48 protein-coding genes (2 of these 48 cut by a window edge) are annotated in these 57,671 nt (G+C 55.5%); 14 read left to right on the top strand and 34 right to left on the bottom strand.

Annotated features, from left to right (window positions below; translation table 11 throughout):
• Together IPM58_08510 and IPM58_08505 are read left to right on the top strand one after the other, a co-directional pair.
• A protein-coding gene (locus IPM58_08510) for a WD40 repeat domain-containing protein (GenBank protein MBK9307115.1) crosses the window boundary here: on the top strand, window positions 1–1,071 show its 3' portion. The gene continues 264 nt to the left of window position 1, outside the view; only the last 1,071 of its 1,335 coding nucleotides appear in the window; the start codon falls outside the window, past its left edge; its stop codon occupies window positions 1,069–1,071.
• A 308-nt stretch (window positions 1,072–1,379) separates the two neighbouring features.
• Window positions 1,380–2,642 (top strand): hypothetical protein, encoded by a 1,263-nt coding sequence (locus IPM58_08505; GenBank protein ID MBK9307114.1) that lies wholly within the window; start codon window positions 1,380–1,382, stop codon window positions 2,640–2,642.
• A gap of 68 nt (window positions 2,643–2,710) precedes the next feature.
• On the opposite strand, the gene IPM58_08500 is transcribed toward IPM58_08505, so the two are convergent.
• The 7 genes from IPM58_08500 to IPM58_08470 form a co-directional block, all read right to left on the bottom strand.
• Entirely contained in the window at window positions 2,711–3,949 is a 1,239-nt protein-coding gene (locus tag IPM58_08500; protein MBK9307113.1) for an SGNH/GDSL hydrolase family protein, read from the bottom strand.
• A 28-nt stretch (window positions 3,950–3,977) separates the two neighbouring features.
• Entirely contained in the window at window positions 3,978–5,063 is a 1,086-nt protein-coding gene (locus tag IPM58_08495) for an O-antigen ligase family protein (GenBank protein ID MBK9307112.1), read from the bottom strand.
• Window positions 5,064–5,224: 161 nt separating this feature from the next.
• Complete coding sequence (locus IPM58_08490; GenBank protein MBK9307111.1) at window positions 5,225–6,406, bottom strand: glycosyltransferase; 1,182 nt, start codon at window positions 6,404–6,406, stop codon at window positions 5,225–5,227.
• A 48-nt stretch (window positions 6,407–6,454) separates the two neighbouring features.
• Complete coding sequence (locus IPM58_08485) at window positions 6,455–7,570, bottom strand: glycosyltransferase family 4 protein (protein MBK9307110.1); 1,116 nt, start codon at window positions 7,568–7,570, stop codon at window positions 6,455–6,457.
• A 14-nt stretch (window positions 7,571–7,584) separates the two neighbouring features.
• Window positions 7,585–8,973: a polysaccharide biosynthesis C-terminal domain-containing protein gene (locus IPM58_08480; GenBank protein ID MBK9307109.1), complete on the bottom strand. Its 1,389-nt coding sequence runs from the start codon at window positions 8,971–8,973 to the stop codon at window positions 7,585–7,587.
• Window positions 8,974–9,109: 136 nt separating this feature from the next.
• Complete coding sequence (locus tag IPM58_08475; GenBank protein ID MBK9307108.1) at window positions 9,110–11,377, bottom strand: polysaccharide biosynthesis tyrosine autokinase; 2,268 nt, start codon at window positions 11,375–11,377, stop codon at window positions 9,110–9,112.
• Window positions 11,378–11,422: 45 nt separating this feature from the next.
• Window positions 11,423–12,775, bottom strand: coding sequence for an outer membrane beta-barrel protein (locus IPM58_08470; GenBank protein MBK9307107.1), 1,353 nt, complete (start codon window positions 12,773–12,775; stop codon window positions 11,423–11,425).
• Window positions 12,776–13,593: 818 nt separating this feature from the next.
• Between IPM58_08470 and IPM58_08465 the strand changes: the two genes are divergently transcribed.
• Complete coding sequence (locus tag IPM58_08465; GenBank protein MBK9307106.1) at window positions 13,594–13,740, top strand: hypothetical protein; 147 nt, start codon at window positions 13,594–13,596, stop codon at window positions 13,738–13,740.
• Window positions 13,741–14,012: 272 nt separating this feature from the next.
• Window positions 14,013–15,578, top strand: coding sequence for a PAS domain S-box protein (locus tag IPM58_08460; protein ID MBK9307105.1), 1,566 nt, complete (start codon window positions 14,013–14,015; stop codon window positions 15,576–15,578).
• Here IPM58_08460 and IPM58_08455 read toward each other — a convergent pair.
• Both IPM58_08455 and IPM58_08450 read right to left on the bottom strand, forming a co-directional pair.
• Window positions 15,565–16,113, bottom strand: coding sequence for an adenylyl-sulfate kinase (locus IPM58_08455; GenBank protein ID MBK9307104.1), 549 nt, complete (start codon window positions 16,111–16,113; stop codon window positions 15,565–15,567). The two genes, IPM58_08460 and IPM58_08455, sit on opposite strands and share 14 nt — an antisense overlap.
• 78 nt (window positions 16,114–16,191) lie before the next feature.
• Window positions 16,192–17,280: a phosphotransferase gene (locus tag IPM58_08450; protein ID MBK9307103.1), complete on the bottom strand. Its 1,089-nt coding sequence runs from the start codon at window positions 17,278–17,280 to the stop codon at window positions 16,192–16,194.
• Window positions 17,281–17,570: 290 nt separating this feature from the next.
• On the opposite strand from IPM58_08450, the gene IPM58_08445 reads away from it, so the two are divergent.
• The gene (locus IPM58_08445; protein ID MBK9307102.1) at window positions 17,571–19,994 is read left to right on the top strand and encodes an AAA family ATPase; all 2,424 of its coding nucleotides are present in this window, start codon (window positions 17,571–17,573) and stop codon (window positions 19,992–19,994) included.
• 100 nt (window positions 19,995–20,094) lie between these two features.
• On the opposite strand, the gene IPM58_08440 is transcribed toward IPM58_08445, so the two are convergent.
• Window positions 20,095–20,526: a hypothetical protein gene (locus IPM58_08440; protein ID MBK9307101.1), complete on the bottom strand. Its 432-nt coding sequence runs from the start codon at window positions 20,524–20,526 to the stop codon at window positions 20,095–20,097.
• A 475-nt stretch (window positions 20,527–21,001) separates the two neighbouring features.
• Here IPM58_08440 and IPM58_08435 point away from each other — a divergent pair, with 475 nt between their 5' ends.
• On the top strand, window positions 21,002–21,319 hold the full coding sequence (locus IPM58_08435; GenBank protein ID MBK9307100.1) for a hypothetical protein: 318 nt from the start codon (window positions 21,002–21,004) through the stop codon (window positions 21,317–21,319).
• Here IPM58_08435 and IPM58_08430 read toward each other — a convergent pair.
• From IPM58_08430 to IPM58_08415, 4 genes are all read right to left on the bottom strand, one after another.
• A complete protein-coding gene (locus IPM58_08430) occupies window positions 21,312–22,115 on the bottom strand; it encodes a L,D-transpeptidase (GenBank protein MBK9307099.1) in 804 nt (267 codons plus the stop codon). The two genes, IPM58_08435 and IPM58_08430, sit on opposite strands and share 8 nt — an antisense overlap.
• Window positions 22,116–22,332: 217 nt before the next feature.
• Window positions 22,333–22,536, bottom strand: a complete 204-nt coding sequence (locus IPM58_08425) for a hypothetical protein (GenBank protein MBK9307098.1) — start codon at window positions 22,534–22,536, stop codon at window positions 22,333–22,335.
• 156 nt (window positions 22,537–22,692) lie between these two features.
• Window positions 22,693–23,127, bottom strand: coding sequence for a CBS domain-containing protein (locus tag IPM58_08420; protein ID MBK9307097.1), 435 nt, complete (start codon window positions 23,125–23,127; stop codon window positions 22,693–22,695).
• A 7-nt stretch (window positions 23,128–23,134) separates the two neighbouring features.
• Entirely contained in the window at window positions 23,135–23,578 is a 444-nt protein-coding gene (locus IPM58_08415; GenBank protein ID MBK9307096.1) for a CBS domain-containing protein, read from the bottom strand.
• Between the two features lie 264 nt (window positions 23,579–23,842).
• On the opposite strand from IPM58_08415, the gene IPM58_08410 reads away from it, so the two are divergent.
• The 4 genes from IPM58_08410 to IPM58_08395 all read left to right on the top strand — a co-directional run bounded on the left by IPM58_08410 (window position 23,843) and on the right by IPM58_08395 (window position 30,165).
• On the top strand, window positions 23,843–24,748 hold the full coding sequence (locus IPM58_08410) for a universal stress protein (protein ID MBK9307095.1): 906 nt from the start codon (window positions 23,843–23,845) through the stop codon (window positions 24,746–24,748).
• 15 nt (window positions 24,749–24,763) lie between these two features.
• Window positions 24,764–27,571 carry a cation-transporting P-type ATPase gene (locus IPM58_08405; protein MBK9307094.1) on the top strand — a complete coding sequence of 936 codons (2,808 nt, stop codon included), beginning with the start codon at window positions 24,764–24,766 and terminating at the stop codon, window positions 27,569–27,571.
• 32 nt (window positions 27,572–27,603) lie between these two features.
• A complete protein-coding gene (locus IPM58_08400) occupies window positions 27,604–28,866 on the top strand; it encodes an efflux RND transporter periplasmic adaptor subunit (protein MBK9307093.1) in 1,263 nt (420 codons plus the stop codon).
• Between the two features lie 66 nt (window positions 28,867–28,932).
• The gene (locus tag IPM58_08395; protein ID MBK9307092.1) at window positions 28,933–30,165 is read left to right on the top strand and encodes an ABC transporter permease; all 1,233 of its coding nucleotides are present in this window, start codon (window positions 28,933–28,935) and stop codon (window positions 30,163–30,165) included.
• 31 nt (window positions 30,166–30,196) lie between these two features.
• Here the strand turns inward: IPM58_08395 and IPM58_08390 are convergent, their stop codons facing one another.
• The 12 genes from IPM58_08390 to IPM58_08335 form a co-directional block, all read right to left on the bottom strand.
• Entirely contained in the window at window positions 30,197–32,365 is a 2,169-nt protein-coding gene (locus IPM58_08390) for an amylo-alpha-1,6-glucosidase (GenBank protein MBK9307091.1), read from the bottom strand.
• A 13-nt stretch (window positions 32,366–32,378) separates the two neighbouring features.
• Window positions 32,379–33,626, bottom strand: coding sequence for an MFS transporter (locus IPM58_08385; protein ID MBK9307090.1), 1,248 nt, complete (start codon window positions 33,624–33,626; stop codon window positions 32,379–32,381).
• A 41-nt stretch (window positions 33,627–33,667) separates the two neighbouring features.
• Window positions 33,668–34,375, bottom strand: a complete 708-nt coding sequence (locus tag IPM58_08380; GenBank protein ID MBK9307089.1) for a BON domain-containing protein — start codon at window positions 34,373–34,375, stop codon at window positions 33,668–33,670.
• Window positions 34,323–34,916: a hypothetical protein gene (locus IPM58_08375; GenBank protein ID MBK9307088.1), complete on the bottom strand. Its 594-nt coding sequence runs from the start codon at window positions 34,914–34,916 to the stop codon at window positions 34,323–34,325. Before IPM58_08375 ends, IPM58_08380 begins: the two co-directional genes overlap by 53 nt.
• A 181-nt stretch (window positions 34,917–35,097) precedes the next feature.
• Window positions 35,098–36,438, bottom strand: coding sequence for an MFS transporter (locus tag IPM58_08370; protein MBK9307087.1), 1,341 nt, complete (start codon window positions 36,436–36,438; stop codon window positions 35,098–35,100).
• A complete protein-coding gene (locus IPM58_08365; GenBank protein ID MBK9307086.1) occupies window positions 36,431–37,558 on the bottom strand; it encodes a glycosyltransferase family 4 protein in 1,128 nt (375 codons plus the stop codon). The genes IPM58_08370 and IPM58_08365 overlap by 8 nt, the downstream gene beginning before the upstream one ends.
• A 442-nt stretch (window positions 37,559–38,000) precedes the next feature.
• Window positions 38,001–39,269 carry a hypothetical protein gene (locus tag IPM58_08360; protein MBK9307085.1) on the bottom strand — a complete coding sequence of 423 codons (1,269 nt, stop codon included), beginning with the start codon at window positions 39,267–39,269 and terminating at the stop codon, window positions 38,001–38,003.
• 64 nt (window positions 39,270–39,333) lie between these two features.
• On the bottom strand, window positions 39,334–40,170 hold the full coding sequence (locus IPM58_08355) for a hypothetical protein (GenBank protein MBK9307084.1): 837 nt from the start codon (window positions 40,168–40,170) through the stop codon (window positions 39,334–39,336).
• A 628-nt stretch (window positions 40,171–40,798) separates the two neighbouring features.
• Complete coding sequence (locus tag IPM58_08350; GenBank protein ID MBK9307083.1) at window positions 40,799–41,083, bottom strand: hypothetical protein; 285 nt, start codon at window positions 41,081–41,083, stop codon at window positions 40,799–40,801.
• A gap of 93 nt (window positions 41,084–41,176) precedes the next feature.
• The gene (locus IPM58_08345) at window positions 41,177–41,758 is read right to left on the bottom strand and encodes a hypothetical protein (GenBank protein ID MBK9307082.1); all 582 of its coding nucleotides are present in this window, start codon (window positions 41,756–41,758) and stop codon (window positions 41,177–41,179) included.
• A 90-nt stretch (window positions 41,759–41,848) separates the two neighbouring features.
• The gene (locus tag IPM58_08340; GenBank protein MBK9307081.1) at window positions 41,849–42,304 is read right to left on the bottom strand and encodes a bacterioferritin; all 456 of its coding nucleotides are present in this window, start codon (window positions 42,302–42,304) and stop codon (window positions 41,849–41,851) included.
• 391 nt (window positions 42,305–42,695) lie between these two features.
• Window positions 42,696–42,977, bottom strand: coding sequence for a hypothetical protein (locus tag IPM58_08335; protein ID MBK9307080.1), 282 nt, complete (start codon window positions 42,975–42,977; stop codon window positions 42,696–42,698).
• A gap of 570 nt (window positions 42,978–43,547) precedes the next feature.
• Here IPM58_08335 and IPM58_08330 point away from each other — a divergent pair.
• Window positions 43,548–43,928, top strand: coding sequence for a hypothetical protein (locus tag IPM58_08330; GenBank protein ID MBK9307079.1), 381 nt, complete (start codon window positions 43,548–43,550; stop codon window positions 43,926–43,928).
• Window positions 43,929–44,090: 162 nt separating this feature from the next.
• Here the strand turns inward: IPM58_08330 and IPM58_08325 are convergent, their stop codons facing one another.
• A complete protein-coding gene (locus IPM58_08325) occupies window positions 44,091–45,266 on the bottom strand; it encodes a class I SAM-dependent RNA methyltransferase (GenBank protein ID MBK9307078.1) in 1,176 nt (391 codons plus the stop codon).
• A 258-nt stretch (window positions 45,267–45,524) separates the two neighbouring features.
• On the opposite strand from IPM58_08325, the gene IPM58_08320 reads away from it, so the two are divergent.
• Window positions 45,525–46,439 carry an AEC family transporter gene (locus IPM58_08320; GenBank protein MBK9307077.1) on the top strand — a complete coding sequence of 305 codons (915 nt, stop codon included), beginning with the start codon at window positions 45,525–45,527 and terminating at the stop codon, window positions 46,437–46,439.
• Window positions 46,440–46,453: 14 nt separating this feature from the next.
• On the opposite strand, the gene IPM58_08315 is transcribed toward IPM58_08320, so the two are convergent.
• A complete protein-coding gene (locus IPM58_08315; protein ID MBK9307076.1) occupies window positions 46,454–47,290 on the bottom strand; it encodes a CBS domain-containing protein in 837 nt (278 codons plus the stop codon).
• Between the two features lie 467 nt (window positions 47,291–47,757).
• On the opposite strand from IPM58_08315, the gene IPM58_08310 reads away from it, so the two are divergent.
• Window positions 47,758–48,072: a hypothetical protein gene (locus IPM58_08310; GenBank protein ID MBK9307075.1), complete on the top strand. Its 315-nt coding sequence runs from the start codon at window positions 47,758–47,760 to the stop codon at window positions 48,070–48,072.
• Between the two features lie 317 nt (window positions 48,073–48,389).
• Here the strand turns inward: IPM58_08310 and IPM58_08305 are convergent, their stop codons facing one another.
• Genes IPM58_08305 through IPM58_08295 form a run of 3 tightly spaced genes read right to left on the bottom strand, consistent with a single transcriptional unit; the run spans window position 48,390 to window position 51,764 of the window.
• Entirely contained in the window at window positions 48,390–50,018 is a 1,629-nt protein-coding gene (locus tag IPM58_08305) for a GNAT family N-acetyltransferase (GenBank protein ID MBK9307074.1), read from the bottom strand.
• Window positions 50,015–51,319, bottom strand: coding sequence for an amidohydrolase (locus IPM58_08300; protein MBK9307073.1), 1,305 nt, complete (start codon window positions 51,317–51,319; stop codon window positions 50,015–50,017). Before IPM58_08300 ends, IPM58_08305 begins: the two co-directional genes overlap by 4 nt.
• Entirely contained in the window at window positions 51,279–51,764 is a 486-nt protein-coding gene (locus IPM58_08295; protein ID MBK9307072.1) for a macro domain-containing protein, read from the bottom strand. Before IPM58_08295 ends, IPM58_08300 begins: the two co-directional genes overlap by 41 nt.
• A 149-nt stretch (window positions 51,765–51,913) precedes the next feature.
• On the opposite strand from IPM58_08295, the gene IPM58_08290 reads away from it, so the two are divergent.
• Window positions 51,914–52,366 (top strand): GNAT family N-acetyltransferase, encoded by a 453-nt coding sequence (locus tag IPM58_08290; protein MBK9307071.1) that lies wholly within the window; start codon window positions 51,914–51,916, stop codon window positions 52,364–52,366.
• A 51-nt stretch (window positions 52,367–52,417) separates the two neighbouring features.
• Here the strand turns inward: IPM58_08290 and IPM58_08285 are convergent, their stop codons facing one another.
• The 3 genes from IPM58_08285 to IPM58_08275 all read right to left on the bottom strand — a co-directional run.
• Window positions 52,418–53,089 carry a formylglycine-generating enzyme family protein gene (locus IPM58_08285; protein MBK9307070.1) on the bottom strand — a complete coding sequence of 224 codons (672 nt, stop codon included), beginning with the start codon at window positions 53,087–53,089 and terminating at the stop codon, window positions 52,418–52,420.
• Between the two features lie 774 nt (window positions 53,090–53,863).
• Window positions 53,864–57,019, bottom strand: a complete 3,156-nt coding sequence (locus tag IPM58_08280) for an efflux RND transporter permease subunit (protein ID MBK9307069.1) — start codon at window positions 57,017–57,019, stop codon at window positions 53,864–53,866.
• Window positions 57,016–57,671, bottom strand: the 3' portion of a protein-coding gene (locus tag IPM58_08275) for an efflux RND transporter periplasmic adaptor subunit (protein ID MBK9307068.1). The gene runs 556 nt beyond the window's last position; 656 of the gene's 1,212 nt are visible here — the last part of the coding sequence; its start codon lies off the right edge, out of view — the gene reads right to left on this strand; it ends in the stop codon at window positions 57,016–57,018. The genes IPM58_08280 and IPM58_08275 overlap by 4 nt, the downstream gene beginning before the upstream one ends.

Below are 57,671 nucleotides of genomic sequence, written 5' to 3'. Positions count from 1 at the left end.
ACAGACTCAGGGGATGGCAGCGGTGACTGCATGACGTTCTATTCGAACATGCCCTCTCTGAACGTCAACAACACCAAAGTCGCGGCACAATGTCGAGTTGTTGGGCCTAAGCGCTTCAAGGTCTGGGATTTCAATGCGTCGACGATGACACGTTCTAACGGACGGACTCAAAGTAATCCAGTAGCAGGAGCCCAAGAATATTTCCCACAATGGTCTCGCACCACTTCCAACAAATTTACCGTGTGCGCACAAATGAATCTTGTTGAAGTGACCATTCCCGATGGGACCTCGACCGTCTGGACGAACAAAATCCTTCGCAATTTCACGACCGACTTCCCCGGTGCGACCAGAGTGACACAGCATTCCGTGTCAAACAATGATGATGTGTTTGCTGTGATGTCCAATACCGGGGGCTATGCCGTCTGGAGACGCAGTACGAATTCCATTCTCCTGAGGGTGACCAACGCAACCGGTCTCAATGAAGTGGAGATTGATAAGAGTGGCCGTTATCTCGTAGTAAGGAGAAGTGGGATAACAGCTATCTGGGACCTGCAAGCCGGACCAACCCAAACACAAGTCGCGGCGACACTGGCTTTTAGCCATCGCGCCATGGGAAATAGGATCGTCGGCAGCGCCTGTAATTACCGTCGGCTGTGCGTACGAAATCTGGCGACACCAAACACCGTGACGTTCATCCTGCCGAGAGATTCATGGACCTACTATACCCACGATGATCATTTTGCCATGCCCAGCGGCAGTGATGCCTGGATGACGGCAAGCCGCTATTCACGAACCGGAGGGCCTGTGCTGCAAGCGTTCGATAACGAGATCGTTCAGATCGCTACGGATGGGTCGAATCGAGTGCGACGGATCGCCCACCACCGCAGTGTCGTCGTGAACAATAATTACGATGCTCAACCAAAGGCATCGGTCAGCCGCGATGGAAACTTCATTACCTTTACGAGTAATTGGGGAAACCCCAGCGGCCGCAAAGACGTCTATCTTGTTCGGGTCCAGTCCACAACTGCGACCACACGAGCGGCCCCCACCAACCCACGAATTGTCCGGTAAGGGAGCAACAGCCCACGAGACAGGCTGACGAGAGTCTTGATTTCGATCCCTAAGCTGCATCGCCTTTCAGGTTTCTCTGCGCAGAAATGTACGTCGCGACTGACGGTTCCCTCCTCGGTTGGACAAGACGGCCCTGTATTTAGTGACTCCCTAAATAACAAACTGGAATATCCACCAGATACGGAATAGGGTGGTACGCACCCCCATGGCCCTGCCTGGCATGCTCGTTGCCTCGGTAAAGGTCATTCCCATCAAGGATTCGTTGATGGAGCGAAATCGGGCGGCCGTGATAATACCGGAGGCGAGTTATGCGCGTGCTCTATCTCGTTCCGCTAGGAATGCTGTGGGCCATGCCGTCGTGGGCATTTCTTTCAGATATGGATGTACACCAGATGCCTGCTACCCCACCTTCCTTGCCCGCCGCCGGATCGATCGCGACGGATCCCACGTTCGGAACGACCATCCTGCGGGTAACAGATAGCGGTGACAGTTCTTCGAACTGCTTCAACGATTATAGCAACGAGCCACCCTTAAACATCAATAACACGAAGATCCGTGCGATCTGTAAGGTGGGGTACAAGCGGCTCAAGGTCTGGGACTTCAACGCCGCCTTGATGACCCGCTCGAATGGGCGGATTCAGGCCAATCCACCTCCCGGATTGCGAGAGTATGAGGCTCAGTGGTCGCGTACGAGCCCGAACAAATTTTATGCGGTGGCTCTCAAAGCGCTCTATGAAATCACGATTCCAAACGGATCCAGCACGACATGGACGAATACGCTGATCCGTGACTTTGGAGCCGATTTTGTCGGCAGTTATATTACGCAGATGTCCGTGAGCGACAACGACGACGTCTTTGCCTTTCACTACGTCAATAATAACGGGGTGAGCACGGGCTATATGGCCTACAAGCGAAGCACCGATACCATTTTGCTCAACGTCAGCGATGAAGGGTCGATTAACGAAGTCGAGATCGACAAAAGCGGACGCTATCTCGTGTCGTTGAAATCCAATACGACCAAGGATCTGCATGTGTGGGATCTGCAGAGCCTCCCTACCCGTACGACAGTCGAGAGCCTCTTGTGGTTCAGTCATCGCGCGATGGGCAATGGGATAGTCGGCACTAGCTGCAATACCCGGCGCCTGTGCGTGCGGAACCTGGCGACGCCGAACTCGGTAACATTCCTGCTGCCGAGAGATTCATGGTCCTATGCGACCCAGCAAGATCATTTCGCCATGCCGGGCAGCGACGACGCTTGGATGGTTGGGACCCGGTTCCACATCAACGGAGGACCTGTGGTGAATCCATTTGATAATGAGATCGTTTTCATCGCCACGGATGGGTCGAATCGAGTGCGACGGATTGCGCATCATTGGAGCATCGTCATCGACAATAATTACGACGCTCAACCGCGGGCATCGGTGAGCCGTGATGGAAACTTCATTGCGTTTACGAGCAATTGGGGAAAGGCTGGTGGACGTACAGATATGTATGTTGCCCGGATACAGTCCCAAACTACGACTGATCGGACTCCACCACAAAGCCCAAGGGATCTAACAATTTCACACTAGGAGTGACAGGAAGTGCTGCTCCCATTGTGCTTGAGAATAAGACCAGCTCACCCGGCTGTGACCTGTGTTCAGGTCGGCTGTGAGCCGGTGAGTTGCCCGCAAAGCTCTTGAGCGATCAGTTGCCCCGCCAGATGATGTCCAGCGATATTCCAATGTCCCAGACCAAGGCCAGAACTCGGGAAGCCATGTAAAAAGATGCGGTGTTCTTCAGCATACGCTTGAAACAGTGGAGCCAGAGCAAGAACCTCGAATCGATCTTCTCCCAAGGCTCGTATTCGATTCTCGGAATAGAAGAGATCCGATACCCCTAAACGGCGCTCTAATACCCGGCGAGCTTCTCGATCCGGACCTACTTGAGGGCCACTGCTCACTGTGATGGCCATGAATCCTTTGCCTCTGCTTTCCACCTCTGCATGCAACAGCTTGATGAGATCCTCCGTTACTTGCCAAGCCTCTTTCCAGACCGACTCTTGCGGCTCCGCGTATGTTTCCATATCCAGACCAGCTTCTCCTTGCAGCCATGGTGGATCCTCGCCTCGCCGTCCGGATCTGCTGGTTTCATCCGCCACCTGACCAACGAGGTCTGACTGCTCATGGGTCGCACGATTCGGTTGCATTATCCGCCGGAGAGCTTCGATCGTTAATTGGAATATTCTCAACGAGTCACGCACATCGGTGACTGTTCGTCCCAATGACGACGAACGTAGCCGGAATCCGATCCCATTACGAAAAGACGTGTCTTCTACGAGAAGCCCGTTTTTCAGGACAAAATAGGGCCTCCTGCCGTCTTTCTCCAGGGCTCGAGAATTATTGCGAATGTCGTTGCTGGGAGTGATCATTAGAAGGACGATGTCAGGCGCATAGGTCCAGACTCGATGACGAAGCATGATCAATTCTTGTGCCGTACCGTACCCAGAGACCCCAAAATTAATCAGCTCGGGTTCTCGATGACCCATGGCTGCACAGCCCTTGATCTCTCGTTCCGCTACCGCCCAGAACGTGTCCTCGATCGGAACCTGCAACGCTTCGGAATAGGAGTCTCCCAGTACCGCAATTCGTAGCACGTGATCTGGCTTGGGTATGGCATGCTCACGATCACGAAGTCCCGTCGAATTGATTCGGACGAAGGCCTCCCCTTCTCTCTTAAACCATCCTTCAGCTTGTGGACGTAGCGAAACCCCTAGCTCACGATCGAATTGGGAAAAGTTTGGATAGGAAATACCAACCGCTCGTAACCCAAGTTCGACCATCATGAGCCCGAACAGAACGCCCCCGAATATCACGAACAGGATGTGGTTCTTCGACATGATCCAAGATCCGCCGAGGCTCAGGGAGTCATCGCAGGGAAGGCATCCACGTTTTCATAAGATTACCCTGATCTGAATTGCTAATCAGGTCGCCTTGGGTCGCTTGGTCTCTCCGACGGACATGTAGTGATACTGGCGCCGCTACCATCGCGATAAGGAGAAGACTGTGCGCATTATTTAGGAACGTGTGTGTAAAAAAACTAAACCACAATGTGGCACCGCAGAAGATGAGGGCAACTCGTCGGCTTGCGCCCTGATTCCGCCAGATCAAGACCAGCAGGAGCAGCGGCATGAGAATCGCACCAACAAGGCCATGATCGATCATGTGCGACAAAAACTGATTATGTGGTGGTATATCGAGCCCCTTATGTACTGAGCCGGTTCCACCACCAAAGAACGGCCGTTCGGTCACCCGCTCCCAGGCTTCCCGGGCAACAGACTTGCGTGACCAGCCGGATTTATCATCCACCCCGAGTGGATCCATGAACCAGGCGAGTCGTTCCTGCGTGTCCGCATTCAATGTGCCAGCCCTTTCCAGTGCGGTGAGAATCTGATCGGCTTTCGGCAGCAACACAAGGCTGAGGAGAGCGACCGCCACAAGACCTATCCGAACCAAATGCCTTGCGTCTACGCACCGTCCCAGCATCAGCCCTCCTATAGCAATCAGCCACCCGATCAGGCCCGCCCGAGAATAGGTCACAAACACACCAACGCCGGTGAGGAAAATGAACGCCCCGCGATACCAAGAGGGTAGCGCCGTGGTGCCGAGAATCATTCCAAGGACGAGTGCTTCCGCAGACATATTCGCATTCACATACAAGCCGGCAGAGCGTCCAGACACATTGCTGAAGGTGTTGGGAGCAAAGAGTTCAAAGATATTGACCATCACCGCAACATGTACCGCGACTACAAGCGTGAGTCGCGCAATCAGGTGCGCCCTACCATCCATAAAAACCGCGAGGAAGCCAAGAATTTCAAATATGGCCAAGATCCGCCATCGTACTTCCTGCCAGGCCATGTCCGACTGTGCCCCTAACAGGAACCAGACTATCGTGACCCAGAGATACCCAAAACACCACACCACGATCGGGAGCCTGAGAATTTCGGACGTCATCACCTGTCTGACCAGTAGCGGTAGAGATAGGATAAGAAAAGCGAGAACCCAATGCCATGGCACCACGACCTCGTAGGTCCTATGTAGGTATTCATGTAGATTGCTGTAGAAGATCGCAACTGCGCTCACCGCTAAGACGTCGCGGAAGAGAGAGTTTGTCATCACATTACTTTGAACGTTTTGCATTGGCCATCAACAGGAGCATGCTCTTGTGACGTGATGGACTGGCTGGTCGGCAGATGCCACAGTGTCAAGAGCGTCCGCTCAGTCGTATGAACAAGATTCTCTACCGAAAAGTGCTCAACAATGCGTCGGCGAATTTCTGCTGCAACCGGCTGGCGAGCTAAGACTCGGAGTATGGCAGTTTTGAGTGCAGCCGGATCCTTGGGCGGTACCAGGTGCCCTGTATCTCCGATCACCAGACCTGAATCCCCCACATCAGTCGCCACACAGGGGACTCCGCAGGCCATGGCCTCACCAAGCACGTTCGCAAACCCCTCCCCGTACGAGGAGGAATTCACCAGTACGTCAAGTGCGTTGTAGATATGAGGCATCTCCGATTGCCCACCAACCCACATCACGCAGTCGGATAACCCCAGCCTTTGTGCACGGTCTTGGAGCGCAGTTCTGTAGTCGGACCGACCGTCTCCCACACATACAAAACGCACCTGAGTCTTTTCTTGTCGCAATAGCACCGCGGCTTGTAGGAATGTCTCGTGATCTTTCTGCGGATCCAGTCGGCCCACAAGACCAATCACGACTTCGTCCTTTCCTACTCCCCACTGTATCCGCATCCGCTCGCGCGCTTCCACGTTTGGGAAGAACCGGTTGATATCGATGCCGTTTGAAATCACAACAGTTCTGTCGGCCGGATAGCCGTCTGCGATGTGGTCTTGACGGCCGGCATACGAATTCGAAATGATCAGATCTGCAGACTTGGAGAACCAGCAACTCAGGGCATAACTCGCGCCACACAGCCAATCGTAGCGGCTGTAGTCCATGTTGGAACTGCGAATGCTCCAGACAATCTTCATCGAGCGCAGAAACGGTTGCACGAATACGGTCATGAGGTCGACAATATAAGCGTGCAACACGTCCGGCCGTTCTGAGCGCACCGTCCTGATCAGTCGTACGAGAAACCCCACGACATCCCATCGTCCTCGCTTCTCCAGGGAAATGATCCGGACCGAGGCGTCCTTCAGATATGATTCCAGCGGGCCGCCAGGATAGAACACAGCAACAGAGACTTTATGTCCGCGTTGATGAAGTTCACGAGCCAAAATAACCAGCTGCCGTTCCGCTCCGCCGTAGTCTAGAGAACGGACAAGAAAAAGAATGTTCATGTGACGCTTTGGCTCACACATAACGGTCACCATGACGTCGAACCTTCTTCACACATGAGAGGGGCTTGCGACACCAGTCAGTAGATCGTCCCATAACTTCATCACTCTGTTCATACTGAAGCGCTCGACGACCTCCACTGCTCGCTTTCCAAGCCGCTGGCGTTCCTTGTGGTCCGCCATCAACCGGTCCATGGCAACGGCTAAGGCCGCCACATCCTTCGGGGGAACCAGTATGCCATCGATCCCATCGCGGATGATGTCGCGCGGTCCACCGCTGGAACAGTCGGTGCTTACGACCGGAAGCTCACAGGCCATCGCCTCGACCAATGCATTTGGAAACCCTTCATACCGAGACGATAAGACGAAGAGGTCGGCTCCTTTCAGAATGGTGTCAGGCTCCCGAACCTGCCCAATTAAATGGACCCGGTCTCCAATCCCCAAATCAGAGGCCACGGACTCCAACCTGGAACGCTGTGGACCTTCACCGAGAATCACCAACGACCAATCAGCATGCTTCGTGGCACATCGGCTAAACGCCTCAACCAGGAGATCGAATCCCTTTTGCTCAACCAACCGCCCCATGGCGACGATGGCATGAGTGGAAGTGTGGGGTCTCGAAGTTTGCTCGGATTCAATGCCTCTTGGACGAATCGGGTTTGGAATAACGTAGGTGGCCTTTATTCCCGGGAGCTTCAAGACCCAATCGCGTATCGCGTATGATTGCACCACGACCGCATCAGCATGCCGATAGATTGCGGACCGCATGAGACTCCACGCCAAGCCGATACTATATTCACGGGGATCATTGCGCTCGGAGACGACAACGGGAGTGCCAAGGCCAAAACTCGCGATGAGCGTAAGCACATTGGTTGTACCGAGAAAACTGACGATCACGTGAGGGTGTGTCCGACGTAATGCCCGGCGCAGCCGTACGATTCGCCGAACGTTATCACGTATTGCTTGGCCAAGATGTGCCGAGTGAGATAAGACGTCTAACCCCACCCGTGTGACACGAGGATGAAGCTGATACCAATCGTTAGATTGCGCGCTGATGGTGATGACGGTCACGTCATCTCCCCTCTCCGCCCAATAGTTGGCCATAAGGGTCATCACCCGCTCCGCTCCTCCAGCCGTGAATGTCGAAATGACCAGTGTGATGCGCATCGAGGTTGCAGACTTTAGGAGGCACGGTAGGGGGAAACCCCGGCACTCTCCAACCGGAGTTGTCGAAACACCATGATATAGAGAAAACACATCGAGACGAGGTACATCAGACTCGTCGCCAGCGCAATCCCGGCGACACCGAGGAGTTGCATAAAGACGTAGTTTAAAACAATCGAGAGGACCAGGCTGATGGCCGAACTCCACATCAAGATGTGGTTGGCCTTGAGAGACGAGAGCAACCGCACGGCAAGAATACCCAAGGCGAATGGAACGAGCTGCAAGAGCGCGAGGGATTGAACCCATGCCGCCTGGTGGGTATGGACAGCCGTAAACGCCCCACGTTGGAATAAGACCTCAATAAGGGGTTCGGAGAATGTCACCAATACACCCGTCAGCGGAATCGTGATGGCCGCGGTAAGTCGTGCATACGTGAGCAGCGTCTGTCGTATCTCAACCCACTGATGTGCAGCGACCATCTGTGAAAAATACGGCAGTATCGCCGTGCTCGCAGCCATAGACCCTACCCCGAGTAACAGCATGGGCACCTTGTTGCCGTACGACAGAATCGACACACTCCCCGATCCCAACGACGCAGCCATGATTTGTCCGATCACTTCTGTACCGCCGATCAAGGCAGCCCCTGCAAGCATGGGAGCATACTGATGCCAGACCGCTTTCAACGCTGGCGTGACACCGGTCCATCCGGGCCGAAGCCGGAGCCCTTCTCGACCCACCCCCCATCCGAGGAGTGCAGCGTGACATACGGTGCCGGCAACGACGCCAACAGCAAGCGTATGAATATTCACAGGGTGAGAGAATACCAAAAGGGTCAGAATAGTCACACATGCCATGATGGCAGGAGCGATGGCGGCAAGAGCAAATTGCTCGTGCGCATTCAGTATCGCCCCCCAGGTGGTGGCAAGTCCGATGAGAAGGAGACAGGGTAACAAGGTGTTGAATAACGACACCGTCAGCGCAAATTTCTCTTCAGAAAATTCCATGGCCACCATCCGAAGCAAGAACGGGCCTATGGCAAACAAGATGAGTGACGTCACCGATAAGAGCACGACACTGCCGGTCAGAACACTCGCATACAGATCCGTGGCCGACACTATTCCTTCCTGTTTTCGTACCTGAATATAGGTAGGAATGAGCGCCGCATTGAGCGAGCCACTGATCAGATTGATCGCAAATGATGGAATCAGAAACGCCATGAGAAACGCGTCGAGTTCATCGCCGGCCCCAAATTGGTAGGCCACCACCAAATCTTTTCCGGCAGAGGCAATTTTGGCCAGGACAGTGAGGGTACCGACAGTCACCAACGCGCTCAAGATCCGCCGATTGATAGATCGCGCCTTCCACGTATCCCACCATTGAAGACCTACTTGCAGTACGTCATGCATGGTTCACTACCAACGGTCGAACCACGGAAGGGGTGTCCAATTCAACGCGTTCTGAGCGCCAGCCGGCCACATCCTCCGTTATTCGCGTGTAGACTTCCCCCCTCCAGGACTGACAGGATGACTGCCGTGAAGCGGCTTACCAGGGCATGCCGTTCGTTTCGGACTTCTCACCCTTATAGGAGTGGTACGCACTCATGGGGACTGGGACTTTTTGCAGAACAATGCCCAGAATTTTCCCTCCTGCACTCGTCAGCTGGTCGATCGCCGATCGACAGGCTTCACGGGTGGTCTGCCCCGCACTGGCCACCACCAGCACACCATCGACCTGCGAGGCGAGGATCACAGAGTCGGTCACGGGGAGCACCGGGGGAGCATCCAGAATCACATAATACCCTTCCTCTCGACATCGATTCAGGAGCTGTCTCAACTGTTTCGAGTGAAGCAGTTCCGACGGATTTGATGGACGCTCCCCGCGAGGAATAACCGAAAGGTTGTCCAGATCGGTCCGATACATAATCTCCCTCAGCGTGGCTCTTCCAGCCAGAAAACTTGTGAGTCCTTGTGTATCAATACCTTCGCGCTGAATTCCATGAGCGTATCGGTTAGCTGGTTTTCGCAAATCCGCATCGATCAGTACGACACGCGTATTTTCCAGCTGGGCCAGCGCGATCGCGAGATTCACCGAGAGCGTCGTCTTCCCTTCGCCTTCTCCCGCACTGGTGATCAGAACACAGGACGGCAATTCATCGGGTCTCGACAGCAAGACGCTGGTCCTGATAATCCGAACGTGTTCAGCCGCAGCGCCTGAGGATTGGCCTGTGAGGAGGGGGACGCCTTCTCCCGTTTTGGTTTTCGGCAGGAGCGGCATCACACCGAGGAGGGAGACCTTCGGCAGATACCGTCCTAAATCATCGGGTCCTCTCAAGGTCCGGTCCTGGCCTTCCAAGAAAAGAGCCAGTCCAACCCCCGTCATGAGCCCGACGAGAAGTCCCAAGACGATATTTAACTGTTTCTTTGGCTTTACGGGAATGGTGTTCGGAACTGCCGGATCAGCGAGATAGACGTTGGCACTACGCAATCCCGCCGAAAGGTCGGCCTCTTTCGTCTGTTTCAGAAAAATGTCGTAGAGATGCTGTGTGCTTTCGGCCTCTCGTTCGAGGATTCCATAGTCGACTTCATACTGTTCGAGCTTGATTTTCTCTTGCCGATGGCGACTCGCCGCCGCCTTGATCACGCGTACTCGTCCACGTGCCGCATCATATTCCTGTTTCACCGAGTCGAATATCTTTTGCACCTCCTGCTCGATTCGTTCACGAAGATCCTGCATCTCTGCCTTTGTGTGAATGAGCTTGGGGTGAAGCGGACCATACGTTTCTTCCAACTCGGCGACCTGACCTGAGACTCTAATTTCCTGCCCCCTCAACGTTTGAATCAGCGTCGAACTCAGCACTTCGGTCGAAGCATCCAAGCTCGACCAGTCGATCGTGTCGACTCCATCCGGGTCGGTCCGGTTGCGCAACACCGATTCAATTTGTTCCAGACGAGATTTCGCCTCAGCCTGCTTCATTTCGGCTCTGACAAGTTCCGAGTCCAGCTCTGTGTTCGTGTGGGCCCTCGCTGTTTGCTGCTCACGCCCTCCCATCAACCCATGCTTCACACGAAACTGGTACAACGCCTGTTGAGAAGTCTCGGCCTTCTTGCGCAGCTCGTCGAGATGCGTGGTATACCACTCAGCAGCCTTTTCCTTCGAGAGGGCGTTCAACTCCTGAGTGCGTTCAATGTAGGTCGACGCCAGCGTGTTGGCGATACGAGCAGCAAATTCCGGGTCGCCAGAAGTGGCGATCACATGTGCCAGTCGCGCACCTCGAATCGGCACGATTTCAATCGCCTCAGCAAACCGCTTCAACAATCGCTCATCACCTTCTCCTGGAACGTCTTTATCGGCGCTCCCTTCCGGCTCTATCACATTCGTCATAGACGCAGGCAGCCTATCACCCACCATCGACGATAGATCGCCTATCATTGACGATAGGATCGATGGCTTGCGTTGGTATTCCGACTGTTCGGATATATGAAGGAGCTCCGCCGTCCGTTGAAACACATAATGGCTCTTCATCAATTCAAACTGTGTCTGAAAGTATTCTGGGGAAAGATCGCTCTGGCGGTAGTCTCGATCGTATTCAAACCCTCTCGACCCTACTTGCTCGACGACCACGGTTGCTTTTGCCTGGTACAGCGGTAACTGCATGAATGACCAGACTGCCGCAGCCGCTGCACATCCAACCATCATCGCGACAATCAACCAGATACGGCGCCGACAGGCAGCAGCATATTCAGTAAGGACCGTTTCGCGGCTATCGCTGTCGACTGATTGCAGTACGCGACTGCCGTCATCGCGAGTCATGTCACATCCCCATTCAGTGAGGCACAGAAGGATTCAATTGATGGACTAAAAGAGCGTTTGTGCGAACAGCATGACGGTGTTTGCTTGGTAGGTAAACTGAGGCAGAGTCGAGTGTCGGTCCTCAAAAATATATTGGGCGCCGAGCCCCACCCATTTGACCGCTTGGTAATTCACTCCGACTGCAACATTCCGTAAGTCCTCATCTCGGTCAGACCCGCTGGCTGTATCTCGAACACCTTGAAAATTGTCGTGCTCGTATCCGAAGTTGATCGTTGCCGTGATGCGCTCGGTCACCTCATGTTTCGCCGTCAGATTGACACCGGTCGCCGTATAAAATAGCGAGCCGCTCGCAACGGTCTGTTGGACCGACCTGAACAATTGTAACGTGATCTTTAACAGCGGGGTCGCCTGCCAATGAAGCCGTCCCATGGCATAGAGGTTCGAGTACGTATCTTTGTCTCTGAAAAACTGGTTCAGCGGAGGAGGTTGATCGACCTGTGCACGAGTAAATTGCACATACTGATACCCGACTAGAATTTCTCCGGACGTCACCTCACTGACATTCCATGTCCCTCCTCCACTGAAGGTATAGATGACATTGTCCAGATTCTTGTTCTGGTCATACAGCGATTGCTGGGCGCCAACGATAGCCCGCAGAGACAGTTTGTCCGTTACGCTACGGGAGAACATCAAGTCGGCTCTATTCATCAGTCGATCTCGAATAGGGCCCTGGTTGTTATTGAGGTACTGCCAGCGAAACGTCTGCACATGCAGTCCCACGCTGGACTGCGCCCCAACATATTCGGCATGACCCGAAAAACCATCGGCGGTCCATTTGTTCACTCCGAGACGTTGTATATTCACATTGTCCACGGCAGACCCTCTGGGATCATGTCCGAGCCTGTGCTCGCCTTGAAGATCGATTTTGAGGCCGCCGGGGAAGTCGAACTTGACCGCTCCGACGGCAGTCTGATCCTGCACATCATTCGACGACGTGCGTGAATAGTATTGAAGATTGGTCCGATAATCGATGAGGAGGGAGTGCAATCCTCCGAACGGCAGTCGGGCCTGGATACCCGGTGACAACGTGGTCAGAAAGTCGCTGGTTCTATTGCTGTTGGTCCTGAATACATTATCGGTGTACATCTGGGCGACCCCCATGTGGGGGTGCAATCGAAGCGGTCCCACTCGCACCCCATCACTGGGGAGGGCCTGGGACAGGCTTCCTGGGAAGATGGGATAGTATCCCGTCATGGGCCATTGCGGGGTCAAGTAGAGAGATCCGAGGATCGCGGGATTGGCGAATTGCGATAAAAACGTTGTCCCCGATGCTCCGAAAATGGCCCCACTACTGACAGAAGACGTGTTGGGTGTCTCCGATTGCTGCGCCAATGGCATTTCCACTGCTGTCAAGGTTGAGAGGAGACCTATGGTCCAGGCAAATGATTGAATCGTATGAACCCGGAACGATTCCGAATTGTTCAAAGGTTCAATTCTCGTCTTGAGAGGTCTCTGAATCTGTATTCGTGCCGATCGGAAGTGAAGGACATTTGATGCGATTCTGCAGGTGTTCATTCCTGCTTCTTTCAGCTTGATGAGCAACGCCACCCTAGTAGAAAGTACCAACCGCTTCGATACATGGCTGGATACGTCCTTTCTGAACAACGCCGAGATCCGTGATGAGTCCCCGAAATGGCGACATACACCGTAGCAGAGTAAGAGAAAGATTCGCTGGAGTTGATCTGCGCTGAAGACTATCAATTCAAGGTTGCGTAACCGCAGGATGATCATGCCGCTGCGATCGTTGATCGGCGCTCCTCAGCGGCATAAGGTTGCTCCGTAATCCGGTGCGGCCGACAGATTGCGCTTGGCCTCACCCTGTCGACAACTTTTCTCAACCCAGTTCTGATTTCTTCATTAGAGCCCGATTACTTCTCCGCAGCGCACCACGGCCAATACGACGGTCCTGGTTTTCAAAGGGCCATAGCTTCGCCCCGTAAGCCCCATTCCTTTTCCTAAACGAATAGAGCTATTCGACTCTAAGCAATCCAACTTATAAGCATTACCATGTACTAGAGCTCTTTAGTCTCAGTCAAGTGAAAAATGTCCTTCCGCTAGTGCCGAATTCTACATAATGAGGTGATTCATTCGCACGTTGACATTAGCTGCTCGCCCTGCGCTTTTCGAAAGGCAAGTGCTTTCAACTGGTTCTGTTCATGGTTCGACAGACTCACTACGAAGCGTCCGTCATTGCCACGACCCTGTTGATGGTCGGAGGTCACGGTGAACCAGTCCTTGAGATGAACCCGACCGCATACGATGCGCTGATCGGCGACAGGGAGTTAGTCATCGTCCTGGTCTGACACACCTCGTCGAAGAATCCGGTAGGTTGGGCCACGTTGTGGAATGTGCGAGCAGGTAGTTTGGGCGGGAGCTACCATCTCCATACATTCGGTCGTGACCAACCCCTTCGAGTTTTCATGACCTGAAGCGGGGAGTCTCTCACGAAGCCCGATCCGCCATTGCCAATTCGGTTCGGAAACATTATTATCGACACGCGTCGAGGTTGCCTCCTGATAAGGACGACCACGACTCAGATGCGCTGGATTATGTCTGTCCGAGTTTCAACCGAAACATGAGCTTCCTTACCACGCTCCGCCGGAACGAGTTCTTGGCCTCTGCATCGCGCGGACACGATGCAGATCTCACGACTACTTCGCCACCCCCTCGTGTTCCGTTGCAACTGCTCCTCACGACCATTGTCATTTTTGGGCTCGACTGGATCACTCCGCTTGGCTTTGCCGTTTACATGCTCTATGTACCGCTCTGTCTGACCTGTCTCTGGCGGCGAGGATGGCGGTTTGCATTTATCATGGGCGGGCTGTGCTCCGCACTGATCCTCATCGGCTTCGTCGGTTCGCCGTCCGGAGACCTCTTCGTCTTTTCCATCCCGGATCGGTGTATTGCGCTGCTCACCCTCTGGGCAAGCCTGTGGGGCGGGAAACTCTTCGCCCATCGCACCTTTGAGCTGGAACGAATTCAAGCTATCTTGCAGCAAGAGGCTCGGCAACGGGAGCGGGCGGAATCGAAGATACGTGGCCTAGCCGCTATCGTCGAGTCGTCGACTGATCCGATCATGAACATCAAGGATGGCCTGTTGGTCGCGTGGAATCCAGCAGCCGAACGAGTGTTTGGGTACTCGGCTGAAGAAATTCTTGGGCAATCGATCAATCTGCTGGTCCCGGCCCACCGTATCGGGGAAGTCGAGGCGACCGTGGCACAGGCGTTGAACGGGGACCTGATTCAAGACCTTGTCACCGAACGAAAGAAAAAAGATGGGACCCTCGTTCCGGTGTCTCTGACGATCTTTCCGGTCAAGACGATCGAGGGGCAGATCATCGGATGCTCGGCCATTGTCCGAGACATCACGGAGCGGAAGAAGGCGGAGGAAATACTCCGACAGAAGCAGCGTGAATTGGAACGGTACCACGCTCGTTTGCAAGACCTCTCCACTAAACTGCTCAAGGCGCAGGATCAGGAGCGACAACGGATTGCTCGAGAACTCCACGACGATATGACCCAGCGACTGGCCGCCCTGGCGGTCGATGTGGGCTCGCTCGAACAGATGTGCCGTCCCAAAACGGCGTTGCTGCCGCGCCTACGCGCCGTGCAGGAAGCAGCCGGCCAGCTTGCCGACGACGTGCATAGCTTCGCGTACCGACTGCATCCTCCACAGCTCGAACATATAGGCTTGGAGGCTGCAATCCATGACCACATCGATGAGTTCCGTCGACGATCAGGACTCTCGACGCAATTCAAATTGCGAGCTGTTCCGCAGGTCATTCCGATCGATATCGCCACCTGTCTGTACCGCGTCATGCAGGAGTCTTTGCAGAACATCCTCAAACACGCCGAAGCCTCCAAGATTGTGGTGCGATTGCTCGGCACCTGTTCTGGAATCGGCATCTGCATCCAGGACGATGGGAAGGGATTTGCTCAAGAACCAGCTGGAGTGCCAGGCCGTGGGCTGGGGCTACCCAGTTTAGAAGAGCGAGTCCGTCTCTCGAACGGACTATTCCGTATCCAGACAGGTCCTGGATGCGGGACGGAAGTCCACGCCTGGATTCCGCTCGTAGCGACACACTCCACGCGACAACGTAACGAAGAAAAAACGGGCGTCGGTCTCTCTACTCACGGCTAACAATTCTCTTTTTCGTGACCAGGTCAACCACCTTCCTGGCCGCCTCTTTCGCAGAAATTCTGGTCGTATCCAACCTGAGTTCTGGACTCAACGGCGACTCATAGGGGTCTTGTAACCCAGGAACCGTCGACGATTCACCCCGTTGGCCTCGAAGATAGGTCCCTTTGTAGTCTCGCTGCATCGCTAGTTCCAACGGACATTCCACCGCCACCTCGACGAACCTCTGGATAAGGCTTCTGGCAAAATCACGATAGGTTCGTCGGTTGGCTGTTGCATCGAAGATGACGGCGATGCCATGGGAGACCAACTTCGCTCCCATAAATGCCAAGGCACGGTAGAAAAGCTCCCTTTCAGCCTGACTATAGGTCGGATGAGGAGTCAGGACGTGTCGTACCGCATCCGACTCCAAGACGTCTACCCTATAGTCCAATGTTTCGAGTTGGGAGGTGAGTTCACGGGCGATGGTGCTTTTCCCAGACGCAGGCAAGCCAGTGAGCCAGATGGCGAAGGCGTTTGATGTGACGTCAACCCTCATCATCCATCCACCACTAATAAGGCGTCGCCACACATTCGTTCTGTCAGAAGAAAGATGAAGGCTCCCACGCGATGGCGACTACCCTCCACAATACTCATTGACTCGGGTCGGTTCAAAGCGCGGTGAATCAAGCACGTTTTCGATGAAGCGAAAAAGACGGCGCCGGATATCCATCGACAGCTTGGGGTACCAAAGCGGGCTGGCCACCACCAACCCGCGAAACGCGAAGAAGGGCGCTGCCGTCTCCGTGACTTCCTTATCACGGCTGGCCTCTACATAGGTGTCCCAGAATAATCGGAACAGCACCTCGAATGGACCTGTGAGCTTCCCCCAGCTGATGAGAGAGCTGAGCAAGTAATTGATCGTCATTGCAGTGACGTCGTCAGCCGGTTCTCCCCATTCGCCTCGCGACCGATCCAGAACCGCAAAATCCGTCCCCGTCCGGAACAACACATTATACGGATGGAAATCTCCATGAACTTGAGCCAACCGACTCGCCCTATCACGGAGCCGCCATCGCCATCGATTGCAGGCTTCTTCTACGGTTCGCAACAGATCCTCGGTGATAAAACCGCAGCGTTGGGGATAGCTGTCGGTCAAACCCATAATGCATTCACCATGACCGATCAACTCACGCAACCGACGCTTGTACAGATTTCCATCACGCCGCCTCTTCGAGTGGATATGCGCGAGATAGCGCGCCAGCGCGACTACGCGTTGTCGATCCAACGCTTGCAGACTCCCGCCTTTTGCCAGTCGGCGAAGATCCGCATGATAACTCGTTCCCTCCGTCCATTGATTCAGCACAAAGAGTTCACGCGCGTCCGCGAGAGAAAAGAGTCTCTGCTTGGCGTCAAATGCGCCGACATCGAGAGCCTTCACATGACGCGGCAGGCGGCCGTACGAATCATAATCCCACAGTATGGCTTGGGCACGATCCGCCATATGTTCATGGCCGAAGGGGCCGGGCTTCATTGTTTCCAAGACAGCAGACTGAATCCTGGTTCCGACTTTGAACGTCAATTTGACCGGCGTGCCGTATCCATAGCGTTTTTGCTCTCCTTTGGAACTCTCTTTCCCGATGACCCCGTAGGACAACAGCCTCAGCGTCGAGCCGAAGCGAGCTCGTAGATAGCGTTCCAAGGCCGGCTTACTTAACATCGGCATACGGAAAGCCCTCGCAATTCATGTTCCTGAAATCATCTTTCCTAAAGCTAGGGAAAGTTGATACTGACAGACCTACTGTCGCATTCAGCGCCACCCCTCCTAGTTGCACTGGGGGAAAATGCATCAGCTTAAGACTGGTAGCCTCATCGAAGTCGAAATCCCTCAACAATCTCACTTCCAAGAAGGCCGCTCCGCGATTCCCGAGTCGGCATGTCATTTGCGACCTCCGGTTCGTCAGACGCACTCATTGTGATTAGGCTTCCGCCCCCATGGCGACGAAGATGCCGTAGATGACGATGGAAAAGTTCAAAGTCCCCGTCTCAATGCTCGCTCCCATGATCGACCCGGGTCAACTCGGCTTCGAGGATACGGGCGATCTGGAACCGCTCACAGAGATCATTGGTCAAGAACGAGCGGTCGAGGCCCTCGAATTCGGGCTGAACATGAACGGCCCCGGATTCAATCTCTACGTATCGGGGCCCGTCGGCACAGGGAAAGGTACGGTTGTTCGGCAGATGGTCAAGCGTCTGGCCCAGTTGGCGCCTGCTCCGTCCGACTGGTGCTATGTCAATAACTTTCAGGACCCCTCTCGTCCGACCTGTCTCGCCCTTCCAGCCGGACAGGGAGCCTCGTTCAAACGTGAGATGGCGGCGTTCATCGATGGATTACGCCGCGATATTCCCTTGGCATTCGAGAGCAAGAAATATCTCGATGCCAAGGCCAAGTTACGCGACGAGATCGATTCCAAGAAGAAAGCACTCTTCCAGGACTTGACGGAACTCAGTCGAACACGTGGGTTCGGCTTTGAAGAAACCTCCGTGGGCTTTGGGATTGTCCCGCTCAAAGCCGGTAAGCCCATGACGGACGCCGACATGGAAGCGATGACGGACGAGGAACAGCAGGATTTGAATGAACGACGGAAGGCTCTGGAAGGCGAGATCCGCGAGTTCCATGTCCGTATCCATAGTCTTGAGAAAGAAGCCGAACACGAGCTGCGCCACCTGGATCGTCAACTGGTCACGAGTGTCCTGGAAAACCGCTACGAAACTATGTGGCGGACCTATCAGGATATGGGGTTGATCGCTTCGTTCTTGGAGCGAGTTCGGAACGACATCGTGCACCACTATAAGGATTTTATTCCTCGTGAGGGTCCAGCCATTGCCATCCCCGGCTTGGAGTTCAAACGACCGGACCTGTCACGCTTTCTGGTCAACCTTATCGTGCAGCACGATCCAACGGCGGGCGCCCCCGTGATCGACGAATCCCACCCAACCTATACAAACCTTATCGGCAAGATCGAACGTCGGGCTCACATGGGTGTGATGTACACAGACTTTACAGAGATCCGCGCAGGCGCCGTGCTGATGGCGAACGGCGGCTACTTGATCGTGAATGCATTGGATATGCTCCGCCAACCGTTCTCTTGGGATGCATTGAAGCGCGTGATTAAGACAGGGGAGGTGAAAATCGAAGACCCCGGAGAATTCTACGGATTCTCGACGGCCGGTCTGAGGCCGGAACCGATCCCGGTAAATGTGAAAGTGATCGTGGTCGGCCCCCCTATCCTCTACCGCCTTCTGCAAGCCTACGAGGAAGACTTCGGCAAGCTCTTCAAAGTCAAGGCGGACTTTGACACCGAAGTGATCCGAAGTGAGCGGCAGGATCGGCAATATGCCAGGTTCATCGCCAAGCTCTGCCGTGAGGAAGGACTGCCACACTTCGGTGCAGATGCAGCCGCGGAAGTCATCAGGCAAGGGCACCGTTTCGCCGATCGACACGACCGTTTGTCGTTGCGGTTCAGCCAGGTGAGCGATCTCATCCGAGAAGCGGGGTACTGGGCCAGGAAAGAAGGCCACTCCTTTGTCAGCCGAGCAGACGTCGATACCGCCGTCACCCGTAAGCGCCACCGCTCGAATCTGGCGGAACATTGGATCCAGGATGAAATCAGGGAAGGCACACTCATGGTCGATCTCGACGGCGATGTTGTCGGCCAGGTCAATGGCCTCTCGGTCCATCAGCTCGGCGACTATGCATTCGGACGACCCACACGCATCACAGCTCGCACCTATGTCGGCACCAAAGGCGTCATCGATATTCAGCGTGAGGCTGACCTGGCCGGGACAATTCACAGCAAAGGTGTAATGACGCTGGCCGGATATCTTGCCGGCAAATTTGCGGGATCCCATCCATTCGCCATGAGCGCCTCGTTGACGTTTGAACAGACCTATTCCGAAGTAGAAGGCGATAGTGCTGCTGTGGCTGAGCTCGCCGCCGTTCTCTCCAGCCTGGCGGATCTACCGATCCATCAATGGCTGGCGGTTACCGGGTCAATCAATCAGTTGGGCGAGATTCAGCCGATTGGAGGCGTGAACGAAAAGATCGAGGGATTCTTCGAGTCTTGCTCTCGAAAAGGTTTGGCCGGTAAACAAGGCGTGATCATCCCAGCTCGCAATACCAAGCACTTAGCCCTTCGTCGAAAAGTCGTCGAGGCGGTCGAATCAGGGCAATTTGTCGTCTATGCGGTAAACATGATCGAAGAGGCATTGGAACTACTCACCGGGGTCGCAGCTGGCGAGCGTGGTCTTGATGGAACCTACCCATCCGATAGCATCTTTGGCCGTGCCGCTCAACGATTGGACGAGATGGCCCAAGTGGTGGCGGAATGGAGCGAAGGAGAAGGAAAGTCGGGTGGACATATCATCACGGCACCATAAAGCACTCTTCGACTTCCCAGTACTTAGCCGCTCCTTCGGTCCGAGGAGGAGGTGCAGAGCGCCCTCCTCAGATCCTCTCCTACAAGATCTTGTTTCCCTCTCAGCGATGTGACGACTGATCGCGCGCACAGGTTTCTTCGGCCAGCATTCGTTGACCTACCGTAGCATCGTCAGGGATACGCGCTAGACAAGCTTCAAGTGAATCACCTTGTGTGCCGGCTGATGCACGACCACCGCTCTTTGTTCTGGCGGTTCCAACTATGCCTTGACGGAGTTGCTCATTCCCCTGACAACTCTGCTCGGCAACCATCTTCGCGCCGTCTGTCGAGTCACTCGGAATCCCGGCCAGACACGCTTCCAGGGAATCTGAAAGGCTCTCAGAAGATGCTTGAGTAGGCGTCGTCTCACTCGTGGCTGACCTGGCTGAGTCTTCAGATACCGGCTGCATCGCAGTTTTTCCCGCAGTGCATCCAACTGTTCCCAACAGACAGGCAAGGCCGATCACCCACGTTCCAACCTGGATCTTGTTCATACGGGAGCTTCCTCCTTTGATGGAAAATTTGCGCAAGAGATGTCGATGCACTTGTATATAGCGAAGTCTCCTTAAGGGCGCAAGCAACATCGGGTGAAACCCAGTGAAAGCCGCTGAATATCACTGCCCGTCCTGGATGGGAGCTCGAGCCCATTCCTTCATGGTCAGCACCGCGCGACAACAGGCCTTCCCGTTCACCATACGGTCATACGCTGTCGCCGCCTGCTCAAGCGGAAACGGCTCGACATCGATCACTCCCGCCACCTCATGGCCCGTAACGTGCGTGGATATTGGAGTCCCGGACAGATGTGGTTTCTCTATCAATCACTACTAGGATATTTCGATCCGGCCGTCAAACGGTCAGATCGCTACGCGTGACACTCCACCGTCACTTTTGTTTAAGGCGTTTGTCTCTTGTGATAGGCTGAACCAGTTGGTAGGCTTACCTCTATACACAACGGCGCCGAGGACTGTCATGAAGATGCTGCACATTGTCTGTGGGAAGAGATTTGAAGAAGAGATCGTGGCGCTGTTTCACAAAATGGAAATCAAAGGATACACCGTGATTTCAGGTGTGGGAGGCAGCGGGGTGACCGGGACCGTGACTGCCTCCAATGCGTCAACGAACCAGACCACTAATACACTCTTCATGGTCGCACTCGGCTATGAATCTTCTTTTTTGCCGCAGATTGTGGCCGCACTCAAGGAGATTCGTGCCAAACATGTCCAGGGACATGACGACCGTGAAATCCCGCTGAAAGTCTTTCTTCAGCCCTGCGAAATCATTATTTAGCAGAACTCCACCCATTTCTTGTTCCCCCATCCCGCTCCACTTCACCCCCTTCTATACTGACGAGCTGACGATCCGGCCTCTCGATGGTGTTGGATGGTCCTCGTAACAAACCAGGGGATCGGCCGATGATCTGTACTCTCGGGCCATGCGGCATCGAAATGATCCGGTCTTTCTCACCCTCACGACCTAATACCCATTCGAACAGCCGCTTTGCATCGTTCAGCTTCGGGTCCTGTGGAAACCCATACTGCTCTGCTTGCATCGGTTCGTCGTAGAGTCCGATACAACCGTGCGAAGCAGGATAGCCCGGCAAATCTCGTCCGTGAATCCAATATGACACCCCTTTGCGATCGATATAAAACCTGAGCGCGTAGTTCATAGGATAACGGCGGTCTGTTCCCTGAACGGTGTAGAGCTCGGATTGATGCGCGCGATGGGCAGTGAAAAGGCTGAACTCACCGGTCGGTGTTTCATCGTAACTGTTCCCGGAGGCAATCGGTACCGCAAACCGAAGCGCCCCATATTCATAGGCTCCAAGAAATTGTTCGGAAAGATCGATGAGGATGAACTGTTCCTCCGATCCGGCAGGCGGATACGCCAAAGGCAGTGGCGAAAAAGATTGAAGATCCCGGAGGCGCTTAGGGACCTTGATGGACCGCCCAGCCCAAGCATGACGTCGATCGATCCGATTGAACCGTGCAATATCGATCCAGCGGTCGCCGAACAGCTTTTCCAGTGATTCACCCGTTCGAATGGTCCGGCACTCCCACTGCACCATCGCATCACTGGGATACATGATGTCGCAGGGCCCATGGGATATTGCTCTCGGTTCAGAGTGGGAACTGGCCGGAACAAGAACAAAGATGACAAGCAAGATTTTCCATATCGGCCACGACCACGCAGGGGACATCATCAGCGTAGTGTACCTGGGCAAGCCTGCAATGGGAAAGGGCGTGTATGACGCCCTCAAAATCCCCCAGGTTCAAAGGAAGATGTTCCGGCTCAGACTCTGCTCATCTGTGCAGTTTTCGTGCATTCCACTCCCCGATTCCGTAGACGATCAGACCAGGAATAATAAACAGCGCCACACTGAACATGATCCCAAAGGTGGGAAGTCCCTCTGGCCTCGGACTGCTATACATTCCAAGGATGATATTCGCTGCCCCTGTGAGAATCCATATCACGCCGACAATCTTTAATACCCTCACCATGCCCATCGATTGACCTCACGCATGTTTGACTCATCCCTCTCATCTGCCATTCGATGCGCCGCATGTAACATACCAACCAGCACAGGCTGAGTTGAGTGGTCAGGTCGCTGATTCCAAGAAACAATGAATCAACCGATCATCATCGAGATAGGCGCCACGTCATCACGACCAATACTGCGACGCCTTCATATAGCCGAACAGGAGATCTCGCCTGGCAAGAATCCCTACCAGCTTGTTGTTCCGAACCACCGGCACACGGGTCAAATAGCGATCCTGGAACAGGTCGGCCACTTGGACGAGGGTTTGATCTTCCGTCACGGTTACGGGATGGGACGACATCAGTTCCGTGGCGAGAATCTTTCGGAGGTCCCGCCCCTCGAGCATAGCCTGGAGCAAATCATATTCCGTGACGATCCCAACCAACGTTCCCTCCTCGTCTACTACGGGCAAACTCCCGTAGTTTCGGTGCGTCATCAGATGGGCGATGGTCGCGGCGTCGGTGCGCGTTGTGCATCGTGTGACCGCGTCTTCCATCAACTGTCCCGCGGTCAAGGTCTTCGGGTCGCAGGCCTTCATGAAAAACTCGGTTTGTCTCATAAGCTCCTCACGATTCTCGTTTTCCGCCGGTGGCGAGATAGGTTCGCAAGACATCGCGCCTCGCGATGATACCGATCAGCTTATCCTTCTTGTTCACGACAGGGACACGGACTAGATCACTCGCGCGCAGGACATGAACCAACGTTCCGAGCGTCGTTTCAGACCGGACTGAATAGGGGTTAGAAGTCATGAGGTCCTTTGCCGAAACAGCACCCAGCTCGTGACCATCGTCGACGGCCACCAGGAGATCATGTTCGCTGACGATGCCGGCCAGTTTACGCCCGTTCTCCACGACCGGAACGGCCCCGAACCCCTCGATCATAAGCGAAGCAATCACGTCGCCCTTGGTTTTCAGACGAACGAATTGCACTTCTTTTTCCATGACCTGGCTGACCGTCATGGAATCGAAATCTTTCACCTTGACGGACTTCCGCTTCTTCGCCTTTTTCATCGCCCCTCCTTAGTGGAGCGCCAGTTCCTCTTCCAAATTCTGAGACATGCTCAAACTGACGCCAATCACCACAGTGTCCTCACCACCTCTGCTGCAAAATGCCTCAATATCGTGCCGGACAAGAACAGAGGCTTCAATCCTAACCCTTTGTCGGATGTGAGATTCTTCATCCGTCTCTCTCCATCCTACAGGCACATCCAATGCAGGTCTGATACCTGAAACGTTTTCCACACCATCCCATCAAGCTCAGGAAGGGAATCAATCATGCGGATCTTATGTGCCGTCGATGGATCGGAGTATTCACAGTGGGGGATTCAAGCGCTTAAGGCCTTCGCCAGTCGTGAACCTGAACATGTCACGTTGCTGCACGTGGTCGATAAGCCCGCGCTTCGATCGCTGACCGGCAAGAACGTCCTCGGCGAGCGCCGTGCACTGGCCGCCATGGAAAAGGCCGGCAACATTCTTCTTCGAGATGCAGCACGATCGGCCCAAGTCGCCCTTGGTCAAGCAGCCACCGCACCTCGAACACAATTCCGGACTATCCTAGCCCACGGTCCACTGGCGAGCACGGTCGTCAAGCACGCGCGGCGATTGAAGACGGATCTGATCATGATGGGGTCGCGGGGCCTAAGCGACATTCAAGGATTCTTGCTGGGGAGCGTCTCACGGCAAGTCGCATCGACGGCTGCTTGTTCAGTGTTGGTCGTGAAACAACCTATGCCACAACTACTCCATGTTGCGCTTGCAGTCGATGATTCAAAACCATCGCGGGCGGCCGCAAAATTTCTTCGATCACGCATTCTTCCGGAATCCGCCACCGTCACGATTCTGACATCGGTTGAAAGTCCCGTCACGGACTTTGCAGCACGTTACTTGTCTGAGTCACAGCTGGACGATTTGAAGCGACCGGTGATGGAACGAACCACTGCGTTGGTCGATCGCCTGCGCGGTGAGTTCATCAAGGAGGGCTTCTCCGTCGTGACCCAAGTGCAGATGAATCATGTGATCGATACCATCGTGAAGCATGTTGAGGTCAATCATGACCAGCTGCTGGTTATCGGCTCTCGTGATTTGAGCAAGAGCGAGCGTCTCCATCTCGGCAGCGTGTCCGAAAGTCTGCTGAGGCATGCCCCCTGTTCGGTGCTGATCGTACGGGGTGCGCGCGCCTGACTTGAGCGGAACAGCATGACCTCTTCCCATCCCTACGACGACATTCATCGGCTCTCGACGGAGGACGTGCTGAAGCGGCTCGAGACCACCGTCGGAGGCCTCTTGTCCGATGAAGCTCAACGGCGAGTGGTTCATCACGGGGCGAATGTTCTCGTCGAAGCGCATCGCGACTCACTTCTCCGGAGACTTCTCCGTCACTTCACCCATTTCCTGGCCGTGCTGCTGTGGATCGCCGCCGGTCTTTCGTTCGTCGCAGATGGGATGAAGCCGGGTGAAGGGATGGCCACATTGGGGTGGGCCATTGTCTGCGTCATTGTGATCAACGCCGGGTTCGCCTTTGTCCAGGAATACAAGGCCGAACGAGCCCTCCACGCCCTCCGTCGTTTGTTGCCGGATAAGGCCTGGGTGACCAGAGGAGGACAACCCGTCGAAGTGACACGCCGTGAGATCGTGCCAGGCGATGTGTTGATCTTGGAAGAAGGCGAGCGAGTACCAGCCGATGCACGCCTCATCGAAGCAGTGGGAATGCGAGTGGACACCGCCGCCTTAACAGGCGAATCAAGGCCGAAACGGCGAACGTCCGAGGCCATACTGGACGGACACTGGCTTGACCTCCCAAACCTGATCTTTGCCGGCACGACCATTTTGTCGGGCCATGGCCGCGCCGTGGTCTTCGCGACCGGAATGCGATCAGAGTTCGGCAAGATCGCCGCCCTCACCACGATGGTTGAACCCGGGCTTAGCCCTCTTCAGACCGAGATCATCAAAGTCACCCATATCGTTGCCGTCATTTCGCTGGCGATGGGGGCCACATTTTTTCTGGTCGGTTTATGGACCGGACTTGGCTTTTGGATCAGTGCGATCTTCGGCGTTGGGATCATTGTGGCGAACGTCCCCGAGGGACTCCTCCCGACCGTCACGCTCGCCCTCGCCATGAGCAGCCAACGTATGGCGAAACGCAATGCTCTGATCAAGCATCTCCCCTCCGTTGAAACCCTCGGCTGCACGACCGTGATTTGCACGGATAAGACAGGGACGTTGACGGAAAATCGCATGAAGGTGGACCGGTTCTACGCCGACCAGCTCGTTATTGAATCACGCGAAGGTTGCTTCTTTACCGCAGGCCATATGGTCAGTACGACGGATGCCAAGCGGTGGCGGCCATTTTTCGACGCACTGTTGCATTGCCACAACGCCAAACGAATCCGCCGCTCCGACGGCCGATACGCCGTCACCGGCGACCCCACCGAAGTCGCGCTCCTGGAGTTTGCCACCGAGCATGGACTCGCCCATGGAGCCCCACTGCGCCGAATGGGCGAATTGGCCTTTGATGCTGATCGCAAACGCATGAGCACGTTGCACTGGTCGGGTGGCCACCTCATCGCATTCAGCAAAGGCGCTCCTGAGTCAGTATTGGCCCTCTGCACCCACAGCAGAATCCATGACGACACCGAGCCGATGACGTCCGACGAGCGCGCACGCGTACTGAACCAGAGCCGTCTCTTCGCCGAACAAGCCTATCGGGTGCTCGCCTTCGCCATGCGCGAAGTAGGCCATCAGCCTGAGCACATTGAAGTCGACACGATCGAAAACGATCTGACGTTTCTTGGTTTAGTCGCCATGATGGACCCACCACACCGAGAAGTACCCGAGGCCATCACGAAATGCCGAGGAGCCGGTGTTCGTGTCGTCATGGTCACCGGCGACCATCCGCTTACGGCCCTGGCCGTTGCGCGAAAAATCGGTCTTGTGCCTAAAGGAGTGCCGTCTTCGTCGAGCAACTTCGTTCCGGTGATCGAAGGATCACAGCTCGACCGAATGAGCGACGAGCAGCTCCGTCATCTCTTGACCCCGTCTCGGCCCGACGAGCCGGACCCGGTCTTCGCCCGCATGGCTCCACGCCACAAGATGCGGATCGTGTCCACGCTCAAAGAGATGGGGGAAGTGGTCGCGGTCACCGGCGACGGGGTTAATGACGCGCCCGCGCTCAAGAAGGCCGACATCGGCATCGCCATGGGGATTACCGGCACCGATGTCGCCAAGGAAACCGCCGACATGATTCTACTGGATGACAACTTTGCGACGATCGTGAGCGCGATCGAAGAAGGACGCACAGTCTACGACAATATTCGGAAATTTTCTTCGTACATTCTCGCCAGCAACGTCCCGGAAATTGTCCCTTTCCTTGGTTATGGTTTCATCGGGATACCGCTGGCCCTGACGATTCCCCAACTACTGGCTGTCGACCTCGGAACCGACATGATCCCCGCCCTGGGTCTCGGGACAGAACGGCCCCAATCCGATGTGATGAACCTTCCTCCACGATCACGACATGAACGGCTACTGAGCTTCCCACTCCTGTTTCGAGCCTATCTCTTCCTCGGGCTCATTGAGGCAGGGGTGGCAATGGGAGGATTCTTCCTTTACCTTTACGGTCAGGGCTGGGCGTGGGGAGAGCAACTGGACTGGTCTTCCACATTATATAAGGAGGCAACAACCGTGACCCTAGCCTCGATAGTGCTCGCGCAGGTCGCAAACGTGTTCGCTTGCCGATCGGACCATCTTTCAGCGGCCAGGCTGGGATGGTTCAGCAACCCACTTATCCTCTGTGGAATCCTCACGGAGCTGACGATCGTTGCACTCATCACCTATACACCGATCGGAAACCAGATCTTTGGAGCCAGCCCTTTGCCTCTTTGGATTTATGTTCCACTCGTTCTGGGCTCGCTGATACTTCTAGCTGCTGAAGAGTTCCGCAAAGCTCTGGCTAATCGACTGCGGCAGAGCCGCGAACCGCAGACCACACAACCGGTAGGTGGATGATGGTAGATGACCCGAAAGAGTCCCGGCGCCAGATGCCGATCACAGACATGGTGTCGGGCGACGTCACGGTACGGCAGCCCCACATTCCTGCGATGATCGATGCAGGGACCAGAAGAAGATCTCAATGGCCTATCACGTTGGGAATCGGGACGATCCTGCTGCTAACGGGAGCAGGGATCTGGCACTGGGTCACATCCGGTCCTCATCCGGTTTCCTACAAGACGACCCTTGTCGATCGAGGCCCGATTACCGCCATCGTCTCAGCAACTGGAACAGTCAATCCCGTTGTTTCGGTACAGGTCGGCAGTCAGGTTTCAGGAAAAGTTGCGCAACTCTCTGCTGATTTCAATTCGCCGGTCACGAAGGGACAGGTCCTGGCACAGATCGATCAAAAACCATTCAAGGCTCGCTTGAGTCAGGCGCGGGCGGCCGTCAAGAGTGCCAAGGGAAACCTTGCGAAGGCCAAAGTGTTGACCACACAACGCAAACGGGAATTCGATCGCATGACGGTCCTACGGCAACAAGCCTTCGTCCCGCAATCGGATCTCGATGTTGCGGAGACCAACTATCGAGAAGCGGCCGCGAATATCCAGGTCCTCCAAGCACAGCTAGATCAGGCCCAGGCGGCACTGGCTTCCGCGGAGCTGGACCTTGGCTACACCACGATCTATTCACCTGTCGATGGCATCGTGGTGTCGCGAAATGTGGATGTCGGTCAAACCCTCGCCGCCGCCTTCCAGACGCCGGTTCTGTTCGTGATCGCCCAGGACCTGACACAGATGCAGGTCAATGCGAACGTCAGTGAGTCCGACATCGGAGGAGTACTAGAGGGAAAGCCGGCACGCTTCCGGGTTGACGCTTATCCCAAACAGTTTTTTGAAGGCACCGTTACGCAAGTAAGGAATGCGCCCATCAACATTCAAAACGTGGTGACGTACGATGTCGTCATTACGGTGGCCAATCAGGATCTCAAATTGAAACCCGGCATGACTGCGAACGTCACGATCGTAACCGAAGAAAAAGAGAACCCCCTCCGGGTCCCCAACGGAGCATTGCGCTTCCGTATGCCGGACGTGCCGTTCGATCGCAAGGTGACCTCGGTGTGGAGTCAAGACCAGGCAGGTCATGCCCATCAAGTACCGGTGACGACCGGCATTGCCGATTCCCTCTCCACAGAAATCTTGGAAGGCTCGTTGAGCGAAGGAGATCGTGTGATTATTGGAATCGAACTCCCTGATGAACAGGACGAGAGAACATTACCGCCGGGGTTTGAACTCGGACCAAAGGTGAAATGAAAGCGCTCTATTGAGTTTATCTTGTCTATCTAGTCTTTCTTGTCAATCAGATCAGACAGACCAACTATGTCTTTCCTCTGGCTTACAATCCTTTCAGCTGTCCGCATTCTCAGCCGTAATCCCTTGCGGGCCGGCCTGACGATGCTTGGAATCATCATCGGGATCGCCGCCGTGATCGTCATGGTGAGCCTTGGCCAAGGCGCAACGACCCTCGTCCAGGCTGAAATATCAAGCCTGGGAACTAATGTACTGATCATCGTGCCTGGCGCCACGAGCGTCGGCGGGGTCCGTGGTGGGCTCGGCACCCTTTCGACCTTGACCGTCGATGATGCCGAGGAGATCCAAAACAAGGTCTACGGTATCACCACGATGATGTACGCCACTCGGTCCGTCCTCCAGGCCATCTCAGAATACAAGAATTGGAGCACGGTGATCCTTGGCACGACGCCCGAGTTTATCGATGTGCGGAATTGGCCGGTGGCCGAAGGGAATTTCTTCACACAGTCCGACATGAACTCGGCCGCGAATGTTGCCGTGCTGGGGAAAACTGCCGTCCAAAACCTCTTTGAGCCCGGCGAAGAAGTCGTGGGGTCTCAGGTTCGGATCAGGAACGTTCCGCTCCGCGTCATCGGCATACTGGCACCAAAAGGCCAATCCATCACAGGCCAGGACCAAGACGACCTCGTCGTGCTTCCGTTCTCGACCGCAGAGCGGAAAGTGCTTGGAACCCAATTCCTTGGAACGGTCGGTGTCATTCTCGTCGGTGCCCGGACTCAGTACGAGATCCCCGCCGTGGTTGACGATATCAAGGATCTGTTGCGATCGAGACATCGGCTGCACCAGTCGGAAGAGGACGATTTCACTATCCGCACCATGGAAGATATCGCCAAGACCATTGCCGGCACGAGCCGAACGATGATGTACATGCTGATGGGCATTGCGTCCATTTCCCTGATCGTCGGAGGCATCGGCATCATGAACATCCTCTTGGTATCGGTGACCGAACGGACGAGGGAAATTGGGCTTCGGATGGCTGTCGGAGCAAAGCGAGCCCATATTCTGCTGCAGTTCCTCATCGAAGCCGTCCTCATGACGGCTGTTGGAGGAGCGCTGGGTGTCGGCGCCGGAATCGGTATGGCGAGCCTTATGACGAAGATGATCGGTTGGCCGACCATCATCAACACCGAAGCCGTAATGGCCTCGTTTTTCTTCTCTTTGATCGTAGGATTGTTCTTCGGCCTCTATCCGGCCAATAAGGCCTCGAAGCTGAAGCCGATCGAAGCGCTGAGATATGAGTAAGAAGAACTCAGCGCTGCCGCTCGACGTCGGCCTAAACCACGTGGACAACCTCTGCCTCGCCGATTCGGCGGGCCACTCTCAGGGCCACTTCGTTCTCGTGTCGATCGAGCACAAGGTTCAGACGTGCGGTGCCGACGGAGAGGTTTCGGATTTCTACTCGCTCGAGGAACGGTGGAAGCACGGGGCGGTCGAAACTCACAAGACGACGAGTGCCGTCGATTTGCAGGCCCAGACAGGCTTGCAAGAGCTGGAAGCCGGCGCCGGCCGCCCAGGCTTGCGGAGAACAGGCCGTTGGATAGAGCGTGGGGCTTTCACCGGGGCGTCGAGAGAATCCGCAGAACAGTTCCGGCAACCGATGAAGCGGGATAAAGAGGCTGGCATCGAAGATTCCGGTTAACACCTTCATGGCGCCCTGTTTATCTCCGTACGCCGCCATCCCATCCGCAATAAGGGCGTTGTCATGAGGCCACACGGACCCGTTATGGTACGACATCGGGTTGTATCGGGCCTCGGAGGTTGCGATTGTTCGGATGCCCCAGCCGTTGAAAAAGTCCTCGCCCAAGAGTGCGCGTGCCGTCCGTAGTCCACGCTTTTGCTCGGCTATACCGCCGTACAGACAATGCCCGGCATTCGAGGAACGCACCCGGCAGGGCCGCCCCCGTCCGTCCAAGGCAAGCGCGTAGGTACCCAGGTCTTCACACCAAAATGCCCGCTCAAATCGTTCCTGAAGAGCGTCTGCTTCCTTCAGCAACCGATCGGCATGAGCGCCGTCTCCCAGAATCCTAGCCAGATCCGCCGCTGCTTGTTTGGCTCGATACACGTAGGCTTGGACCTCGCAGAACGCCACCGGTCCTTCCACTGCCCTTCCGTCGGCATGAAAAACAGAATCATGCGAATCTTTCCATCCTTGGTGCACCAGACCCTTCGCAGACTGTCGAGCGTAGGTGGTGAAACCCGTACCTGTTGGGTCACCGGACTGATCGATCCACTCGAGCGCACGTCGAATATGCGGCCAGAGCGTGACAAGGAATTTGCGATCGCCGCTTCGTTGATAGTAGGCACCCGCCAAGACAATGAACAACGGGGTTGCATCGACACTTCCGTAGTACCGACCGAATGGAATTTCCCCAAGCGCAGCCATCTCACCTTGGCGAGTCTCGTGCAATATTTTTCCGACCTCTGCATCCTGCTCCGGCCGAACGTCCGTTGCCTGCGTGGCCGCCAAATACCCCAGCACCCCGCGCGCAATGCCTGGATTCATCCATAACATTTGCAGTGCGGTGATGATCCCGTCCCGTCCGAACGGGACGCTAAACCAGGGCACTCCTGCATAGGGATAGAGCCCATGTGGTGTGTCCGAAATCAACATGTGGAGATCAGCCAACGACCGGTTCAGCCAGTGATTGAATTGTTCATTCGAGGTAAAAATGTGCGCATCTGAAGCAGTGGCTTTCTCTAATGCCCGCCCTGCTTCATGCTGAGCTCGATCGTAGGTGAGAACACTTCGCTTCCGTTGCCGTTCCAGCTCACAAGAAATCGTGATCTCCCACGTCAGATCGGCGTTCGGGAGGATGCGCGACTCAATCCTGAATCCATCGGCCATCACCTGTTTCGGAGCCGGCGAGCACCGTACATGGGTTCGACGGATGACCCCATCAAGCCCTTTATATCCAAACACAAGTCCGGACTTGGAGCGAATGGTTTTAAGGCGCACGCCGCGGCGTGGGCGCGTCCGCCCTCTTGCCTCAAAAAGATCGGCAAAATCTGCATCGAGTCCGATCCTGATCGAGAGTGGGAGTTTGGACGTTCCATAGTTATGTACACGAATCCGCTCATGCCATGTGCCCTGCCAGAGAAACCGTGTACGGGAAAGATGAAGTGTCCCGCGAGGGACCTGCCGTTGTCCTTCCAACATCATGTCTGAGTTGGTGAGATCCACGGTAAAGAGAGCATTGTCCTCTTTCGCTGATGCGCTGAGCATCATCAGCCGTTGAGTCCCAAGCGACAACTCGAAGCGTGAGAGAAAGCGCGTCCCTTCGTGATAGAGTCCCTGCGGACTTGGGAGAACCCGGTACACATCACCGTACCGATCAAACACGGCAAATGTCTCTCCATGCTTCAGGACTTCGGTGCGGCCATCGGCCATCGAAGATGAAGCCAGGATGTAATATTGATCATTCCATCGAATCACGTCGCTCATACATGTCCCCTGACTAGGTGACGACAGTAGCCCGACTCATCCGGGCAGCCACCAACGCTGAGAGTAAAAGAACGATTCCGATTCCGAGCAGTCCGGTTTCCGGTCCCTGTTGCTCCGTGATCCAACCGAACGCAGAAATCCCCCCGATGGCCGCAGTCATAGCCCCGGTCCCATACAGTCCCAGCACGCGCCCAACCATCTGGCTTGGTGCCAGCTCCTGAATCATCCCCCAGGCAATCGGCGTAAACGTTCCCAACCCGCAGCCGACGATTGCCATCAGAAGACCGGCTACGTACGGATCAACGGTCCATATCAGCCCACACAGGGCGGCGCCGCTTACCACACTCGTGCTCACGATCAGCTTTAAACGATCATTGACCATCCAGTTCGTCACCCAGAGCAGCCCGATGGACGTGAGCAGTAACCCGACACCGAGCGCCGACCATAAATACCCCACCTCGACCGGTCCAAGTCCCAGCATCTTCCTCGCGAACACCGGGAACAACGCGCTCAGTGCACTACTACCGAACGTGTGGAGTGCGGCGGTACCGGTCAAGAGTAATAGACCAGGCTGGGTGACCACGCTGTAGCGGAACCCCTCAACGAGATCCTGCAATACTGTCGGGGGTGCTGCAAGCGATGGCGTGACTGCGGCAGGCCGACCAAAACGGACCAGCATGAGACACGCGGCCGAAATCACATAGGTCGCTGCATTGAGGCATAACACTTCCTGCGACCCGTAGGCGGCGATGCCTAATCCGCTCATCGCCGGACCAAAAATGATGCCGAGGCTCGTGGTGCCCTGCAGCAACGCATTGGCCGCCGTGAACTGTGTCTTCGGAACGAACGTCGGAATGGAGGCTGTGAGAGCAGGTCCGAACACTGCTGAGGCGACCGCGTGAAGGAAGACTAAGATATAGAGCACCGAGACTGTAAAGGATTCAACCGGAATCAGGCATGGAATCAACCCAATCAGCACCGCGCGCAACAAATCACTGGTGATGAGCAACACCTTCTTCGGAAGTCGATCGACATACACTCCAATGATCGGCCCCAGAACGATCGGGGGGATCGTCTGCAGGAGCCCGATGATCGAGGTCTTGAGCGGAGAACCGGTGACCGCATAGACGAACCAGAGAAGGGCCAGTTTGGAAACACCGTCGCCGATCTGAGAGATGAGTTGCCCGGACCAGACGAGTCCAAAATCTCGCGTCAGAAGTAGCGGCCGAGCCTTGACCTCGGTGAGATCTGCTGTCTCCATTATGGTGGGAGAGCGAGAAAAGTGGCCGGAGCGGCCCTGCATCAGCTCTCACCCTCCAACCTCACCTTTTCGGTGTTGACGGCACGTACCCCGGGCACTTGCCGAGCAGCCTCAGCAGCCTCGAGGGCAATGACCTGGAAGCGAACCGTTCCCTGAATCAGGACGACCCCATCTTCCGTCTTGACCTCAAAATTGGCAGCCTTTAACGTAGCGCTCTTGGAGAACCGTTCTTTAATCAAAGAGGTGAGCGCATCATCCTGTTTCTTGGACAAGGTCTTGGCGAGATCCTTCTCGACCGAAAGTTTGTTGACCACATTCTTGACGCCGGGGACCTTCTCCGCTACTTCTTTCGCAGAAGCCTTCTCGTCTTCTGTCGAAACACGCCCGCTGAGTGTAATGGTTTGCTCATCATCTTCGGCTTCGATCTCGTAGTGGAACAACCGTGAATCTCCCATGAGCGCGAGCTTGACTGAGAGGATCAAGGAACCCAACGTTTTCTTTAGAGCCGGCTCCTTATCCTTCACCTCCTGGTCAGGCGGCAAGTCGGCTTTTATCGTAGGAGCTTGAGGCTTGGCGTCCGGTGACAGCTTCGGTGTCGCCGGTTGTCCATCGGCTGCAACTGGTGCCTGCGGCACCCGCGGAGCAGACTTTTCCGGGACACCTTCTTTATGTTCCGTTGCCGTCTCACTCTTGGCCTTAGACGCCGCTGGTGGCTGTGGTTTCGCCTCGTGCGCCGGTTTCTGGGGCACAGCTTGACTGTCGGACGCAGGCTTTTTTGGTACCCTCTTTGTGCTCCATCGAGGCCTCGCTCTTCGGTGCCGGAGTAGCCGGCGCCTGTGGCTTCCCTTCCGGTACCAGTACCGGTTTCGGTGCCGTGGGCTGACTGTCGGACGCAGGCTTTTCTGGCACACCCTCTTTATGTTTATGCTCTGCTGAGGTATCACTCTTTGGCACGGGAACAGCTTGAGGCTGTGGCTTCACTTCTGGAGTCGGGTTTGGCGTCACCGCTTGGCCGTCGGAGGCCGCCGGTTTGACCGGCACGACTTCTTTGCGCTCAGTCGGAGGTTCGCTCTTTGGCACCGGAGCCGCCGGGGGATGCGGCTTTGCTTCGGGCGCCGGTTTTGGCGCCGCGAGCTGACCGTCGGATCCAGCAGGTGCCTGTACGGCGGCTGGTGCAGATTTTTCCGGCACCTGTTCTTTCTCGTTGGCCTCAGATGCTTCAGAGTGTGCACCTAGCGGCCAGATCGAGAACAGGCTCAAAGCGATCAGCACTCGTATTGACGTGGTCATCGCATGATTCCTCCTTATGAACTTCTTACGTAGAAGGTCACACACGCATTCTAACTCGCGGTTGCTTCCCTGTCACCGGTCTGTATAGACCACCAGGCAGCCCCCTGTTCATCAGGAAGCTGCCTGGGATTGCGTCTGAATGCTTTTTGAACAATTCCTGACAAAACCGTTCGGTGTGGACCTACGTCTGAGCGGGGCTGGTTTGAGAAGGGAATGGACCACCCGTGGCAATTGTTAACCCTTGTGCATGCGATTTATAGAAGCTGAAGAGCCATGCGGTAGCGGCTGTCATGAGAAGAACGGCACTGATACCTGCCAAGCTAGCGGCAGGGCCGATGGTATCCGCAGCCCAACCGAATCCCGCCATTCCAGCCATCGATGAGGCCATCCCTCCCGTTGCAAAACTTGTAAACACTCGGCCGAGGAGATGCGTGGGCGTCAATTCTTGCAGCATTGTCCACACGAGCGGCGTGAACATGGCTGTGCTTCCCCCGATCACGGCGATCAAGGCTCCGGCAACAACAGGGGCATCAAGGAAACCAAGTGCGGCCACAGCAATACCCCCGATGGCCAGCGCACCGGACATGAAGCGCAAGCGCCAAGGGACATCTCCTTGTGTAATCGAGGTAAGAACAAGGGACGCCAATAGCATTCCAATGCCAAGCGCCGACCACAGCCACCCAAGTTGGATCGGACCCACTCCAAGCACGTCTTTCGCAAAGACAGGCAACAAAAAGATAAAGGCGCTAATGCCCACGCTATAGAGGGTAGCCGTCACCATAAGCAACATGACGGTCTTTTGTTCGACAAACACGAAGCGAAAACCTGCCAGCAAGTCGCTGGTGATGCCTTCCGTCAAGCCCTTGCTCGCAAGACGAAAATGATCGAGCGTTTCACGCACGCGAATAGGGAATATGCACAGCGCAGAGACAAAGAACGTCGCTGCATCAACATAGAGCACGTTTTGGGCTCCGATGAGGGCAATGCCAAGACCACTGAGGGCTGGGCCCACCAGGAGTCCTACATTCGTTGTCGTTTGCATCAGCGCATTGGCAGCGATCAACCGATCCTTAGGCACGATCAGTGGAACGGCAGACGTCAAGGCTGGCCCAAAGATGGTCGAGAAAATAGCTGTGGCGAATACAAGGACATAGAGGCGATCGAGCGTCAGAGCCTCCATGGCATAGAGTACCGGGATCAAGAGCACCATCAGTGTGCGGAGGAGGTCGACCCCGATCATCACCGGCTTCTTTCGAACCCGATCCAAATATACACCAATCAGTGGTCCAAACAGCAGGGGTGGGAGGGTTTGAAGCAACCCGACCACCGCCATCTTGAGCGCCGATCCGGTCAAGTCGTAAACAAACCAGAGCAACGCCACTTTGTTCAGACTGTCACCAATTTGTGAGATCGTCTGGCCTGCGAACAAGAAACCAAAGTCTCTCGTCTTGACGAGCTCCCAGCCACGCCTGCGGCCTGAGGCGGAAGGGACTTCCGCTGAATCAGTTACAACCTCAGACATGTCGGCGCCCCCCAGGGAAAGAGTGCGATGCAGGCTTGAACGGCTCGTTGTTTGATCGACCAAATTCGATGCCTCGTGGGGCTTGTATCGCCCCCTCTTCGAGCAGAAGGCGTTCATACAACGTGACATAGTCACGGGCCATCCGATCTGCGGTAAACCGCTCGTCGAATGCTGCCCGGCATTGCTTTCGATCAATGAGGGGGATCTGACCGACTGCCTCCACCATCTCATCAACGGTTTCACAAATGAAGCCCGTGACCCCGTGATCGATGATTTCTGGAATCGAGCCACGCCGATAGGCAATCACCGGGGTCCCGCAGGCAAAGGCTTCGATCAGCACCAACCCGAATGGTTCAGGCCAGTCGTAGGGACATACCAACGCCATTGCATTGCCGATGAACTCGTTTTTTTCGGCATCGGAGATTTCCCCCACGAACTCTATGAGCGGATGGTTGAGCAATGGCTCAACCTCGGCTTCAAAGTACATACGGTCCGACGGGTCAACCTTTGCCGCAATGCGAAGGGGAATCCCAGCTCGTTTGGCGATCTCGATCGCTTGGTCTGGTCGTTTTTCCGGAGCGAGCCTCCCTAAAAATGCCAAGTACCCCTGAGATCCCTCCTGAAAGGAATACATGTTACGCGGAAGCCCATGATAGATGGTGCCGGCCCAGTTGGCCCAGGGCAGCGGCCGGCGTTGCGCGTTCGATATGGAGACCAGAGGCATTTCAGAAAATTCCCGATAGACTGGCTCAAGTTCCGGAAGGTCCAAGCGGCCATGAAGGGTTGTCACAACTGGGACAGGATTTCTCCGCGCCAAAGGAAACCCGGTGAAATCCAAGTGCGAATGAATAATATCGAAGCCATGGGCCGACCCAAGCCCCCGTTCGTGCAGCATCATCAAGTACGCATCCCGATTGAAAAGACCTGTCTTCAACCGGAGCGCCTGTGGGGAAATCGCTTCAAGCTTCGCGGCCGTTTCTGAGTCCCCACTGGCAAACAGCGTCACATCATGCCCCATCGCAACCAGTTCTTCCGTCACATACGAAACGATTCTCTCAGTTCCCCCGTAGAGTTTTGGTGGAACGCTTTCCCACAAGGGAGCTACTTGTGCGATTCTCATATGTCTTCCTTTCTCTCGTAATCAACTGGGCTAGCCAGTCGTCAGCTTGTTTACTTGTTAGGTGTTTGTGTGAGCCGGGCGATTTGTTGATTGAAGGTTGATCACCAAAAGACTGTTGGGTGAGACATCCATGCTGCTTACGTGTATCCTCCTACCGAATGTCATGTTACGCACCCATCTTTTCCGACTCAACGGACAAAACCTCTCGGCCCATACCAAAATATGTCCAGACGCCCCACCTTGACTTGCCATTCGATCCCACAACGACCGTGCTCGATGGGACATGTTTTTCATGTTGTCCTGGGGGCATTTGAACCAACTGCAGGCTTGAATCACCGCTTATCGTCATCAGACTTCAACGGGACCGATTGGCGTTCGCCTCCCTGGCTGTCGCGATGTCCGAAGACTGTCGCCACACCGCCGGTCACGCGGAGCGACGTATTTACTCTTGGATCCGCGCAGCCTTGACGATTTTCTCACCTCTGATTTGCTCGAGAAATAGATCGGGAGGGACTGCCGGGGGAACAATCCGCACTTCCTGCCAACCTTCGTTCACCGCTCCCTTGTGGCCCCTCTTTTCATGAACCCACTGGTCGATACTCTCCTGACTCGTACCTTCGCTGAAGGTGACCCAAAAGAGGAACGGCACCGTCTGGGAGTTCTGGAGACTCTCAGCAACTTGCACCGACTGATTTTTACTCGACACATCTGCCTGACTCGCCAACAACCGCTCCGGGTTTTTATCGACGGCCTTCGAGGCATTCGCGCTCGCCGTCTGGAGCTTAGCCGACAAAGTCTGGTTATGCTCTTCCATTCTGGCCAGTTCGTTCGATAACCGAGCATTATCGACAGTCAGGTTCTTAATCGTCGCTTCGAGCTGCTCCTTCTGTACGAAGTCGCTCACAGGACGTTGTGTTGGTCGATCTGTGTCAGAGCCTTCCTGTCGCTTCTCCATCTCCTCCTTGACCATGACAACGCTGGACACTACGGATTCATGACTTGAGGACAGTTGGGCCATCGTCTGATGGAGCTGCGCCATCCCTTTTTGCTGAGACTCGAGCGTTGCTCCGACCTTCTGTTGTATCCGTACAAGGTCACCCAACTGTTGCTCCAACTTGTCCATCTCCGTCATTGAGACAGTCCGAAGAGTCGTTGGTTGCCCAACGAAGCCCGGTTTTCCTTCCGGATTCACCCAGGTCGCCAGTCGGTCGAACCCCAGTCCGACCACCATAAGTGCCAACAACACTTGCGTGAATGCGATGGTTCGCATGCTATGAGCAAGCGCCGTATCCGGACGCCGTATTGCCAGCCTATCGGCTACCTCAGCAAGCGCTTTCCAGGTTCGACTCCAGTAACTCGGGGCGGGAACAAACGCCGCGTTGAGCACTCCTCCCTGGGCGGTATTATGGACGCAGAGCTCGACCGCATCGGCTGCTACCTGGATACGGCTGGTCCGATACCCATATTCCGGTGCGACTAATCCCCCCAGGAGCGTTCCATCTTCAGTTCGAAGCTGAATGGTCTCAATGTGCTCGAGGTTCTTCACGTGCAGCGTGGCATCCACTCCCACACCCTCAAGCTCACCAACGCGCCGCTCATTGACATAGACCTGGATGGGATCCGACCCACCACGAACCGAGCGACTGGGTTGGTTGCTCAATGATTGAAGGCGTTGTGATCGATATGCTTCTAACTCCTCTTCGTACCCCATAACAGCCTCCGTGTTTCCTTTCTCTCTATCTTCCTGTCCAGAGCAGGATGCTTCAGTGACCCGCCTAGGGTCGTACCTGCAACTCCAGACGTGGCTTTTCCTCGGTCAACGATCCGCTGGAGCCCAAGCCCCATGCGGTTTGCACACAGTCTAGGCACAGCGCGAGGTGCCAAATTCGGTAATCACACCCGTAGCCCTGCGCAAACATCTCTCGCCATTGTGAACGCGACAGACAGGGATAATGATCCGGCTCACTTTTTCGGTAATGGGCCTGAGCAACTCTAATCAGCCGCTCCCCCTCGCTGTTGAATCGCTGACGATGACGTTGTTGCTGACTGCTCAATTCCGCCAACTCAGCCTTCGTGAGGCCTACCTCATCCATCGTCCGTTGCCATCCACTCTCACGCCATCGTCGAAAATTTTTATAGATGCGCTGGCTTTCCAATCCATTGAGTCCCGTCGCCGCAATCACTTCACCAGGACCCCATCCGTAGGAGTGGTGATACAAGGCGATCAACGCATCACGGCTGACTACTGCCCTCGCAACAAGCCCGTCCAGAAACCTCCCCAGCGGTCGCAACAGGTCCGGATGATAGCAAAACGGTTCCGGCTTACTGTGCTGCTTAGCCACCAGCGAATCGAAGAGAAATAACGGCCGGCATGGAACTTCAGTACGTCCACAGACCAAAAACCGCTCGAGATATTCGGAGCCCCAGCGCAGCGCAAATTTCTCATGCTCAATATCATCGTTCCATTGACCGGTTTCCCGCAAGAACCGCTTGGTGTATCCGGTGGCCCGATCCAACAGCACCGGCAAGGCCTGCGAGACGACTCGATCAAATTCATCCGACGTCGAGACAACCTCTTCAAGGCGGCTCACCGTGACCGTGTGATCAGCCATGACCTAGCTCTTACTGACTGTATTCTGCATTCTCGTTATGATTACTTCTCGTCTGATTATGCCTGTATCGCCAGCTGAAGAGCATTGGACAAATATCCTACGTTCACAGCAGGTTTTGTCCGTTGTTCCAACTCTCGCTTCCCTGGCAGAAAGCTAATGTCCAACAACCTTCCGGAATGAAATCTCCGTAGCAGCGTTCAGTCACCATCTGCTACTCGCCTACTTTGCTCACCACTGGAGAGTCGTGAGAACACGCTTTTTGGCAGAAGCAGCTAAATATACCCGTTATCATAACCAGAATGGAGCAGATAATTGCTAGTGGTTTGATGCATTATTTGGGTGATGGGTCAGGAGTGGCGGGTTATCGAGAAGACGATCTTCTTAGTCGCTCGCATCCGCATCACAGACTCTGTAACCCTATCTCCCCATATGCAGATTCTTGAAACATTCTCACCCCAACATCCGGTAGATGAAGAGAATTCAGCAGGCCGTCACGCCCCAGGCCCATTTAAAAGGCTTGTCGACTACGCTCGGCGCACCACGAATCCATCAGGGCACTACGATGTCGGGGGAAATTTAGGATGGGAGATTACGGACTTTTGATACATTTCCACGGAGGCAGGCACGCTCACCACTGGTCTCGATAAAAGAGGAAGTACCCAATAGCGACCACAATGGCTTGAAGCAGGATCAGCCAACGCATGAGCCCCCATTTGGTCTCGGACTGGCTGTCCTTCATTCTCCGAAGCAGAGAAGGTTGCGTCAGTAGAAAACTTGCGACCACCTCCCTCGCATCCTCCCGACTGAGGTTTCCTTCAAGCATGACCTGCTTGATCGCGTCCTCCCTATCGCCTTGCGACAACGCTTCCAATGCCTTCTGGGGAAGAGTCTGCTGAATAGTTCCTTCACTCATAATGAGGGGAGTGTACCAGAAACACACTGCTCACGTCTTCCTGAATTCGATGGCGCCGAAGCACACTCATCGCGGGCGCTACGGCGCGATGCATCAGAACAGTGGGTGATGTGGTGCCGAGGCAAAGGGTGCCCCGGACGGTACCTCGCCGGCATTTCCGATAAATCGCCACGCGCCATCTACTTTTACCAGATAGTGAACCTCACGAAACCAGCTGTCGAGTGTGATGCGGTTACCACTGCGTTCGTCGGTTCCATACAACCCACCGGTGCAGGTGACCTCCGCACGAAGCTCATTGTCTGCCTGCGTGATCTTGATATCAGAGAACAGATGAAGTGATTCCATCGCCTTGTAGTGCTCGAACACTTCACCCCAGATTCGCCGTACATCGTTCGCTTTCAATCCATGATAATCATAGGTCGGCGCATAGAACTGCATCAGGGCATTGAGATCTTCCTTCTTCAATGCCGATTCCGCACGGTCGAATGCCACGAGCAGGCCTTTCACCATCGGATGAGTAGCCAACTCGTTCTGTCCCGTCACTTTCTTTCCCTCTACCAACAACGTCGTCTCCGATAACACCTGCACCTTAGCCGACACCGCCCCTACCCCCAACGCCGAGCACAAGACCAGACCTAGACCAACACTCGCTGTCACCTTGCCGCATCGTCCCATCGGTACCTCCATCAACGAAGCACATCACCCGCCATACGATGAGGGGAACAGTATCATTGGAACGATCGTCGTTCTCGACTGCTTGCAAAATTAGGAGCGAAATGGCTCGACATCACCGGACTTACGCAGCATCTTGTTCACCTCGTCAAGGTGCAGCTCTTCCCCAACGATCATCTCTCGTGCAAATTCTTCCAACAGGACGGACTTTCCTTCAGAAAGTTTCAGCAGTTCATAATAGGCTTCGATGGCACCCTTCTCGTGCTCCAAACTTTCCCGCAGAATATCCCCCACATCATGCTTCTCAGTTTCCAAGAGCGTCCCAATTTTTAGCGACGGGTGCCCACCGAGTAAGGTGACCAGTTCTCCGGCTTTATGCGCATGAGCAAGACTCTCATTCGCATTACTCTTGAGCCACGACACGATAGGAATGCGGTTATAGCCGTAGATCATGAGCGAATAATGGGTATAGCGCACCACTCCGGCCAACTCATGTTCCATAATTCGGTTGAGAATCTCTACCGCCCGTTGTGTGTCTTGTCCGTTCATCTACTGCCTCCTATGGCACTCGATCGTCTGTCCTAAAGAAACGTGATAGTACCACGTGTACGAAGGCTTTCGTGCCACGTTAATTCCCTATCGCCTAATTGAGGGGAGTGAGTGTACTGCAAAATCTGCTACGTATCCATCTCATCTTATCCCTGACCTCACAAAAAGCGTTGGCCGCGAACAATCAGCCGTTAGCTGCTATGCAAAATTCACGAACATCTTTTTCCATAAGTCGATCGCACAACACGACCGCCTCTACTGAAAGCAGACGGGGCCAACAAGTTGACTGAGGCAATGTTGTGGCCTGAGAGTCGGCGGGTCCACCACAATGGGCGGAAAAATATTCGCAAGAACCAGGTAGAAGGTCTCGCCGTTATGAACGATCGCTGATTCAGCGTCCCAGCATCACGAGTACTACGATCCCGACAGCAAATACCAGAAATCCAATCATCCAGCGGATAAATTTCTGCTGCGCCGTGACAAGCACCTTGTCCATCTTCTTCTTGAGCGCCGGCTGAGCGGCGATATGGATCTCGACCGCTTCCTTGGCCTCTTTGAACCCGATATTCTGCTCCTGCCGAACCACCTTGATGGCTTCGATCAAGTTTCCACGCCGCAACGCCTCCACCGCCGGTTTAGGAAGATCTGAACCTCGCCGTAGTTTGTTCGCCATGTTACCGTCCTAAGAGCGCGCCGAGAGAGACAGTTGCAATGGGTAGAATATAGCCAGGACAAGAAAAAGGCCTATCCCGAGCGGCCACAGATTTCCAAATCCTTGAGTCGCGAACATCCACACAGCCTGTGCCATCATCGGAAGTAACCCCCAGCGTCACGGTCGCCTTGCATCAGTGATGCTCAGTCCAGCCACCACAGCGCCTAGCATCGGCCTGCCTAGGAATATATATCACAGCGAGTCCCGCGGTTCCCCTCTCGCCTGAAATGCCGGAAACCAGGCTCCGATACCCGACCCGACGGCAGCTGCATACAACCAGAATTGCTAGCTAGCACGGTCCTCCTCCTCAAGATTCGACAAACACCGTGTGACTGGAAGGTCAAGCCCTCATGGCGATCCATCGATTGAAAATCGAAACGGCACAAGGGTCAATGGAATTGAGGCTGTCGCCAGCATAGACGTATACGCCCCACGATGTTGGACGAAAGACCACACCTGCTTGGAGTTGGACACGAGGACGGCCTTTACACAGAAAGGCTTGCGTGCTTAGGGTGGTGGATCATGCAGGCGCTGAAGCCGGGCTTCGTATACTTTCTCTTGGTCTTCGGGACGGGATTCGTCTTGGGAACCATTCGCGTGCTCCTCATCGTTCCACTTGTCGGCCACAGAACCGCTGAACTCCTGGAGATGCCGTTGATGCTGATCGCAACGGTGCTCGCAGCACGGTGGACCATCCGGCGTTTCTCTGAGCCTCGCACCAGCGCGGCGAGATTGTCCATCGGCGGCATTGCGCTGGGCCTGATGCTGGCGGGAGAGCTGGCCGTCGGCATCGGACTCCGAGGCATGACCGTCGCCGAAGTCTTCCTGAACAGAGATCCGAGTTCCGGGACGGCCTACTACGTGAGTCTGATTCTCTTCGCCGTCATGCCATGGCTCGTCTCTCGGCGGTAACTATAGGTGGGGATAGCAAGCGGGTGGCGGTTTCTTGAAAGACTCCATGGTCTTTTCTCTCGTTCTTCTAGAACGGGCAGGGCAACCATTGGACGAGACGGGAAACCGAGGGCAAGAAGTCTATACGCATGGCAGACCCTATTGCCTATGTTCATGATGAGACTATGCCTGCGACGGCGCCCCAAGCCGCCGGCGGGCGCCGCCTGGGACGATGACGAATTCGTACAGCCGACATTCCAGATCACCGTTGAAGAGAGGAATGCGTTTTGACGGAGCGAGGCCGATGAGTTTCGGCACGCGGGCGTCGGCCGTCAACACATACGCCCGCCATCCGGCGAACCGCTGCTTGAGCCAATTGCCCAGTTTAGGGTAGAGCGAGGCCAATTCGTCGGTGTGACTCAAGCGCACACCATAGGGCGGGTTGATAACCATAATGCCCTGATCCGCCGGGGCTTCCAGATCCAGAATATCGCTCTGTTTCAACCGAACGTCAACCACTACCCCCGCCCCCTGAAATGCTCGCTGCGCAATCTTCACTGCGGCAGGATCATGATCCGATGCGTAGACAGCGGCGGGAACTTCGGCCAATCGCTTGGCGAGCGCCGCTTCGCGCAGACGGCCCCAGAGTTTGGGATCGTGGATCAGCAGCCGCTCGAAGGCAAAGTGCCGGGCAATACCCGGCGGAATCCGGCGGGCCATCAACGCGGCTTCAAGCGCGATGGTCCCGCCCCCGCACATAGGATCGAGCAGCACGTCATTCGGCGTCCAGCCGGCGAGTTTCAGCATCCCCGCCGCCAAATTTTCCCGCAACGGCGCTTCAACGGGCGCAATCCGGTAACCCCGTTTGAAGAGCGGCTCGCCGGAAGTGTCCAGATAGAAGGTGACGGTGCTCTGATCGAAAAAGGCGTCCAGCTTGATGTGCGGTCGTTCCGTATCGACACTGGGCCGCCGCTGGCGCGTGGTGACGAACTTGTCGCACACGGCGTCTTTGATCCGGAGAGTGAGAAAATCCAGACTGGGAAGTGGGCAGCGGCGCGCGCTGACTTTTGCTTTAATCGTCTGCGAGGGCGCAAACCAGTCTGGCCAGGGGAGCGCATAAGCTGCGCGATAGACGTCATCTTCTGTTTTATAGGTGCTGCAGCCAAGTTCCCAGAGGACACGGCTGGCGATGTGACTCTTGAGATTGACCCAATACATCGTCGACCAGGGGGCGGTGAAACCGACACCGCCGTCGGTCCTTGATGTGGCCGGCACACCGAGATCATGGAGTTCCTGCTCAAGCACCCCCTCCAAGCCCCGCGGGCAGGGGGCAAAGAATCGTCGTGCTGTTCCGTCCATCCCTGCTTCATCCCTTCCCTAATGGATGACCATGCCCACCCCTCACAAGCCATGGCACGATCAGAGTCATCGGCGATGGTATCATCCTGACCATCTAGTCAGCACCTCTGCCTCGTGGTGTAGAACGGAGGTAGGCGGACTTTTCTGGAGTTGTCGTTGGACTCAGAAAGCACTTGCAATAGATTCGAGTCTTCTTGGTTGAACCAGTTGTATCTGCCACGCCGAGGAGGCATTATTTACTTTAGTACATAGACCGCAATGCCTGCATCTCTTCAAGTCTTCATCGCGATCTTCATCCTCGGAGCCTTCCTTCGATCCTGGGCAGTGTTGACCAAATGCCACACCGAACGGGTGTCGGCGTTCGTGTTCTCCGTGGGTCTACCAGCGACGATCCTCGTATCCCTGGATCCTGTACCACTTGCATCAACGGCCTGGAAACTCCCATTAGCCGCCTGTTTTATCACCCTTCCAATGGTGGTCTGTTCCTGGCTCCTGGCCTATCTGTTGCAGCTTCCCCGTAAAACGAAAGGTGGGTTCCTGCTGGCCACCGGTTCGATCAATTCTGTCTTCTTTGCGTTTCCTGTTATCCTCGCGACGTTCGGCGACGAAGGCCTGACATACGCGGTGCTCTTCGACCTCGGCCAGACCACACTGACGATCACCCTCCTTTACGGTTTGGCTGTCTGGTTTGGTACACGCTCAGTCACTGCAACATCGGCGGCAATCCGCTTCCTTTCCTCTCCTCCTCTCTGGGCGCTGGGCTGCATACTCACGTTGAAATTCTCGGGCCATCACTTGCCTCCCTTGCTGATCACTCTACTCACACCATTACACCTAACCACCACTCCCCTCGCAAGTTTGGTACTGGGGCTGACAATCAGTTTTTCTGCCATTCGCCAGACCGCGCCGTTAGCAACACTCGGCGTGATCATACGAATGGGCGGAGGTCTCATCCTCGGATGGGCCACAGTGGGCTGGCTGGGTTTGACGGGAATAGAACGAGCGGTCGTGATGCTGGTGGCCGCCATGCCCTCGGCTGTAAGCGCCGTCATCTTCGCCGCAGAAACAGGCCTCGATGAGGAACTCGTGGCCTCAATCGTTGCACTGTCCATTTGCCTAGGTATCGTAATGATCCCCTGGTTGCCTGATCTCGTCCCCCTTCTGACGGAATGAGTACCACGGTGCTGTTATGTCTTCGCGAGAAATCTGGGCCGATCCCTGATAGAGACCATTTTCACCAAGTCTCGTACGGAGAGTACTCCCACGATTTTCCCGCCGTCCGTCACAGTCAAGTGACGGACGCTCCGTTCGGCCATCGCTTGACTCGCATCGCGGATGGTGCGGTTGATATCGATACTCAGCAAGGGAGAACTCATCACGGCACTCACGTGAGTGCCGTCCGGATCCCGGCTGCCGGCAAGTCCTTTCCAAACCAAATCGCGTTCGGTCACGATCCCGACGATCTCGCCGGCCTCGATCGTCAACAATGAACCGATCCGCTTCTCTCGCATGAGCTGAGCCGATGCACGAAGGGAGGCATCGCTCTGGATGGTCGCGATCGTGGTCGCCATCAGGACGCTCAGCGGACGGAACACCTTATCAAGGTCACGGACTGGACCGCTTTCTGCATCCACAAACGATCGCACGAGATCCCGCACCGACACGATGCCGACGATCTCACCGGCCTCCTCCACACAGAGGTGCCGCACATGATGGGTTTCCATCAACTGACTGGCATCCAACATGGTGCGCTCGCCGGCAATCGCCAAAATCGGGCTCACCATAACACGCTCCACCTTCGTGACCATTGGATCTAATCCCTCCGCAAGCACCTTCCGTACGAGATCCGCCTCCGTCACGATCCCGATCGGTCCTCGCGTGGGATCATCCGACTCCACGAGCAGACAGCCGATCCGCCGAACACTCATTCGCCCGGCCACAGCCGAAACGGTCGAATGGTGAGGAACGACTTCCAGGTAGCGATGCATAAAATCTTTAACGGTTCCACCCCCGTGCTCAGTCATAATCACTCCTTGTTCCACAAACCGATTGACCCCTCATTCGATACACGACCCACGTGGCTTCAGCCCAAGATTCACGGCGTCCACTATACTCCATTACGACATGCCACGCACGGGCACCCCTGACTTCGATCTCCATACGACGGCCGGCATGGAAAACCGATCGCCTTTGAATCCTTCACCTTCCCAACCCCTTAAGGTTCTAGACCTTCGAGCCAGTGTTTTACCTAGTATCATTATGAAACGCTAATCTCTGCACCCTTCACCTCCTACAGATCCATCACCGGCTCTGGCATTCGCACTTCTTTTCGTGACCGATGCGGCTCCAGACTATAACTCGTTACAATTACGTACAAACTTGAACACTGAGAGCGCAGGTCCTACCGTTTTCCCTGGATGCTTCCTCCCATGGCACCCAACTTGCCTTTCCGGATCCTGAACATATTCTCGTGCACCTAAGGGGGTGAACCATGGAACGGACGACAGACCCCATCTCCATTCGCATCAACTGGTGCAGACGCCAGATTGCACAGGCTCGTACGGAACCAGAGGTGGACGGGTGGCGCGCCGAAGAGGACGGACTGCGTGATGCCTTGTTGAATCGTGACCACACTGAAGATTACCGCTCGTGCCATCCGGAGATCCGTGATCGGTACATGCTTGGCTTCCGAGACGGCACGGCATTGTTACGCACCGCTCGGATCGAGCGCACGACACGGAATAGCAGCACCCAGAACCCCGATTCTCGGGTTAAACAAGACAATCGATCAGGAGATGAACAATGAATTGCATACGATGTAACGGCCTTGCCGTCCGTGATGACAGCTTCGCGATCCAGACCGGTTCGTCGTCCAACTTTCATGGCTGGCGGTGCGTCAATTGTGGAATGATCGTCGATGATGTGATCCGAAATAATAAACGTGTCCTCCAAAGGTCAAGAAGACCCAGAGACTCTGAACGACGCCGTGAAGCCGCCTGAACGGTACTCGATCACTCCCGGACCAGCCGTCCCAGGTGTATGCATCCTTGTGCAACGTTGAGGCGAGGCTGCACCAATCGACATCCGACGAAGAATCGGTGATGTCTCGCGCACGAGATCCGGCTACGCAAGGGGAAGGCGTTCGGCTTCATTCCTTGCTTGATCCGGCTTCCGATCTCCTGAGCGCAGGAGCTTGTCCCCAAGTCCAACGGCTAAGTTGCGGTAGATAATCACCCCAATATCAGGGCGCCGGCGAATGAGTTCCTCCAGATCTCGCCGAGGCAGCTCCGCCACCTCGAGATTATTCACAGCCCTGGCCGTGGCTGAGTGGGGCCTCGCGGAGAGGAGTGATACTTCGCCACAGGTCTCTCCGGTGTGGATAGATCCAATGATGTCGGAGGGAGATGCACCGCTGATCGCGAGACGCCCATGAAGCACCAGGTAGAGCCGATCGGCCGGCTCGTGCTTGGTAAAGAGTCGCTCCCCTGCCTCAATGTTCTTCACCGCGCAGACTCCGGCTAACCTCGTCGCCTGTTCCGTGTTCATCCCATGAAACAACGGGACTTCCTTGATCGCCTGCGCCATTCGGGGAGCGATGACGCACGTGGAAAACCCCCGCATCACCACATCGGCGATGGCCTGGACCGGTTCGATCAGACCAAGAGATCCCAAATCTTGTAACGCGTTCAACCGCACCATCTTCACGATATCGAGTCGTTCGACCTGGTAGAACACCATGGCGGGCACATAGGCGACCGGAAGAAAATTCAGCTCCAGCAGCGTGCGCTGCATACGCGGTGCATACGCGCTGACATCGATTTCAATGTACTCGATCGCCATCTCCTCCCGACACTTTCGTTCGAGTTCGGCCAGAAGAAAGCGCACGACATCGTCGGCAAGCGCGATCAACTCAAACACCCGCACCGTATGTTCCACCGGATCCATGGTATAGCCGACCGCTCCAACGACTTGACCGCCGGCTCGGGCAAGAAAGTAATTCGTCTGGCGAGACTGCAGTTTGAAAAAACCATAGTCCAGTCGCATCGGTCCGAAAATCTCGCGATTCCTCACTCGGCCTCGTTCGATTCGGAGCAACGCCGGATACCCTTCGGCCTGCATCTGTTCAAGATGATAGTCGCCGCCTGCTGGGTAGGATGCGGAATCCTCGTCCACGATGAAGTCGGGAGTGAGTGCAGGTTGGTTCATCACGAGATTCGCCAAGGCATGGACCTCTGGGATGATGCGCGGATTATTGCGGCGTAGGGCCAGAGCATCCCCGAAATACCGAGCCAGCAGCGCAAAGCTTTCGCGGTGGCGAAAGAGGTGCTTCAGCGGCAGAAAGCCCGTCGCAATGAATCCCTGGGTGAGACTGATGCGCTGGGCATAGGGATGGACGGTCCGAGCCACCACAAGACCGACGTGAAGGCGGTTTCTGATGGCCTCGAGCCGCCGGTCCATGAGCAACTTTCCAACCTGCATCCGGCGATAGTCAGGATGCACGGCAAGACGACCGAACTCTCCGACCAGATCGGAGTGGGCCCCGAAGTCGAACAGGACCGAAGCGGTGCCGATAACACGGCCTGAGTCGGTATTTTCCGCCACCAGTATGAGCGCGTCATCGGTAAAGACGGAACGTTTCAGCCAGAGTTCGTCATAGAGTTCGCGATGCGGATAATCCGTCCCGTACACCGCGAGAAAAATCTCGCGAATCTGGCCGACGTCTTCCTCCCGAGCTTCCCTGACTCTGATCATCGGACATCAGGCGTTGATGAATTGGCCACGACTTGCCGGTTCAGTTGCCGACCTGCGACTTTGGCAACGGAGCGGTAATACGCTGCTCCAACAGCCAACGCTCCTTCATCGAAATCGAACTTACTGGAATGTGCCGGATAGCCTTCCCGACCCGGAACTTGGCTCCCGAATCGAACATAGGCGCCCGGAATCTTTTCTAGGTAATAGCTAAAATCTTCCGCCCCCATATTGGCGGTCTTCAGCGGCAGCACATTTTCCTCCCCGACGGTCTCGGTTGCGGCACGACGCGCGAGGGTTGCCATCTCCGGATGATTGACGAGCGGCGGCGTCCCTTCCGTGACGATGATCTGGATCGTTGCCCCGTGGAGCTGCGCGATCGATTCTGCAATACGGCGAATCGAGTTCAGCAATTGCCGGCGAACCGTCGGATCTTGGGCTCGTACTGTTCCTTCCAGCTTGGCCTGTCCGGCAATCACATTCGGTGCCGTCCCTGCATGAAACTGACCGACCGACACCACCGAGGGACGAGACGGATCAACTTCGCGCGAGACGATGGTTTGCAAGGCCATGATCATGAGGCTCCCGACTATCACGGCATCGATGCTTTCGTGCGGTCTAGCCCCATGCGCACCTTGTCCGATGATCTCAACGGTAAAGTTATCAGAGGATGCGTTGACGGCCCCTTCACTCACCACAATGGCGCCGGGCGGGTAATGGCGATCCAGATGGCCCCCAAAGATGAGGCCAGCCCCATCGAGCACCCCTTCCTTGATCATCGCGATGGCGCCGGACCCTTTTTCTTCAGCCGGCTGAAAGATCAATCGCACCGGCGCCGGCAGATCTTTCTCCTGCACCAGCAGTGCAGCGGCACCAAGCAACATCGTCGTGTGTCCGTCGTGGCCACAGGCATGCATGACCCCGTCATGCACCGAGGCGAACTCTAGGCCGGTTTCTTCTTGAATCGGTAATGCATCCGTGTCGGCCCGTAGCACCACGCAAGGTACCCCGGAAGGCCCGGGAATCTCGGCCACCACTCCGTGACCCGCGACACCGGTGCGGCTTTGAACCCCAAGGCTGTGAAGAAACGTGTTGATGATGCCGGCTGTCCGTGACTCCTGCCAGCTCAATTCCGGATATCGATGCAGATCTCTCCGCACTATGACCAAGCGCTCATAGAGGTCTTGTGGAACTAACGGCACGTCGATGTTCTCCCTGCTCACATTCGCCCATACCAAGCCGATCCAACCGGACAGCGGAACTCTATCCTTCCTTTGCTTGGACACCTGATTGATACAAGGCATACACGTAGATCGGGATGGACAAGTGGCCGAGATGTTTCTCGATCAACGGCTTGACATCCTTCCAGTCGAGCCCGCCCACACCGGTCGCCAAGCGGGGGAGTGCGACACTCTTGATCTTCTCGCTTTCGATCAACTTAGCAAGAGCCTTGAGACAATGATTGACGTTTTCGATCGTGGCTTTTCCCGGTCTGGACCCATGGCTGGGAGCTGGTTCCTGCGTAAAGAGACTCACAATCCGTACGCCGCCGGCACCCGCCCAGGCCCACAACTCACCGGTCTTTGGCGTGAACGTTTGGCAATAATGTCTGAAATCCTTATACATGGCTGGCCACTGTTCCCTTAGGGCTAATGCCAAGCCGTTTGCATAGTTGTCGTTCGGAGCAACACCGTGCGCGACCATTTCGGTTTTTGACCGTAAGATATCTCCTGTAACTTCCTTCAGCATGAATCCTCCCTTTACGTCTTTTGATGGAATACCATGGCACTCCCAGGGATGGTCTTTCGTCCCTGTCAGCATGCCGTCAATCGTCCTTGCGAATCTTGTTCCCTTCCGTTATGAAGTGCGGAGACCGTCCTTGCCCCAGGAGCTCTGTCGTGGTTCACATCAGACCGGCAACCGAAGTCGATTTTCCCGCTCTTCTCCAGGTGCAACAGGCTGCGTTTGGCGAATATGCCGGCGTCTACAAACTGAGCGGATGGACGACGGAAACCCTCGAAAGTCTGAAAGACGATGCGAAAGAGAAGCATATCCTCGTGGCAGAGGCGGATGGAGAGATCGTCGGCTCCGTGCGCTTTTGGACCGTGGCCGGCGTCTGCGTGATTCGGTTGCTTTCCGTGAGTCCCGCGTCCCAATCTCGAGGGGTTGGAAAAGCGTTGATTCGCGAGATTGAGCGAGTGACGACCGATGCTCATAAAATTTATGCCTGCACCATGCTGCGCACGGCCAGAAACATTCAATTCTTCCTCAATCTTGGCTACAAAGCCGAAACCATTCTGCCTGATCATTATGACCACCTCGACTTGATCTGCTTTGCCAAATATCGCTGAGTCGAACCCCAAAGGCCCACTCTCGACGCTCGTCAATCCAGCAGGTTCAGGTTACGGCGTCTTGGCGCAACGGAACCCATAGCCGAATTGTCCACCGGACGGTTCTGCATTAAAACGGAACGAGGTGCGTAAAAAATCTGGAACATAGAGCCAGGACCCGCCCCGTACCACTTTAGACTCACCCTTGGTCGGTCCCTGCGGATTTTTCTTCGGGCTCTTCTTGTAATAGTCATGGTCATACCAGTCATTGACCCATTCCCAGGCATTGCCGGCCATGTCATAGATGCCATAAGGACTCTTACCCATTTCGAACGACCCGCCCGGAACTAAGGCGAGATGGTTATCCCATTCCTTTTTGCCGAAATTCGCATGGAGCCGAGTCGGTGCTTCGTTACCCCATGGATAGAGACGCCCGTCCGTTCCCCGTGCCGCTTTTTCCCACTCCGCTTCAGTCGGCAAGCGCTTGCCCGCCCATTTACAAAACGTAGCAGCATCCGACCAATTGATGTTGACGACCGGGCGTTTGCGATGTTGCGCTTGATTCATAATGTTCCAGTCCGAAGGCTCCTCCATGCCCGTTGCCTGCAGATACTTGGCATACTGTCCTACTGTCACCTCATACTTGTCCATGTAGAAGGCGTTGAGATAGACGCGATGGACGGGCTTTTCGTCATCTCCCATGGTACTCCCCATGGAAAATTCACCGGCCGGCACCAAGACCATCGGCGCTTCTCGTGGATCTTCCGGTAATGCTCCTTGCGCCGACGAGCCATTAGATTTCAGACCATCCTTCCGCTGGCCCGGGAGCTTCGTGAGCAAGTATTCATGGATAGGCCGTTGCGCATCGCTGAAACCCAGTTCGTTGGCCTTGTCCAACGCGTTCTGTGCCAACTTCACCTTCTCTGGTGGAACCTGCCCGCCGACAAGCAGCCCCCTCGCTTCCTCCAGTAACCGCCATACTTTCGCATCATTATGCAATTGCCAGGCTTTATGTCTTGGCACTGGCAGACGAGAAATCGTCGATCCACTCGCGATAGAGACATCCAGCTCAAGCTCTATCGCAGTCTCATAATGTTTTTCTGCACAGACCCAGGATTTCATGCCTCGACAAGCCTCTGCCAGATTGAAATGGGCCTGCTTATTCGACGGATCTTTCAGTAAGCCGGCTTCCAACACAGTCCGCGCCTCCGCATACTGCTTTTGTTTCAGCAGAGCTGCACCTTTCACAAAATCCGGGTCTTCGGCGGCGGTTGCATGCACGACCGCCCCTGAAGCCACAAAGAGGCACACCAGGATCATTCCCACCAGCATCTGTCTCATGGCCCCCCCCTCTCAAATTTTGACCCCCAGCTATGCTCGGTCTCGAACTCACGTGTCTATAAAGTTAGGAGACCCCAACTTGTCCATCGCATGCACCTACCAACACGTACAAGATTGATGCCTGACCGTAACGAAAATGTTGTTTGATCCTTTGCCTGCTCCCTCGAAGACATTTTCTCAGACCCATTCCGGCGCCTCCTCTTGGCTCACTTCATGTCCCCCAAACAGACTGTAGAGTGCCGGGAGCACAACAAGTGTCAGCGCCGTCGAGGTGAAGAGCCCCCCGATCACGACCGTCGCAAGCGGCCGCTGCACCTCAGCGCCAATCCCTTGGGCCAGCACCAATGGCAGGAGGCCCAGCAATGTCGTCATCATGGTCATCACGACTGGGCGAAGACGGAGGCTGCAACCGGTGACGATCGCTTCAGCCGTTTGTTTGCCCTCGTGACGTAATTGATTGATGTACGAAACGAGTACGATTCCGTTTCCGACCGCGAGCCCGAACAATTCAATGAATCCAATGGAGGCCGGGACGCTCAAGTACTGCCCGCTTAGCCACAGAGAGACCACGCCGCCGATCAACGCGAACGGGAGATTGAGGATGATCAGGGTCGCGTACCGCAGCGAATGAAACGCCCAGAAAAGGAGGAAAAAGACCAAGCCCAAAGTAATCGGCACAACGATCATCAGCCGCGCATTGGCTCGCTCCATATTTTCGAACGCCCCGCCCCAGACGACAGTATATCCTTCCGGCAAGTGAAGCCCCGCCGCGAGCTTCGCACGCCCTTCATCGACCACCCCGCCAATATCCCGGCCCACGACATTGAAACCGACGAAGATTCGGCGTTTCACATGCTCCCGACTGATGCGGAGCGGCCCTTCTCGCATTTCGATCCTGGCCAGATCGCTCATGGGGATGAGTGCGCCGGAAGCCGCCTTTACCCGAATCTCTCCGACGCTCGCGACACTGTTCCGATACGGCTCCGGAAATCGCAGGATGAGCTGGAACCGCCGCTCGCCTTCATACACCTCTGTCGCTGATTTGCCGCCGATCGCAGTCGTGATAATCTCTTGCACATCGGCTACATTGATGCCGAAACGGGCGATCTTCTGCCGGTCGATGTCGATGGTGAGATAGGGCTGTCCGGAGATCTGTTCGATCTTGATGTCTTTGACCCCTGAGATCTGCTGCAATAGAGCTGCGATTTCCTCTGCTTTATTCCACAATACGTCGAGATCGTCGCCGAACAACTTGATGGCGCATTCCGTTCTGATCCCCGAAATCAACTCGTCCACCCGTTCCTGAATCGGCTGACTCATGAGGACGGAGATGCCCGGAATCTCCGCCAGCTTTTTTCTGATGGCATCGGTCAGCTGCGGCTGAGTCACCGCCGATTTCCACGTACTTCGGTCTGTCAGTGACACGATTGGGTCACTCTCATTGGGTTCTTCCGGACCAAAGGCGATATCCGGTCTCCCGATTTTGCTCACCGCCATCCGAACCTCAGGAAACTCCAACATCACCTTGTGGGTTTGCTTTTCCATCTCAATAGATTCCGGTAGCGAGACACTCGGCAGTCGAACTACCTGAGGAGTCAGCGCGCCTTCCTCCAGTAGGGGGATGAACTCCTGCCCAATGAGCGGCACAAGGGCCACACTTGCAAGTACGATTGCCGTCGAGCCAGCCAGGACAACGGTGCGATGTTGCAGCGTCCATTGCAGCACAGGGAGATACCGTTGTTTCATCCAGCGGGTAAGACCCGTTTCCTTCGGGTGGTCTCCGCGCAAGAGCAGCGACGCGAGCACCGGCGACAAGGTCAGGGTCACCGCGACGGAGGCCAAAAGTGCGATCACCAACGTGTAGGCCAGCGGCGCAAACATCTTCCCTTCGATACCCTGAAGTGTCAGAAGTGGCAAAAAGACGACGCTGATGATCAAAATACCGAACAGGATCGGCCTCCCCACTTCCTTCGTCGCATGAAGAATGACGCTGAGCCTGTTCTCCGGCGAGGCACCGGTATGTTGGGCGAGGTGCCGATAGGCATTTTCCACCACGACCAGCGATCCATCAGCGATCTCGCCGATGGCAATCGCCAATCCACCCAGCGTCATCAAGTTGGCCGAGAGCCCGAATCGCTCCATCGCAATGAAGGTCACGAGCGGCGTGACGATCAGCGTGACCGTCACGATGAGGGCGCTGCGGACATGGCCCAGAAAGAAAAAGAAGACAAAGATCACCAGGACAATGCCCTCGATTAATGCGTCACGGACCGTGGCAATGGCAGCATTCACCAATTCAATGCGATCATAGAAAGGGATCAGTTTTGTGCCTGCGGGAAGGACGTTGCTCTGCTGCAGATCCTCCACCGTGGTCTTGACCGCCTTGACCACCTGCCTGGCGTTGCCTCCTCGGATCATGAGCACGGTACCGGCCACGACCTCCCGCTCACCGTTGAGCACCACCGCGCCATGGCGAACGGCGTGGCCGATACGGACCTCGGCAACATCGCGAACAAAGACCGGGGTCCCGGCGGATTCCTTGACGATGATTGATTCGATATCACTCACGCTCTGGATCAGTCCCACCCCCCGGACGATGGCACGTTCGGCATGACGTTCTAGGACATTCCCGCCGGCATTCGCATTGTTCTTTCCGACGGCCTCGTAGACCTCGTGCAGCGTCAAGTTGAATTTACGGAGTTTGGTCGGCTCGACGAGGACCTGGTACTGCTTGACGAACCCGCCCATGCCGTTCACATCGATCACACCCGGCACGCCCTTGAGCAGAGGCCGCAGAACCCAATCTTGGATCGTCCGCTGGTCCGTCAATTCCTTCTCGACGACCTGCGTATCGATCACCCTGGTACTGGGCTCTCTCCTGAGCGTCGTCGAGGGACCCTCCACATAGTACTGATAGACCTCGCCCAACCCGGTACTGACCGGTGCCATCACGGGTTCGATCCCTTGTGGCAAGCGTTCTTTGGCCGCGATCATGCGTTCCAATACCAACTGGCGGGCAAAGTAGACATCGACGTCGTCATGAAACACCACCGTAATTTGAGAAAGGGCAAATTTGGAAAGTGAACGAATTTCTGCCAGACCAGGCAAACCTGTCATCTGGATTTCGAGGGGATAGGTGATGAATCGTTCTACTTCGACCGGCGAGAGGCCCGGCGCGTCGGTCAACACCTGCACCTGGATGTTGGTCACGTCGGGGTAGGCATCGATCGGGATCGATTCAAAGGCAATCACTCCGACGACGGACAACAGACATGCCAAGCCGATGACCAAAATCCGTTGCCGCAGCGAAAATTCAAGCAGGGAGGCGATCATGGCGTGGGCTCGATCTTATCCCGTTCCATTTGAGATTTGAGTGCGAAGGAGCCCTTGGTGACGACCTGCTCACCAACCTTGACCCCCTCCAGTACCGTGACGACGTCTCCCTCTTCATGCCCCAACTTCACGGGCCGTGCCTCAAAGACACCAGGCCCCCGTAGAACAAACACCATCCTGCCGTCAGGCCCGTCTTGGACAGCCGCAAGGGGTACACTCAACACATCCTTGCTCGAGGTCCCGTACACGCTGACAATGGCGAACATCTCTGGTTTCAACAGGCGATCGGGGTTCGGCACGGTCACCCGTAGGCTCATGGTACGAGTGGCCGGATCAAGCGTATCGCCGATGTACGTGATCGTTCCCGAAAAAATGGCGTGCGGGTACGCCGCTAGGATCACGTGGGCTTTCTGATCCTTTCGGATGAATTGCACGTCTTTCTCCGGCACATTGCCGATTACCCACACATCAGTGAGATTCGCCACGGTAAACAGCTTCTGCTCGGTCTCAACCACTTCACCCTGCGTGAGGTTGCGTGTGATCACTCGTCCGGCGAACGGTGCACGTAGAGGCATGTCGGCCCTGATCGTCAAATCTCGATCAAGCCTCTCGATTTCCTCCGGCGGCACACCAAGCAATTGAAGACGGTTTT

It is taken from the genome of Nitrospira sp., assembly GCA_016715825.1.
In the GTDB taxonomy this organism is placed as follows: domain Bacteria; phylum Nitrospirota; class Nitrospiria; order Nitrospirales; family Nitrospiraceae; genus Nitrospira_D.
Note: the sequence above shows the minus strand (reverse complement) of the source record. Positions and strands in the feature narration are given on the sequence as shown.

Excerpts from the sequence above, each read along its gene's own strand:
- IPM58_08430 (MBK9307099.1), bottom strand. The coding sequence starts at position 22,115 with ATGTATCCCAGTGATGCGATGGTGCAGTGGGAGTGCCGGACCATTCGA.
- IPM58_08350 (MBK9307083.1), bottom strand. The coding sequence starts at position 41,083 with ATGAGTGAAGGAACTATTCAGCAGACTCTTCCCCAGAAGGCATTGGAA.
- IPM58_08475 (MBK9307108.1), bottom strand. The coding sequence starts at position 11,377 with ATGACTCGCGATGACGGCAGTCGCGTACTGCAATCAGTCGACAGCGAT.
- IPM58_08435 (MBK9307100.1), top strand. The coding sequence starts at position 21,002 with ATGAAGATGCTGCACATTGTCTGTGGGAAGAGATTTGAAGAAGAGATC.
- IPM58_08280 (MBK9307069.1), bottom strand. The coding sequence starts at position 57,019 with ATGATCGCCTCCCTGCTTGAATTTTCGCTGCGGCAACGGATTTTGGTC.
- IPM58_08305 (MBK9307074.1), bottom strand. The coding sequence starts at position 50,018 with ATGATCAGAGTCAGGGAAGCTCGGGAGGAAGACGTCGGCCAGATTCGC.
- IPM58_08340 (MBK9307081.1), bottom strand. The coding sequence starts at position 42,304 with ATGAACGGACAAGACACACAACGGGCGGTAGAGATTCTCAACCGAATT.
- IPM58_08455 (MBK9307104.1), bottom strand. The coding sequence starts at position 16,113 with ATGAGGGTTGACGTCACATCAAACGCCTTCGCCATCTGGCTCACTGGC.
- IPM58_08345 (MBK9307082.1), bottom strand. The coding sequence starts at position 41,758 with ATGGGACGATGCGGCAAGGTGACAGCGAGTGTTGGTCTAGGTCTGGTC.
- IPM58_08495 (MBK9307112.1), bottom strand. The coding sequence starts at position 5,063 with ATGACGTCCGAAATTCTCAGGCTCCCGATCGTGGTGTGGTGTTTTGGG.
- IPM58_08450 (MBK9307103.1), bottom strand. The coding sequence starts at position 17,280 with ATGCCGATGTTAAGTAAGCCGGCCTTGGAACGCTATCTACGAGCTCGC.
- IPM58_08300 (MBK9307073.1), bottom strand. The coding sequence starts at position 51,319 with ATGCCTTGTATCAATCAGGTGTCCAAGCAAAGGAAGGATAGAGTTCCG.
- IPM58_08390 (MBK9307091.1), bottom strand. The coding sequence starts at position 32,365 with ATGAGCGACGTGATTCGATGGAATGATCAATATTACATCCTGGCTTCA.
- IPM58_08505 (MBK9307114.1), top strand. The coding sequence starts at position 1,380 with ATGCGCGTGCTCTATCTCGTTCCGCTAGGAATGCTGTGGGCCATGCCG.
- IPM58_08445 (MBK9307102.1), top strand. The coding sequence starts at position 17,571 with ATGACGATGGAAAAGTTCAAAGTCCCCGTCTCAATGCTCGCTCCCATG.
- IPM58_08315 (MBK9307076.1), bottom strand. The coding sequence starts at position 47,290 with ATGACTGAGCACGGGGGTGGAACCGTTAAAGATTTTATGCATCGCTAC.
- IPM58_08425 (MBK9307098.1), bottom strand. The coding sequence starts at position 22,536 with ATGGGCATGGTGAGGGTATTAAAGATTGTCGGCGTGATATGGATTCTC.
- IPM58_08500 (MBK9307113.1), bottom strand. The coding sequence starts at position 3,949 with ATGTCGAAGAACCACATCCTGTTCGTGATATTCGGGGGCGTTCTGTTC.
- IPM58_08410 (MBK9307095.1), top strand. The coding sequence starts at position 23,843 with ATGCGGATCTTATGTGCCGTCGATGGATCGGAGTATTCACAGTGGGGG.
- IPM58_08285 (MBK9307070.1), bottom strand. The coding sequence starts at position 53,089 with ATGGTCTTGGTGCCGGCCGGTGAATTTTCCATGGGGAGTACCATGGGA.
- IPM58_08405 (MBK9307094.1), top strand. The coding sequence starts at position 24,764 with ATGACCTCTTCCCATCCCTACGACGACATTCATCGGCTCTCGACGGAG.
- IPM58_08365 (MBK9307086.1), bottom strand. The coding sequence starts at position 37,558 with ATGAGAATCGCACAAGTAGCTCCCTTGTGGGAAAGCGTTCCACCAAAA.
- IPM58_08470 (MBK9307107.1), bottom strand. The coding sequence starts at position 12,775 with ATGCCATTGGCGCAGCAATCGGAGACACCCAACACGTCTTCTGTCAGT.
- IPM58_08385 (MBK9307090.1), bottom strand. The coding sequence starts at position 33,626 with ATGGAGACAGCAGATCTCACCGAGGTCAAGGCTCGGCCGCTACTTCTG.
- IPM58_08310 (MBK9307075.1), top strand. The coding sequence starts at position 47,758 with ATGGAACGGACGACAGACCCCATCTCCATTCGCATCAACTGGTGCAGA.
- IPM58_08485 (MBK9307110.1), bottom strand. The coding sequence starts at position 7,570 with ATGCGCATCACACTGGTCATTTCGACATTCACGGCTGGAGGAGCGGAG.
- IPM58_08440 (MBK9307101.1), bottom strand. The coding sequence starts at position 20,526 with ATGAACAAGATCCAGGTTGGAACGTGGGTGATCGGCCTTGCCTGTCTG.
- IPM58_08465 (MBK9307106.1), top strand. The coding sequence starts at position 13,594 with ATGGTTCGACAGACTCACTACGAAGCGTCCGTCATTGCCACGACCCTG.
- IPM58_08355 (MBK9307084.1), bottom strand. The coding sequence starts at position 40,170 with ATGGCTGATCACACGGTCACGGTGAGCCGCCTTGAAGAGGTTGTCTCG.
- IPM58_08420 (MBK9307097.1), bottom strand. The coding sequence starts at position 23,127 with ATGAGACAAACCGAGTTTTTCATGAAGGCCTGCGACCCGAAGACCTTG.
- IPM58_08360 (MBK9307085.1), bottom strand. The coding sequence starts at position 39,269 with ATGGGGTACGAAGAGGAGTTAGAAGCATATCGATCACAACGCCTTCAA.
- IPM58_08370 (MBK9307087.1), bottom strand. The coding sequence starts at position 36,438 with ATGTCTGAGGTTGTAACTGATTCAGCGGAAGTCCCTTCCGCCTCAGGC.
- IPM58_08320 (MBK9307077.1), top strand. The coding sequence starts at position 45,525 with ATGCCTGCATCTCTTCAAGTCTTCATCGCGATCTTCATCCTCGGAGCC.
- IPM58_08460 (MBK9307105.1), top strand. The coding sequence starts at position 14,013 with ATGAGCTTCCTTACCACGCTCCGCCGGAACGAGTTCTTGGCCTCTGCA.
- IPM58_08400 (MBK9307093.1), top strand. The coding sequence starts at position 27,604 with ATGCCGATCACAGACATGGTGTCGGGCGACGTCACGGTACGGCAGCCC.
- IPM58_08325 (MBK9307078.1), bottom strand. The coding sequence starts at position 45,266 with ATGGACGGAACAGCACGACGATTCTTTGCCCCCTGCCCGCGGGGCTTG.
- IPM58_08480 (MBK9307109.1), bottom strand. The coding sequence starts at position 8,973 with ATGCATGACGTACTGCAAGTAGGTCTTCAATGGTGGGATACGTGGAAG.
- IPM58_08415 (MBK9307096.1), bottom strand. The coding sequence starts at position 23,578 with ATGAAAAAGGCGAAGAAGCGGAAGTCCGTCAAGGTGAAAGATTTCGAT.
- IPM58_08295 (MBK9307072.1), bottom strand. The coding sequence starts at position 51,764 with ATGCTGAAGGAAGTTACAGGAGATATCTTACGGTCAAAAACCGAAATG.
- IPM58_08395 (MBK9307092.1), top strand. The coding sequence starts at position 28,933 with ATGTCTTTCCTCTGGCTTACAATCCTTTCAGCTGTCCGCATTCTCAGC.
- IPM58_08335 (MBK9307080.1), bottom strand. The coding sequence starts at position 42,977 with ATGGCGAACAAACTACGGCGAGGTTCAGATCTTCCTAAACCGGCGGTG.
- IPM58_08375 (MBK9307088.1), bottom strand. The coding sequence starts at position 34,916 with ATGACCACGTCAATACGAGTGCTGATCGCTTTGAGCCTGTTCTCGATC.
- IPM58_08490 (MBK9307111.1), bottom strand. The coding sequence starts at position 6,406 with ATGAACATTCTTTTTCTTGTCCGTTCTCTAGACTACGGCGGAGCGGAA.